Here is a 57,375-nt window from a genome sequence, read left to right on the forward strand (position 1 = left end):
GCTCGGCAACAGGCCGTCAGCCCGCGTGCCCCTCCGCCACCGCACTGTCCCCCGGGCCGGGAGTGTCCCTGATCCACTCGTCCGAACCTCCCCACTTGTACGTGGGGCGCCCCTTCACGCCACTGGTGCGGAACGCCTTGCCCTGGTCGTCGATGCGGAGCGTCCCGTGCCGGGCGCCCTGGGACCACTCCACCTCCAAGTACCAGCGGACGTCGTGCTTCTTGGCCTGGGCGGTGACGTAGAAGACCAGCGGATCGCTCTCGCTGACTCTGTACGGGAAGTCGTCCTGGCCCGCCCTGGGGGTGAGGCGTGGTGCCGCGTCATCGAGGTCGACGGAGAAGTACTTGGTCTCCACCGTCTCGCCGCAGCCGTTCCCGATGAGGAAGTTGTTCCAGGCCGGCGGCGTCCCGGTGGACTGCACGCGGACGTTCATGGCCTTCACGACGACCGGTTCCCTGCCCGTGCCCTGCACGGTGACCTCGACGTACTGCTCGCGGGCCGGGACGGCGCCCAGTTCGCCCACCCAGGCGGGCACGTCCTGCCACGCGGGCATCGCGGGCACCTTGTCCGGCGCGCGGTTCACCAGGAAGCTCTCGACGCAGTCGTCTTCGTATTCGTAGGCGTACGGCCTGGTGCGTGCCGTCAGGGCCTCGCCGGGGGCCTCGCCCTCCGTGCCGTCGGCCCCGGGGCCCTTGCCGTCGCCGTGGGAGACGCCGGGCGGCGGGCTCCCCTTCCGGGAGGTCGAGGCGGAAGGGGTGCCCTTCCTGTGCGGCCCAGGGGACTTGCCCTTGCGCTGAGGTCTGTCGTTGCCCTTGGGCTCGTCCGGCCCGTGGGACTCGTCCTTGGCGTGGGGCTTGTCCTTGGCGGCGCTCTTTCCCGGCCCGTCGGACGGTGACGGGCTCAGGTCCGGCGGGGCCGTGGGACCGGCGATCCGCCGGTGCTTGCCGCTGTCGGGGGCGCCGTCACGGCTGCCGTTCGTGGCGAGGGCGATGGAGCCCATGGCGACGACTGCGGCGACGCCGGCCGCGACGGCGAGGGTGCGCCGCCTGCGCGCCGGGGGCCGGGGCGGCGGGAGGGGCGCGGAGCCCGGGCCGGACAGGGTCTCGGCCTCGGGCCCGGGTTCCGGCTTCGGGTCGGGCTCCGGCTCGGCCTTCGGGTCGGGCTCCGGAGCAGGAGCCGCCGACGTCGCGGGGCCGACCAGCACCGCGGGCTCCGCTCTCCGCCCGCGGTACTCGTCCGCCAGGACCCACCGCCGGTGGACCTCGACCAGTTCCTGCGGCGTCGCCCCGCAGATCCGGGCCAGGCGTTCCACCAGCGCGAACTCGGTGGGCACCGCCTCCCCGTTGCAGTACCGGTGCAGCGTCGACGCACTGATGTGAAGCCGCTTGGCCAGCACTTCGAAACTGAGCCCGGACCGCTCCTTCAACTCCCCCAGCAGATCCGCGAGCGACTCCATCCCCACCTGCCCCATTCAGTCATGTGTTCCAGGACCGAGACGCCCAGAGGCTCAACGGCAGTTCCGGTGGGGCTCGTCGGACCCGGCGGCCGCCGCGTTCAGCGCGAAGCACCGGCTCCTACGCCGTGCCCGTCGCCCCGCTCGTCCACGCGGCCCGCAACGCCTTCTTGTCCACCTTGCCGACCTTGGTCGTCGGCAGCTCGTCGAGGAGGACCGTCTTCCGGGGCGTGTACAGCTCCCCCAGCTCGGCCGTCACCGCCGCGCCGACCACCTCCGGGACGACATCCGCGTCCGCGGCCGTGGCCAGGAATATCTGTACGGCCTCCCCGTACTCCTCGTCCGGCACGCCCAGCGCCGCCGCGTTGCGTACGCCGGGCAGGGTGAGCAGGAAGTCCTCCAGGACCCTGGAGTAGACGTTGTCGCTGGTGCTGCCGGTGACGATGATGTCCTTGGCCCGGTCGACGAGATAGAGGTGGCCCTCGGCGTCGAGGTAGCCGATGTCCCCGGTGCGCAGCCAGCCGTCGTGCAGCGCGGCCGCCGTGCGCTCCGGGTCCTCGTAGTAGCCGAGCATCACCGTCTCGCCGCGGACACAGACTTCACCGACCCCTCGGACGGGCAGCGCCGCCGCACTGTCGGCGTCGCGGATCTCGATCTCGGTGCCGGATATCGCACGACCGCAGCTGCGCCAGAGCTCGGGCCGCCGGGCCCCCTGCGAGGCCAGCTCCTGCGCGCCGAACGAGGCGATGCCGAGCGCCTCCGACTGCCCGTAGCCCTGGCTGAGCACCGGCCCGAAGACCTCGACGGCCTGCTGCAGCCGACTGGGCGACGAGGCCGCGCCACCGACGACGATCCGCCGCAGCGCCGGGAGGACGCCCGGCACGCACTCCGGGTGGTCGAGCAGGGCGTACAGCATCGGCGGGACGAACATGGTGGCGGTGATCCGCTCCTCGCGCAGCGCCGTCAGCGCCGCGCCCGGTTCGAACTCGGGCAGCACGACGAGGGCGGACCCCGTCACCAGCGCCTGGATCGAGGTGAGATGGCCGCTGCCGTGCGTGAGCAGCGTGGCGGTGAGCACCCTGTCCGTGGCCGCGTTCATGGCCGGGAAGAACGCGGTGCCCTGCGGGTCGTCGTCGACCAGACCCAGGAGGGTGTCGTAGAGCCGGTGGCTGTGGGCGGCGAGCTTGGGGCGGCCCAGGGTGCCACCGGTGTAGAGGACGGTGACGGCCTCGTCCGGTCGCGGGTCGGGCACGTCCTCGGGACGCGTCGTGGGGCAGTCGGCCGCCAGGGACAGCAGGTCGGCGCACTCCTGCTCACAGGGTCCGAGGCTGAGCAGCGCGGGTGCGTGGACGCTGCGCCCGGCCGCGTCGGCGGCCCGTCGTGAGAAGAGCGGATCGGTGACCACGGCGCGCGCCCCGGACTGCTCGACCAGCGCGGCGAGTTCACCGGGCCCCGGCTCGGGCGGCAGGAACACGACGCGGCAGCCGATGAGATGGACCGCGAGCTGCACCAGGACGGAGTCCACGCGGTTCGCCAGGAACAGCCCCACGCCGTCGCCGGGCCCGAGGCCCTGCCCACGCAGCGCGTGCCCCAGCCCGAACAGCCGCCGCCGGGCCTCCCCTCTGGTCAGCCGCTGCGTCCCCTGGACGAGCGCCTCGGCGCCCTCGTCCTCGTACCAGTGCTCCAGAATGCGGTCCACGTACGTCCGCGGCGCGGCTGTTTCCTGCGTGTTAACGATCATCAACACATGCAAACACGCCGCTCAGGGGCCTTTGCCTCACAGGGGCTGCCTTCGGCCAACATCTGGCGACGCATCATGCCCATGCCGTGCCGGGGATGCGGCGCACGAAGGTCAGTTGGGCGCCGAGGGGGCGGGCGGAACGCCTCCCATCATGGCGGGGAATCGCTCCCCGCCGTGTGACCCGTACAACTCGGTGCTCGATGTCAGTGCCAGGTGGCACACTCCCCGGCATGCTGCCATCAGACCCGAAAGCAGACCTTCTCCGTTATCTGCAGGACGCCCGCGAAGCCTTGCTGTGGAAGCTGGACGGGCTCTCCGAGTACGACGTCCGCCGCCCGCTCACCCCGACAGGCACCAACTTGTTGGGGCTGGTCAAACACGTCGCGTCGGTGGAGTTGGGGTACCTCGGCGACACGTTCGGACGGCCGTACTTCGACAAGGAGCGCCCGCCCTGGTGGTACACGGAGAACGCCGAGGACAACGCGGACATGTGGGCCACCGCGGAGGAGTCGCGTGCGGAGATCGTCGAGCTGTACCGAGAGGCCTGGAAACACTCCGACACCACGATGGAGACGCTCGCGCTCGACGCGGTCGGGCATGTCCCGTGGTGGCCCGAGGAACACCGGGAGGTGACACTGCACCACGTGATCGTCCGCCTGATCGCCGAGACCCATCGGCACGCCGGGCACGCCGATGTCCTGCGCGAACTCATCGACGGCTCCGCCGGGTGGCTGCCGGGCAAGGACAACCTGCCAGCGGGTGATGCGGCGTGGTGGGAGGACTACCGGCGCCGACTGGAGCGGGTGGCACGCGAAGTCGGCGACAGCTGACCCCTAGAGTCGTCCCGCGTGATCCCGCGTGATCCCGCGAGTCGTCCCGCGCGGGAGGCTCTTGACCCTCACGTGGCGTCAGGCCGCATAGTCGGTGCCGTGGAAGATCACTGGACTGTGGGACGCGTGGCCGACCTGGCCGACGTCAGCGTCCGCACACTGCATCACTACGACGAGATCGGGCTGGTCCGTCCGTCGGCGCGGACCGGCGCCGGCTACCGGGCCTACTCGGCGGACGACATGGAGCGACTGCGGGAGGTGCTGGCGTACCGGCGGCTGGGCTTCGGCCTGCGGGAGGTGGCGGAACTCGTCGACGACCCGACCACCGACGCGGTCGCGCACCTGCGCCGACTGCGCGGCCTGCTCCTTGAGCGGCGTGATCGCGCCGACGCCATGGTGACGGCCATCGACAAGGAACTCGACGCACGGGCGAAGGGACGGAAGGTGACGCCGGAGGAGCAACTGGAAATACTCGGTGCACGGCTGTACGACGCGATCGGAGGCGCCTACACCGCGACCCGGAGTACCGAGCCGCGGATCGCCGCACAGATCTGGGACGCGCTCGGGGACGCGCGGACGGTGCTGAACGTCGGGGCCGGCACCGGATCCTACGAGCCCGCCGACCGCGACGTGACCGCGGTCGAGCCATCGGCGGTCATGCGGGGGCAGCGGCCCGCCGACTCGGCGCCGTGCGTGGCCGCCGCCGCGGAGAGCCTGCCGTTCGAGGACCGGTCCTTCGACGTCGCGATGGCCGTCTCCACCGTTCACCACTGGGGGGATCCGATAGCGGGGCTGCGCGAGATGCGGCGCGTGGCCCGCCGCGTGGTGGTGCTCACGTTCGACACCGACGAGCCCCGCTGGCAGGACCGGTTCTGGCTCACCCGCGACTACCTGCCCGAGTTCACCGACGTCCTCGCGGACTTCCCCTCGCTCGCCGTGATGGCCGACGCGATCGGCGCCCGCGCCGAGCCGGTGCCCGTCCCGTGGGACTGCGCCGACGGCCTGTTCGAGGCGTACTGGCGCCGCCCCGAGGCGTACCTGGAGGAGCACGTGCGCCGCGCGATGTCGGTCTGGACGAGGGTCGGACCGGAGCCCGAACAACGGGCGGTACGGAGCCTCCGCGACGACCTGCGCTCCGGCCGCTGGGCCGACCGCAACAGCGACCTCGCCGACCTGGAGGCCGCGGATCTGGGCCTGCGCCTGCTCGTCTCATGACCGACCCCGACCAGTTCTGGCAGGTCAAGGACGCGGGCGGCGGCTGGTACACGAGCGGCGCAAGTGGTGTGCAGCGGGCGTTGATCTGCTGTTGATCGCCTGTTCCTAGTTTCCTCGGGACAAGGACCCGGACAGCAGTGCCGGGCCGTGAAGCGAGGAAGAGGACGGGCCACCATGAAGAAGTCGCCGAGGAAGCCGCAGCTGTGGGGCACGCTGGCCCTGGCCGCGGCAGGTGTCGTCATCGCCACGCCGTCCATGGCGCAGGCGGCTCAGTTGCAGGGCCAGGTCGTCGGGCTCGGAGGCAAGTGCCTCGATGTCCGCGGCAGTGGCACGGGCAATGGCACCCCCGTGCAGATCTACACCTGCAACGGCACCGAGTCCCAGAGATGGACCTACAACGAGCAGCCCGGTGAGGTCGGCGCCACGATGACCGCGTTCGGCAAGTGTCTGGACGTCGCGTCCGGCGGCACCGCCGACCGGACCCCCGTACAGCTGTGGGACTGCAACGGCTCGGGCGCCCAGAAGTGGGTCCGCTACCAGGGCGACGTCCTCATCAACCCGCAGTCGAGCAAGTGCCTGGACGTCACCGGCGGGAACCCGGGGGACAGCACCCCGGTGCAGCTCTACACCTGCAACTTCACGGCGTCCCAGGTCTGGAAGTGGGACACCGGCCAGGGCTAGAAGCCACTCGCCCCGGCCGAGGGCTCGGGCTTTGTTGTCGACCGCCGTGCGTCAGAGCTCCCTGAGGTGCCCCGCGATGTCGTCCGCGTCGGGCAGGCCGAGCTCGCGGAAGACGCTCTGCGCACGGCGGTAGTGCTCCTGGGCCCGTTCGGTGTCGCCCTGGGCCCGGTGGGCGTGGCCGAGTTGCGCGAGGGCGCGGGCGAGGATGCCCGCGTCGCCGCGCGCCTCGGCGATGTCCCGTGCCCGCGCGGCGTGTTCGGCGGCCTCCACGGGCCGTCCCGAGACGTTGTGGGCCTGGGCGATCGCGCCGAGCAGGAGGCCCTCGCGGAAGCGGGAGCCCGTCGCACACCACAGGCGCAGGCTCTCGTGCAGGTTGTCGAAGGCCTCGGACGTCCGCCCGGTCCGCAGGCAGACCTGGCCGAGGTTGTGCAGCGCGTTGGCCTGACCGGCGACGTCCCCGGTCGCCCGGGTGACGGCGACGGCCTCGCGGCAGTGCGCGAGCCCCTCCTCGGCCCGGCCTGTGGCCAGCAGGGCCAGGCCGAGGAAGCCGAGCGCGTACGCCTCGATGCCGCGGCTGGCCAGGGCCCTGCAGTGGGTCAGGGCCTCGCTCAGCAGGGCGTACGCGGTGGTGAAGTCGCGCAGGGCGAGGGCGCCTCCGCCGCGTGTGATCAGGACGTGGGCGAGCAGCGTCCGGTCCCCGGCCTCCCGGCACAGCTCGATGGCCCGGTCCAGGGAGGGGGCGCCGAGCCGCATGGCGAAGCGGTGCTGCACGGAGCTGCCCAACATGTACAGGGCGCGTGCTTCCGCGGTGCGGTGGCCCGCGGCGCGCGCGGCTTCGGCGAGGGTCCGGGCGGCGCGTTCGATGCCGTAGGGCTGTGCGCCGAGGCGGCCGAGCGGGTCCGCGGCGAGGAGCAGGTCCGCGCAGACGGTCAGCGACAGGGAGGCGTCGTCCGCCGCCTGCTCGATGAGCCCCAGGAGAGACGTCTGCTCGTCGAGCAGCCAGGCGGCGGCCTCCTGCGGGCCGGTGAAGTCCTGGCCCTCCAAACGCAGCGGGGCCACGTGCCCGGGGAACACGTCGTCGGGCAGCGATGCCCGGTGGGCGCCCAGGGCGGTGGCGAGGCGGAACTCAAGGAGGCGGGTGAGTGCGGCGGTTCGCTCGTGGTCCGGCACTTCGGCGCATGCGGTCTCACGGGCGAAGAGCCGGAGCAGGTCGTGGTAGCGGTAGCGGCCGGGGGCGACCGACTCGAGCAGGCTCAGGTCGACGAGGGACTCGCACAGCTCCTCCGCCTCCCGCTCCGGCCGGGCGAGCAGCGCCGCGGCGACGGGCACGCCCAGTTCGGGCATCTCGGGCAGGGACAGGAGACGGAAGGCGCGGACGTGCTCGGCGTCGAGGAGTTCCATGCCGAGCCGGAAGGTCGTCTCCACGGCGGTGTCCTCCGCCCGCAGCGCGCCGAGGCGGCGCCGCTCGTCCGCGAGGAGCGCGGCGGTCTCCGCGAGCGTGTGGTCCGGCCGGGCGGCGAGGCGGGAGGCCACGATGCGGATGGCGAGCGGCAGATGGCCGCAGGCGTCGAGCACTTCGGCGGCGGCCTCCGGCTCGGCGGACACGCTCGGTTCGCCGACGATCCGGGTCAGCAGTTCCAGGGCCTCCGCCCGCGCCATGGGCCGCAGGTCCACCAGGGTGGACCCGGTCAGGCCGACGAGCCGGGAGCGGCTGGTGAGCAGCACCGCGCTGCCGGGCGCTCCGGGCAGCAGGTCGCGCACCTGGGCCGGGTCGCGGGCGTTGTCGAGGACGACGAGCACCCGGCGGGTGGCGAGCATGGAGCGGTAGAGGGCGGCCCGCTCCTCGGGAAGCGTCGGGAGGTGGCCGGCGCGGACGCCGAGGACGCACAGGAAGCGGCCAAGGACCTCCATGGGCTCCGCGGGACGGGGATCGGTTCCCCTCAGGTCCGCGTAGAGCTGCCCGTCCGGGAAGCGGTGGCGCATCCGCCGGGCCACGTGGACGGCCAGGGCGGTCTTGCCGATGCCACCCATCCCGCTGATGGAGCTGACGGCGACGATCCCGCCCCTCTCCAGTGCGGCACACAGCCGGTCGGCCTCGTCGCCCCGGCCCGTGAAGTCGGCGGTGTCCTGGGGCAGTCGAGCCGCCCCGTAGGGCCGGTCCGGAGCGCGGAGCCCGGCGGTGTCACCCGCCTGCCGCCCCGGTCCCGCGGTGAGGATCTGGTGCTGGAGCCGTTCCAGGCCGGGCCCCGGGCGGATGCCCAGCTCCTCGGCGAGTGCGCGGCGGACGCGCGCGTGGACGTCGAGTGCGTCCGCCTGCCGTCCGGCGTGGTGCAGCGCTGTCATCAGCAGCTCGTGGACCCGCTCGCGCCACGGGTGTTCGGCGGCGAGCACGCGCAGCGGGCCGAGCGCGTTGTCGTGCCCGCCGAGTGCGATCTCCACCTCCCAGCGGGCCTCGACCGCCGACAGGCACAGCTCCTCGATGCGGGTGCGCTGGGCCTCGGCGTACGGCCCTGGCACACCGGCGAGAGGCCTGCCGCGCCACAGGTCCAGCGCGGAGACGAGCAGTGACCGTGCCTGTTCGGGCCGGCCGGCGGCCCGGGCCCGCCGTGCCTCGGCCGTACGGACCTCGAAGACCGTCAGGTCGACGTCCTCCGGGGCGACGCACAAGGTGTAGCCGTCGCCCGCCGTCAGCAGCGTGCGCGCGGTGGCGCGGGGTGCCCGGCCGGGCTCGAGGAGTCGCCGCAGGGTGAAGACGTGGGTGCGCAGCGATCCCAGCGCGCCGGGCGGGGCCTCGTCGCCCCAGACCGCGGCGATCAGTTCCCGTGCGGACACGGGGGTACGCGCCCGGAGCAGCAGGGCCGCGAGCACCGCCTGCGACTGGGGCGCGCCGACGGGCACATCGGCCGACCCGTCGTACAGGCGAAGGGGACCGAGAACGCTGAAGCGGCAGGCGGCGGTTCGCCCGGATTCGGCGCCGGGGAAGTGGCCGGGCGAGGCGGTGGAGGGCATGGGATGTCTCCGAATGACGTGAGGACCGTGTGGAGTGAGGACAAGGTGGCGTGCGGGCCAGGCGAGGTGAGGACCGGGTGGCGTCAGGACCAGGTGGCGTGCGGCCTTTGACGCGAAGGCGCTCTGACGAGAGGTCACGGGACGGAGGGCCGCCCCTGGCGCCGGTTCCGGCGTGACGGGTTCGGCACGCGAGGAGAGCGGGCCGCTCTCGTCAGGCGAACGGTGCCGGTTCAGCCCCGCACCGGCGCCCGGGCTCGGCGCCGAGCGGGGCGAGGAGGTCGTCGGCCTCCGGCACGCCCGGGCGGGCACAGATCCCGTGCGCGGTACACCGGTACGCCCGGGCGCCGCCATGGTCCCCGAGTCCGCCAAGAGCGGAGCCGAGCACGGCAGGGGCGTGGGCGCGGGTCTCGTCGTGGCGGCGCTGTGGGGCAGTCTGCTTCTGACGCAGCAGCACCGCGCGGAACGCCTGCTGCTGCGGGGAGCCGAGCTCCCACTCCCTGTCGCCACGCCACGCGCGCAGCCGACCGAGCAGCGCGAACCGCAGCCCGGTGTCCCCGGTGAACATCTTCCGCCCCACCCCGTTGATGCCTTCAAGCACGCATGCGGTACGGCGGGCCCGGCCCCGTCTTCCCCCCGGGCGCTCGGCACGTCGCCCCCGGCGTGCGCTGCGCTGGATCCTACCTGCGGACACCGCAGCCTCTAAGGCCGCCACGCGGTCATCGCGGCACGACGCACATGACCGTCCCGGCCGACCGGACCACGTACGAAACGCTTCCCGGCAGGCGGGCGTTCCTGCCGTTCAGCCTCGCGGAGGGCTTCCTTCGCCCAATCCGGCGTCGCGGGCCGCGGCAACGGCGGCGGCCCGGTCATGGACCTGCAGCTTCGCGGTGATGGCGGACACGTGGTTGCGGACCGTCTTTTCGGACAGGCCGAGTCGACGGGCGATCTCGTGGTTCCCGTAGCCGACGGCCACCAGAGCGAGAACGTCCCTTTCGCGACTGGTGAGTTCGGGGAAGACCTGGGCGGCGTACTGCTGTTGCGCATCGGTGAAGAAGTTGACGATCCTGCGGGCGACGGTGGCGCCGTACAGTGCTTCCCCGGATGCGACGGCCAGGATCGCGCGGATGATTTCCGCCCGGTCGGCGCCCTTGAGCAGGTATCCGAGGGCCCCGGCGCGCAAGGCGCCGAACAGCGCCTCGTCGTCTTCGTGCATGGTCAGGACGAGGACGCCTGTGCCGCTGTGCCGGTGGAGGATGGCCCGCGTGGCGGCGATGCCGTCGAGGCCGGGCATGGCCAGGTCGGTGAGGACGACGTCGGGTGACGTCTGTTCGACCACCCTGAGCAGTTCTTCGCCGGTGGCGGCCTCGCCGACGACCTCCACCTCCTGGGCCGCGGCGAGTACGGCTTTGAGGCCGTAGCGGAACATGGGGTGATCATCGGCGATGACCACCCGGACCGGAGTGGTGGTGGTCACGGGCCCTCCAAGGGCAGGGTGGCGACGATGGTGGTTCCGGCCTTCGTGGAGTGCACGGCGAGGTCGCCGTGGAGCTCTTCGGCCCGTCGGCGCATCGAGGTCAGCCCGATGCCCGTGGCTGCCGCGCCGATGCCGGTGCCGTCGTCGCTGACGACGATCCGCAGTGAGCCGTCGTCGGCCGCGAGGGTGACGAGGGCGTGGCGGGCGTGCGCGTGCCGGGCCGTGTTGGTCAGGGCTTCCGTGATGATGCGGTAGGAGGCGGTCTCCACGTCCGGCGGCAGGGTGGGCAGTTCCGCGGCGGTGACATCGACGGGCACGGTCAGCGCCACCGTCCGGGCGTGCTCGCGCACGGCGTCGGCCAGTCCCCGTGCGTCGAGGACGGTCGGGCGGAGGGCGTCGATGATGCGGCGGATCTCCCCGATGGAGGTGGTGGCCTCGATACGGACCCGGGCCAGCAGAGCGGCGCATGTGGGCGTGTCACCGGCGGCCAGCGCGTCGGCGAGGGCCTGCAGGCCCAAGCCCATGCCGGACAGTGAGGGGCCGAGGCCGTCGTGCAGGTCGTGGCGGAGACGGTCGCGTTCGGCGCGGGTGGCCGCCACCACGCGGTCGCGTTCGGCTTCGAGGGCTTCGGTGAGTTCCAACGCCCGTACGAGCACGGCGATCTGCAAGGCCATCGCGGTCAGCAACCGAGTCTCGGCATCGTTGTAGCGCTCTGCCGGTCCTCGGGCGGCCAGGGTGAGCGTGCCGACGTCCCGGCCGCCGACTCGCAGGGGCATCTCCGGGCCGGGGACCGTCATCTCCCCCTGCGCGTTCACCACCCGGCCGTCCGGTGCCACCACGAGGGCAGCGGGGGCACGGAGAGCGTTCATGACGACCTTGAGCGCGGCCGACAGCAGGTCCAACTGGCCTGCGGTGGCCACCTCGTCGCCGAGCCGCGTGATCGCACGCAGCGGGTCCCGGCGAGCGCCGTACACCAGACGGTCCGCTGCACGCTGGAGCCGATCCCGCGCCGGCGCCAGCAGCACCGCCACCAGGGCAGCCGCCACGACCCCGGGCAGTGGGCGACGGTCCAGGGCCGAGCCGACCACCGCGGTTGCCGCCAGATAGACCGCGATCACCGTGATGGTCAGCGTCCCGTAGACGAGACCGCGACGCAGCACCGTCTCGATGCCGAGCAGCCGGTAGCGCAGCACCCCGACCGCCACGACCACCGGAACGAGATACACGCTCGTTGCGGTGACGGGCTTGGGCACGTCGTTGAACATGACGACGAGCAAGGGCCCCACTCCGCAGACGAACCAGGCCAGTTGCTGTCGCTCGGGCGACCGGGCGCGGGCGAGGCGAACGATGGTGCCCGCCCAGATGGCCAGGGTCGAAAGCACAAGCAGCGGCAGGCAGACGCCCAGCATCAGCCACGCCAGCACCTCTGGAGGGAGCGCGACCGCGGGAGCGTGCCCAGGGGCGACGTCGTCGTAGGCCCGCGGGTCGAACGCCGCGGCGCACACCGTCAGCACCATCACGGTGGCAGCTCCGGCCACCGGCCACCGCCACCACCGGCTCGGCAGGCGCCCGTTCGGGTACAAGGCCAGCACGATCGTCGGCGTGAGAAGCATGGAGGGGACCCACAACACGCTGCCGACCGCTGCGGCCAACTGCGCGCCCGGCCACTGGGGTTGCGCCACCGCGACGCCGTAGCCGCCGTAGCCCGCGAGGCCCACCTGCCACAGGGAAGAAGCCCCCGCGCCGAGGAACAACCACCCCAGCACGTTACGAGGGCGCAGCCCGATGAGCACGGCACCGGCCAGCTGCCACTCCAGACTCGCGCCGCCGACGACCCACACGAAGTAGACGCTGTCTCCCAGACGATCGGCATGGGGAAGCGTCGAGATCCAGCCCGCGCACGCCAGTATGGCGGCGCTGGAGAGCACCACCACCCAGGCAACCGTGCGCGCAGCCATGGGCCCAGCGTCCCGCTCTCCACGTCCCGAAGGCCATACGACGTGTCCTTCCACGTCCGGGCAATGAGCCCGAGGCAATCGGGACAGACGCCTCAGGCGGAGCAAGGGCCGGGCGCCGCACAGTACTTGATGTCACGCGGCGGGAGGCGCTCATCCGTTTCACCCCGGGCAGCGCTCACGCGACGGACGGGGCGGCCGCGGTATCCGCCGACCAGAACCACGAATTGGTACGGGAGTGAGGCGGTCGGTGCCTGGAGGTGCGGCGTACAGCGTCAGCGCACAAGAGACCGGCGCGGACATTCAGTGGCCTGACGCCTGCATATCCGCGCCACCATCGGAGCTGGGCACGAAATCCCAGCGTCCTACCTGCATCGATGAAATCGACGACGAGGATGCCATGACACATCGAGGTAGCAAGCAGAAGACCATGCGAGAGCACATGGCCGAAAAACTCGAAGCCACAGTACCTCTGGAGGCCACGAAGCGCGTAAGCAACGCCATGGTGGCCTACCTTCGTGGCCACCCTCCCACCATCGGAGTCATCGGAGCCTCAGGGACGGGAAAGTCCTCGACGATCAATGCGATGTTCAAGACGAATCTGCCGATCAGCCACTCGGTGGCCTGTACCAAAGAGTTCCTGAACGTCGACCTGAACGTAACGGCGACACCCACATCGATCACAGATGACAGTCTGAAGCTTTGCGTCGTCGATGCGCCGGGGCTCGGAGAGGACTTGGCGCGCGATCCCGACTACCTCGACATGTACCGGACCCACCTGGGCCGCTGCGACATCGTGCTGTGGGTGATGGCCGCACGCCAGCGCGCGATCGCGCTGGACCAAGGCTATCTGCAACTCCTGGCCGGTCACCACGAGAAGATCGTATTCGGGCTGAATCAGATCGATCTCGTCGACCCGATGAACTGGAATTACCGCCTCAATCTGCCCAGCGACGACCAAGAGAAGACCATCGCGGAGATCGCACAGGATCGATCCGCGAAGCTCTCGGCGACCCTGGGGCGAACCGTAGAGATGTACCCGTATTCCGCGGGCAACCTCTACGGACTTCAGGAGCTGTTTTCCGGGTTGATCGCATCCTGCCCCGACGGGAAACGCGCTTGGACCTTTGATCCCATCAAAGCCTTCGGGCCGTTCGACTTCATCCCCGAGGGGATCCGAGGTCAGGTGATGGAGCAACTCGATGCGCGAACCAATGACTGAGAGGAACCCATGCCGAACATCGACAGTCTGACTGACGCCGAGCTGGGCCGACTGATCCGGGCCGCCTCAAGGGCAAGTGGATCCCTGATCCAAGAAAACGCGAGGGCCCTCGATACCTTCTGCGCCTGGCTGGACGCTGCGGGCTTCGGGTGGCTGTCGGCATCAATCAAGAGTGCCGACCTGGCATGGGACGGCATCAAGTGGCTCTACCACAGGATCTTTGCATGACCGGGTCGGCGAGCATCTTGCCGCACAGACCCCCGCGCCGACGGTGACGGCCTGACGACAGTCACTGTCCGGCCGCCCGGGTGGCCTGCGTGCCGCCGTCGTCCTGGTCCAGGACGACGCGCAGGTGTCGAGCGCGCCAGAAGCTCAACAGCCACGCGCACGGCAGCTGGAGGGTGAGCAGGGCGAAGCCCGCCGTGACGAACGCGTCGTCGACCGGCACGGCAGCTCCGTCCCGCCACGCGGAGAGGCCGCCCCACAGCAGCAGAACCAGCAGGTAGGCGCCCCCGTCGATGAGCGGGACGCGCCACAGCGGCATGGGGGCGGTGAAGCGGCGCGTCAGGGTGAGGGTGAGCGTGGTCACGGCCAGGAACACGTAGGTCAGGGGGTTCCCCGGCCAGAGCGACACCCAGGAGTCGAGGCTGTCCGCAGCCGCCGACCAGGCGAGATCGACTACGGCGCCGGTCATCCAGGATCCGATGGTGACGATCAGCGCGTAGGCGACCGCGCTGCGCCAGGTGACAGTCATGTCACGCTCTTCCGTTGATGGGCTGATGGATCAGTGTGTGCGGCGGTCCGCCCGCCCGCACGGTTCGCGTCCGTCGGCGGCGGAGCGCAGGCGTCAGGGCCCGTCACAGCAGCGGCGGCCCCGCGAGGAGGGCGGGAGCCGCCGCAGGAGGTGAGCCCGGTACTCACATGTAGCCGGGCGCCTGCTTGTAGCGGGGGCTTACTTGTAGCGGCCTTGGTAGCCGGTCAGGTTGGCCAGTTGGCATCCCGCCGGGCCCGACCCCGACAGGCACCAGGGGCTGGCGGCCTTGCGCTTGTACACATCGGTCACCCGGCCGCCGTTGTAGATGTAGATGTGGTGGCTGGGCATCTGCCGGTGGGTACCGGAGCGGATCTCCCAGTTGCCGTTGGAACGGACCTTGAACTGCAGGGCTCCGTCGATCGCGTTGGGGAGATTCTTGCTGCAGAACGGGTTGGTGGCGTGCGTCACCATGCGGATGTCCACGTATCCCGAGCCGCCGCCCAGCCTGCGGACCTGCATCTTGCTGCCGGACGCGGTCCGCTTGGCCGCGAGCTTGCCGGTCTTCTTGTTGTACACGTGCGTGGCGCCGATGCCCGTGGACCCCTGAACCTTGCTGCCCTTCCAGGTGATCAACGCGTTGGCGGCCGTGCGGTAGCTGGAGCTGCGCCAGTCGAAGCTGCGGTTGTCGCCGCCGAAGGCGTAACCCTTGCCGTAGGTGCACGCGGGCTTTCCCGCGATCAGCGGGGCGTCCAGCCGCTTCTGCGCGATGAACGTCACCCACGTCAGGGTCGTGGTGGCCGCCGCCGCGGCGGCCTCCGCGCGCGCCGTGGCCGACGTGCGCATCGCCGTGAGTTCCGACTGGCCCCTCCGGGGAGCGGGGACGGTCACTTGCAGGCCGACGGTGCGGGCCCGCGCGGTGTCGCCCACCAGCTGCGGCACGATCCGGTACTGGTACTTCGCGCCCGGCACCACCGTGGAGTCGCGGAAGCCGGTCGATCCTGCAGGCAACTCCGCGAGCACGGTGTCACCGCGCACCACCGTGTAGCGGGCCTTGCCCGAGTACGTCTCCCACGCCAGATCCACGAAGCCGGGGTTCGCGGCACTGATGGCCCCGTCGGACGCCATGGAGCTGTCCACGACGGCGGTCTCCCCGGACGGCGCGGTGCGCACACTGAAGCCCTCGCTCTCCACGTCCGCGGCCAGGGGGGCCATGCCCGTCACGTCGCGGTAGCTGGTCGCGTCGAGCCCGAACGCGGCCTTCGCGGCGGCAGGATTCACGGTGGGGGTGCCGGATGCGGTGGTGACCGTCGCGCCGAGCAGGGCTAGCGGCACGATCGAGGCAGCGGCCAGGCGGGTGGGCATGCGGTTACGCAACGGTGCTCTCCGTTTCAGGAAGAGGTCATGGGCTCCCGACGCGCACTGAACCGACTCCGTCCTCCCAGCCCGGGCCGGCTCCGACGTGCGTTCGACCAACCGCTGCCGGCGGTCTGCTCCGCATGCCAAGTGCCAGGTCGGCGAGGACGAGCGAGGTGGCTGCTCTGCACGTCGCGTTTCCCTGCTGATCGGGCACGTGAGCAGCCCAACACGGCAGCGAACCACACTTTGCCGCCATTGCGCCCCTCATCACCCTTTGCCCAGAATGTATTCCCATGCCGTCTCGCACTCCCCTTCGACGCGCAGACGAGTCCCGGCGATCTCGTCGACGCGAGGTCCTGCGAGGTGGCGGACTGCCCCTTCGGTGCCGCGGACACCGCGTTCGCCACACCGGAGCCGCCAAAGCCACGCCCGGACCCGGCCAGGTGCTGGTGCGCGTGCCGGCCACGTCCGTACCCCCCTGGACCTACCCGCTGGGAGCCGAGGTGGAGACGACCGCACGGGCAAGGAATCACGAGTTCGTCACCGGCCTTGGAGCCGACATCGCGATCGGCTTCTCAGCCGGTGACTACGTGCCGCAGGTACGTGCACCGGGCGGGGTGGACGTCGTACTGAACACGGTGGGTGAGAACACCCTCGCCCGCAGCCCGGGTGTCCTCGCCGATCGAGGCCGCGTGGTGTCCATCGTGGACATCCCCGAACCTCAGAACCCGCTCGCCGCGTGGGGCGTGAACGCGACGCACCACTTCCTCGAGGCAAGATCGCCGTCGCTGTGCACCCCCTGGACGAACCACCGCACCCTCGAGGGACACCCAGCCAGTACGCCCTACTTCGGCGCCTGGAAACCCCCGATCCTCTGCTCGAGCAGTTCGGCCAGCCGCAGCGGGGTGCGGTCCTCGAACATCGGGCCGATGAGCTGCACCCCCACCGGCAGCCCCTCGGGCGACCGGCCCGCCGGTACGGCCGTGGCGGGCAGACCGGGCATCGTGGCCAGACCGGCCCAGACGAGCTGGTCGAAGTACGGATACTCGACGCCGTCGATGTCGATCCGACGTTTCACCAGGTCGGGGTTGTGGTCGTGCGGGAACGCGGGAGTGGGCGTGATGGGACACACCACGGCGTCGAACTCGGCGAAGAACTGCCGCCAGCCATGGCGGTGGAGCTCGCGACGGTTGTTCGTCTCGATCCAGTCGCGGTGGCTGAGCACCATGCCGCGCAGCAGCGCCGCATCGAGACTCTGGTCGTCCGCGCTCAGTGCGGCGGCGCCGGCCTGCAACTGCTCGTACGCTTCGACAGGAAAACGTGCGACGGAGCCCGAGAACAGCAACTGCCTGTAGAGCATGGCGGCTTCGGCCAGATCGGGCAGCAGCGGACTGTGCCGTACGACGCGGGCGCCGCCGTCGACGAGCGCGTCGGCCACCCGGCCCACGCCCGCCCGCACGGCGGACCCGGTCGGAATGAACGGGTGCTCGTCGAGGACCAGGACCCGGAAGTCGCGGAACTGTTCGTGGCGCGCGGGCGGCAGCGTCAGGTGGTACGCCGCACCGAGCGTCAGCGGGTCCGGTCCGGCCATCACGTCGAGCAGGAGCGTGAGGTCGCGAGCGGTGCGCGCCATCGGACCGGCCACGGCGAGGTCCTGCTCGACCGGCAGGGCGGGCCCGGGCGGCGGGACCATGCCCCGGGTCGCCACCAGGCCGAGTGTCGGCTTGTGCGCGTAGATGCCGCAGAAGTGCGCGGGGGTGCGCAACGAACCGGCGATGTCGGAGCCGATGGACAGCGCGCCGAATCCGGACGCCAGGGCCGCCGCCGAGCCGCCGGAGGATCCGCCCGACGTACGCCGGTGGTCCCACGGGTTGTTGGTGGTGCCGTAGATGTCGTTGAAGCTCTGGATGTCTTGCAGCCCCAAGGGCACGTTGGTCTTCCCGAGCACCACCGCGCCCGCGGCCTTCAGCCGCGACACCTGCACCGCGTCCTCGGCGGGCACGAAGTCCCGGTGCGGCGGCAGACCCCAGGTCGTGGGCAGCCCCGCCATGTCGTACGACTCCTTGACCGTCACCGGAATGCCCAGCAGGGGCCGTTCCTCGCCGCGGGCGCGCGCCTGGTCGGCATCGCGCGCGGCGGCCCGTGCACGGTCGAAGTCCGGCACACAGATCGCGTTGATCGCTTCGTCGTCGCGTTCGATACGGGCGATCGCCTCGTCGGTCAGTTCCGCAGAGGTCACTTCACCAGCACGCAAGTCAGCCGCGAGTTGTTCGGCCGTCGAAAATTTCCGCTCCATGAATCCGACCGTATGGGCCTGTGGAGGAGGGCACGAAATGCCGCCTCGCACAACGAGGTCGATGTGTCAATACTCATCCGCCGGTGTGAGGGGCGCCCGGTGGGGCGGGGCGGGTGGTGGGGCCTGCTGTACGAGGAGCAGGGTGAGGTCGTCCGCCGGTGCGGTCTGCCCGGTGTGTCCGTGGAGGAGGGCCAGGAGGCGGTCGAGGGCCTGGTCGAGGGTGGGGGCGTTCAGGGCTGCCAGGGTGCGACGGTCGAGGGGGAAGGGGATGCCGTCGGTGTTGCGGGCTTCCGTGAGGCCGTCGGTGTAGAGCAACAGGCGTTGATGGGGTAGGAATTGGACGCGGTGGATTCCTGGCTCAGGGGCGAGTCCCAGGGGCGGGGAGGGACGGAGGGGGCGCAGGGGCGTGAGGCGGCGGTCGATGCGCAGGGGTGGCGGGTGGCCGCAGTTGACGAGGCGGACCTCTCCGGGGCGGACGTCGGCCAGGAGCAGGGTGATGAAGTCCTCCGCGCCCAGGGCGGGGGTGAGGCGGGTGTCGAGGGTGTGGGCGAGGCGGACGGGGTCCTCCTCGGTGGTCGCGGTGTCCCGGAAGGCGGCGAGGGCGGCGGCGGCCAGTGGGGCGGCAGCGGGACCGTGGCCCTTGACGTCCCCGAGGACCAGGCGGGATCCGGACGGCAGGGGGACGGCGTCGTGCAGGTCGCCGCCGGTTCGGGCGCCGTCGGTGGGGCAGGAGCGGACGGCCAGGGCGAGGGACGCCTGGGCCGTGGACTCCGGCAGTGGTCGGCCACGGTCCGCGCGCACCAGCATGCCTCCCCCGGGACGGACGCCTTTCCACCCGCACCGGTGCGGGCACGAAGGCGAATGAGGAGTGTCCCATTCCTGACGGCGGTTCCTGGGCGAATTGGCCGAAACCCTGCGGGTCGGCCGGGCGGGCTGCTAGCACCGAGACTCGCGGACGCGAAACCACGGCGGGATCCGGACGCGCAACCACGGCGGAATGACGAAGGGGGCGGTCGCGGTGGCGACAGAGCGACGGGTGGGAAATCTGCCGGAAGAGGATCGCCGTCTGGTCGGGCGGCGGGCGGAGCTGGCGGAGGTGGCGCGGTGGTGCGGGCGGGCGCGGCTGGTGACCGTGACCGGGGTCGGTGGCGTGGGCAAGACCCGCCTTGCCCGACAGGCCGCGGCCGAGTTGCAGCCACGCTTCGCGGACGGGGTGTGGTGGGTGGGGCTGTCCCCGCTGGTCGAGGCGAGCCAAGTGCTGCCGTACGCGATCTGCGAGGCGCTGCGGCTGGCCGACCAGACCACCCGGCCCATGCTGGAGGTGGTCGCCGAGCACCTGGCCGGCCGGGAGGTGCTGCTGGTCCTCGACACCTGCGAACACCTCATCGAGGACTGCCGGGAGGCGGTGGCGGCGCTGCTGACCGCCGCTCCGGGGCTACGGATCCTTGCGACCAGCCGCCGCCCGCTCGGCCTGCACGTCGAGGAGGTCCTCACCCTCGACCCGCTCCCGGTGCCCGAGGACGACGACGAGGCGGCGGACGCGGTGGTGCTGTTGGCCGACCGGGCCGCCGAGGCCGTGCCCGGCTTCGCCGTCACCCCTGCCAACCGCGCCGACCTGGCCGCGCTGTGCCGCCGTCTGGAGGGGCTGCCGCTGGCCCTGGAACTGGCCGCGGCCCGCCTGCGCGAGCTGCCGCCGGCCGAGCTCAACCGCCGACTGGCCGACCGCTATACGGTTCTCGGCCACACCGAGCACGAGGACTACGAGGCCGACCCCGCCTGGCATCAGGCGCTGCGCACCGCGATCGGCTGGAGCCACCAGCTGTGCACCCCGGCCGAACGCCTGGCCTGGGCGCGGCTGTCGGTGTTCGCCGGCAGTTTCGACGCCGCGACGGCCCGGCAGGTGTGCACCGACGAGCATCTGCCCGGCGAGCAGGTCCCCGCTCTGCTGGCCGCCCTGGTGGAGAAGTCGATCCTGACCTGGGTGCCCACCGGGGACGGGGAGCGGTACCGGATGCTGGACACCATCCGGGAGTACGGCACCCACTGGCTGCACGCTCTGGGTGAGCAGGACGCGCTGCGCCGTCGGCACCGGGACCACTACCTGCGCCTGGCCGAGGACGGAGACGCCACCTGGATCGGGCCCGATCAGTTCGCCTGGTACGACCGGATGACCGCCGAGCACGACAACCTGCGCGCCGCGCTGGAGTTCTCCCTGGCCCGGCCGGGAGGCCAGGGAGCGCTGGAACTGGCCGGGTCCCTGTGGTTCTTCTGGTACGGCTGCGGCTTTCCCCAGGAGGGCAGGCACTTCCTGGACCGGGCGCTGGCCGTCGACACCGATCCCGGTCCGGCCCGGGTGAAGGCCCTGTTCGCCTGCAGCCAGGCGCTCCTGGTCCTCGGCGACCGCACCGCGATCGAGGCCCGCGCCGCCGAGTGCACCGCCATCGCCGCGTCCCTCGGCGAGCGGGAACAGACCATCGCCATGGTGACCGAGCTGCGGGCGGCGGCGCTGCGTGCCGACCCGGCACAGATGCTCGCCCTGGCCCAGAGCCTCCTCAACACGCCGTGGCGTGAACGGCCGCTCACGTACGTGCCCTTGTTCGCCCTGGTGATGGGCGGCCACGCGCACATGGCCGCGGGCCGCTTCGAGGAGGCCATCGCCCTGCTGGACGACCTGAGCGCCGCCTGCGCGCGGCACGGCGAGCACTTCTTGCGTTCCTGGGGCGAAATCGTCCGCGCCCAGGCCGAGATGGCCCGCGGGCGGCACCTGGCCGCCCTGGATCCCGCCCGTACAGCCCTGCGGATCAAGTACCGGCTGCGTGACGGCGTGGGCAGCGGCATGGCCCTCGATGTGCTGGCCCAGGCCGCTGCCGTCGCAGGCCGGGCCGATCACGCGGCCTGGCTGCTCGGCCTGGCCCAGCAGCTCTGGGACACCCTCGGCCGACCACAGGCCGGCGTTCCCGCGCTGATCGCCGCCCGCGAGGCCTGCGAACAGCGGCTCCGGCAGGCCCTCGGCGACCACGCCTACAAGCGCGCGTTCCAGTCCGGCTACGACACCGACCTGGACACCGGCGTCGCCTGCGCCCTCGCCCTCGCCCCGCCCGACTGACCGCACCCCTGGTCCGTCTGACGGAGCGCGGGGCTCGGGCGGGGCTCGGGCGGAGTGACTGTTCCCGTCCGCCCGCACCCGCGCCTCGGACGAGCCCCCACCGACCGAGGCTGGACCGGCAGCGGACACCGCCCGCCCCGGGGAATCCCGGCGCGCTCCGACGCCACGTCGGCCGTAGCGTTGCTGTCATGTGCTGGAGCGCGACGGCCGACCTCGTGGCGGGCGTGGGCATCGCGGCCGTGGGGGTCGCCTCGGTGACTCTGGCGGCCCGACACCCCCGTGACCTGCCTCTGGCCGCGCTGCCGCTCCTCCTGGGCGCACACCAGATCATCGAGGCCGCCGTCTGGCGCAACAACGGCGGCACCGGGCCCACCACTCTCGCCTGGGCCGTCATCGCCCTCCCACTCCTCGCACTGTGGGTACCGGCGGCCGTCCTGTGCGCCGCGCCACCGAGCGCCCGCCGCCGCCTGCTCCTCCCCCTGGCAGCGGGGACCGCGACGGCGGCGGCACTCGCCTACGCGCTGGCGACCCGCACCGTGACAGCCGAGATCCGCGGACACACCGTCGGCTACTCCCTGGGACTGCCCCAGCCGGAGCTGATCGTCCTCGGCTACCTCTTCGCCACCATCGGCTGCCTGCTCCTGTCCGGCGACCGGGGCCTCGTCCTGTTCGGCGTCCTGGTCGCCGTCGGAGCCGCGGTGTCCGTCGTCCTGTGGCGCCAGGAGTACATCTCGACGTGGTGCGCGTCCGCCGCCGTGTGCTCGGTGGTCCTGCTGCTCTGGGTCAGAGGGCACCGTCCGGTCGTTCCACCGCCGCCGGGTCGAGGCAGCCTTCGGTGACAGCCGTGGCCCCGGCCTGGCCGACGTCCTCGACCGATTGGTGTCGAGGTCGCCGTTGGCCGCGACACTTCCCGGCGCACCTGGGCAGCTCAGGGGCCAGGAGGACAGCAGCCTCCCGGCCCCTCGTCCCTCAGCCGGAAGGCGTCGCCGATACCTCGGGGGAGAGCGCGGACTCACGGCCGTCCTCGTCGAGGGAGGCGACCGCGTAGTAGTACGTCGTGCCGCTCGTCAGATCACGGTCCACGTACTCCGCACCGGATGTGACCTCGTGGCTGAACTCGGCGTTTTCCTTGGTGATGTGGGGCTTGGTGGAGCGGTAGACCCGGTAGCCGGTCACGGGGGGCTCCCCGCTGCCGTGCGGGGCGGAGAACCATGCGAGCCGGATGCTGCCCGCGCCCGGCACGACGTCGTAGAACTCCGTGGCGCGGGGCGGCTGCGGGTCCTTGTACGTCGGCTTGACCGATGTGGAGGCGGGTGAGGCGACGGAGTGCTTGGACGTGGCGACGACCGCGTAGTAGTAGTCCCGCTCGCCCTCGTCCCCGGTCACCGTGGCGGTGTACTTGGTGTCCGTCGTGGTGGCCAGGCGGTTGTTCGGGGCGGTGATGTCGACCGGGGTGGTCTTGGAGCGGTACACGGTGTAGGAGGAGACCGGTACGTGCGGGCTCTGCGACCACGACAGCGTGAGCCGCTTGCCCACCAGGGTGGCGTCGCTGACGGCGGGGGCCTTGGGCGCGGTGGCGGAGGTGACCGACTTGGTGCCCGCCACGACATTCGACGCCCCGGACTCGTTGCCGACGGCGTCGACTCCCCTCACTTCGTACGCGTACGTGAGCCCCGGCTCGCCCTTCGTGTCACGGAAGGTGAGCGATGTCGTCGTACCGATCTTCGTGCGGGGGGCGTTGGGGCTCTCTGCGCGGTACACCACGTACTTCACCGCGTCCGAGTCACCGCTGCGCCACGTCAGCGTCACACCGCGCTCGTCCTCGCGGGCGAGGGTGAGGTCCCGCGGCGCGAACGGCGCGACGGTGTCCCGGGTGCCGCGGCGGGGCTCGGTGTAGGGCGAGACGTGACCGGCGCCGTCCAGGGCGCGGACCTTGTAGGCATACTCGACGTCGCTGTCGGCGTCGTCATCGACGTACGCATCCGTGCTCACGGTGGCGAGCAGCGTGTAGGGGCCGACCTCGTCCGGTCCGGTTCCCTCGGCTTCGGCGCGGTACACCTCGTAGGCGGTGGCCGCGGAGAGCTTGCTCCAGGACAGGGAGACGGCCTCACGCCCGGATGCTACCTGGAAGCTCTCGGGAGCGTCGTAGAGGGGGTTGTCGGGCTGGTCCGGGTCGTCGCCGGCACGGCCCGCGGAGCTGGCGGCCGTGCCGGGTATGACGGCGTGGGCAGTGCCGGTGAACCCGAGCGCGAGGACGACGACAGCGGCCGCGGAGACGACGGCTGCGGGTCTGAGGCGGTGGTGCTGAGACACGGCTGGCATTTCCTTCCGGTGGAACTACGGACGGGTGTACGTGAGTACAAGGTGCAGTCGTGTGGGGGGAGTTGATGATGTTGTGGGGGCAAGAAACTGTAACCGTGCGGGGCCGGGACGTGGGAGGCGGCGCGCGACGGCGACCCGGGCGCTCTCGGTGTCCCCGGGAGGGGCCGGTCGGCACGTACCTGAAGGTACGTACTTGATCAAGGACCGGTGACCGGGAAGTCTTGTCGGAGCGCGCCAAGACCGTCGTCCGATTCCGCCCCTGTCCTCGCGGCCAGGTGGTCCCGACCCCAGGCCGAGAGCAGTTCCAGCAGTTCGTAGAGGTGAAGGCCCCGCTCGGTCAGTGAGTACTCGACCCGGGGCGGCACCTCGCCGTAGTCCTCCCGGTGCACGATCCCGTCGGCCTCCAACTCCCGGAGCTGCTGGGCCAGCACCTTCTCGCTGATGCCGGTGACCAGCCGCCTGGTCTCACCGAAGCGGCGCGGACGCTCGGAGAGCGCCCACATCACGAACGACTTCCACTTGCCCTCGAACACCCCGACGGCCACACCCATCCCGCATGTGTGCGGATCGGTCACCGTCACGACCTCGGAGTTCCCCATGCCCGCGTTCCCCATGTCCGCTTCCCCCGTCACCGTTCTCGGCCTGGGCCCGATGGGCCGGGCCCTGGCCTCCGCGTTCCTGGCCGCGGGCCATCCCGCGACCGTCTGGAACCGTACCCCTGGCCGGGCGGACGGCCTGATCGAAAGCGGCGCCGTCGAGACCGCGACCGCCGCGGAGGCGATCGCGGCGAGCGACCTCGTGGTGATCTGCGTACTGGACCACGAAGCCGTCCGCGCGGTCGTCACCCCGCACGCCGCCGCGCTCAAGGGCCGCACCCTGGTCAACCTCACCGCCGGTACCCCCGACGACGCGCGCGCCACCGCCGCGTGGGCGGACGCGCACGGCATCGGCTATCTCGACGGCGCGATCATGGTTCCGACGTATCTCGTCGGCGGTCCGTCCACCCTGGTTCTTCACAGCGGCCCGGCCGACCTGTACGAGCGCCACCAGGCCACCCTCCAGGCCATCGGCGGCACCTGCGTGCACCTGGGCGCCGACCCGGGCCGCGCGGGAGCGCACGACGTCGCGCTGCTCGACATCTTCTGGACGGCACTGAGCGGCGTCGTCCACGCCTTCGCCCTCGCCGGGTCCGAAGGCGTCACCGCCGCCGAACTGGCCCCCTACGCCAAGGGAGTCGCCGGTCTCCTGCCCGATGTGATCGACGCGTTCGCCGAGCAGGTCGACTCCGGCAGCTACCCCGCCGGGGGCTCCAACCTCCGCTCGGCGGCGGCGATCATGTCCCATGTCCTCGACGCCTCGCGCAGCCGCGGCGTCGACAGCACGGTGATCTCCGCCGCCCATGACATCGCCCACCGGGGCATGGCGGCCGGCTACGCGGACGACTCCTACGCCCACGTCGCCGAACTCCTCCGCGGCTGAACCCACCCCTCGGCCAGGACGGGCACCGCCGTTGGTCCGACCGGCGGCCCACCTGCGCGGATGGTTGCGCCAAACGGTCCAGACGCCATCGGCGACTGGCGTGAGGTCTTCACCCTCGGTGCGCGGGCCGCCGCCGCTCTGGGGGGCCTGGCGCAGCAGGCGACTCAGCTGAACTATCTGGCCTGGGGCCACTCGGTGCCACCGGCGGATCCTCGGTCCGTGCTCGGGTACGCGGACGAGGCTCTGGAACTGGCCACCCGGGGCGGCTCCACCGCACAAGTCGCCTGGTCGCTCGAGTACACCGCGGGAGCATTGCTCCTGCTCGGACAGCCAGGGGCGCCACGCCGAGGCGCTCGACCAGTACCGCGCCGGGCTCGCCCCGATGGACGACGAGAGCTCGGGGACGACGCCCAGCGTCGTGATCCACAGCCGACCCTCCGCCCGGCGCTCCGGTCCCGCCGATCCTGCCGCCCCAGGACGGCTTCCTGTTCCTGGACCGGGACAAGTTCGCGGCGTCGTTCGCCGCCGACGTACCCGAGAAGCAGGCCGCGTTCATGGCCGACTCCCAGGTCCCGTGGGGCGTCGACGCGCTCGGCGGGGCGGTCTCCGAACCGGCCTGCCAGTCCAAGCCCTCCTGGTACCTGGTCGCCACCGACGACCGGATGATCCCGCCGCCCGCCCAGCGGGCCATGTCCGAGCGGGCAGGCGCGGTCGTCTCCGAGACCCCGGGCAGCCACGCCGTCTACGTCTCCCGCCCGGCCGTCGTGGCCGCCGTCATCGCGCGGGCCGCCGAGAGCCCGGGCGGCCGGTCCCAGCAGTGGCGCGCCCGCGGCCCGCCGGGCGGCGCCTCCGCCCGGCGGGCCGCCGCGTGGCGGACGATCCCCTCGTGGGGCCGGTCGCGGCCGGGACACGACGATCCCGCCCCCGGCCGAACGCCGGATCCGCCTACTGCCCGGCAGACGCCCGGCAGGTCACGTCCGTCGCGGGGAGCCTGCCCGTGGTCAGGTAGACCGTGGCGCTCCTGTCCGCGCAGGAGTTGGTGCCGTGGACGATGTGCCCCTCTCCCCCGGCGACAGTGACCATGCGGGAGCCGCGCAGGGCCCGGTGCATGGCCCGGCCGGCGGCCAGGGGCGTCTGGGAGTCCCACTCGTTCTGCACGATCAGCACTCTGCTGCTGTGGCCCACCGTGGTCGCGGGCTCGCTGCCCGGCGTCCAGAAGGCGCACGGCTTGATGGTGGACGCGAAGTCGCCGTACAGCGGATACCGGGCCTTGTCGCGGATGGCGTCCCTGCGGTACCGCTCGGGATCGCGCGGCCACGATGCGCCGGTGTCGGCACACAGGACGGCCCAGGCGCTCGCGGCCTCGTTGTCCGGGGGAACGTCGCGGGCGAACGCGGACAGGGCGGGGGCCGGGGCCGACTGGGGCGTGCCGGACGGGTTCGGCTTCCCGCCCCCGGCCGCGCGCTTCAGCCCGGCTACCCATTCGGCGGCCCCCTTGGCGCGGAAGAACTTGGCGCGCCCGGCGCGGATGCCGTCGCCGGTGAGGGGGGTGCCGTTGTCGTCGATGGGGCTGCGGTCGGCCCGGGCGACCAGGTCCCAGAAGGTCTCGCGGACCTCGGCAGGGGTGCGGCCCAGGTGGTACGTCGTGTGTCGCCGGGCGGTCCATGCGCTCCATCGCGTGAAGGCGGGCTCGGTCGCCTTCGCCATGCTCCGGAACATGCCACGCCCGTACTGCGCCGGGGCCACCGCACTGTCCAGTACGAACCGGTCGGCGCGCCGGGGGAACATCTGCGTGTAGACGGCGCCGAGGTAGGTGCCGTACGAGAAGCCGAGGTAGGAGATCTTCTTCTCGCCCAGCACGGCACGGACGACGTCCATGTCGCGTGCGGTGTTGCGGGTGGTGAGGTGCCGCAGCCTGTCGCCCTCCCGGGCCCGGCACTTGGCGGCCACCGCGCGTGCCCGCCGCACGTCCTTCGCGAAGGTCCCGGCCCGGTACGCGGGCTCCGCGTCCTGCTCCTCGCGCGTCAGACCGCAGCCGACGGGTGAGCTCTGCCCGACGCCCCTCGGGTCGAATCCGATGAGGTCGTACTGCCTCTTCACCGCCGGGGAGAAGCTCAGCTCCGGTCCGACCGGCAGATTCAGCCCCGGCCCTCCGGGGCCGCCCGGATTGAGCAGCAGAACCCCGCGGCGCTCCTTCACACTGCCTGCCCTCAGCCGGGATATCGCGATGCCGATCCGCGTCCCGTCGGGATCGTCGTAGTTGAGGGGCACTTGGACGGTCGCGCACTGAAAGGAGGCGGGGCCTTTCGCGTCGCAGCGCTGCCAACGGGGCTTCTGCCGCGTGTATTTCCGCAGCGCGTCCTTGGACGCGGAGGCCCGGGCCGAGGAAGTCGAAGAAGTCGAGGAAGTCGATGAGGCCGAGAAAGCTGAAGAAGTCGAAGAAGCTGAAGAAGTCGGGGGAAAGGTCGTCTGGGGTGTCAGCGCCGGGACGAAAGTCGCCGCGATACCGATGGCCAGGAGGGCGACTGCTCGCCCATTTCGCACGTTGCGCACAGGGGTACTCGTCCTCTTTCCTGGTCGCCGGTCACTCACCGGAGAGCTGCTGGCGGACGCATTGCGTGTACTGGTGGAAGCTGTCGGGCTGGTAGCACTCCTGGGTCTCGTTGGCGTACCAGACCATGAAGACGGCGGCCAGGACGGCCACCACGATCGCGAGGGCCGACGCCACGAGGCCGGTGATGGCCTTGCCGCGGCCGGTGCCGGTCGGCCCCGCCTTCGCCAGGGCGACGATGCCCACGACCAGGCCGATCACGCCGAGCAGACCGCCGATGAAGAAGATCGAAGTGCTCAGGCTGACGATGCCGAGGACCACGGCGGGCCCGGCCGCGCCGTTCCGGCCGGCCGGAGGCCGTACGGCACGGCTGGAGCCCAGGGGGCCGGGGAAATACGGGTCCGTTGTGTGATTCGCCACTGTCGGTGCTGTCGACACTGTCTGTATCACTGGCGTGCTCTTGGATTGCGTGTTCATCGGCCGTCCTCCGGTCAACTGGTCAGGGCACGATCCTGACTTCCGGAGCCCGGTACGCACATCGCGGTAAGGCGGGAAATGGGGCTCCCTCGATCGGGGGAGGCCGCCGTGGAGCGACCCGGTCATACTGGCCGAATCATGATCAGGGGAATCCGGCCGCTGCTGAGCGGCTCCACGTATTCGGGCATGCTGTTCGCCTATTGCGGCGCTTTGGCGAGCCTTCCGTTGCTGCCTTTCGCGATGCTGCCGACGCTCGTACTGCCATCCGTTCCCTACGGCGTGCTGCTGGTGGCTGGCCTGCTGCTGTGGGCGGCGGCGATCGGCTCGGTCGGTCTTGTCCGCAGCACGCGGCGGGCGTTGATCGCCTTCGCCCGTCGGCTGCTGAAGGTGTCGTTGCCGGACCCGGCGGCCGTGGCGTCCTCGGGCACCGACCGCTGGCGGACGCCGCTCTGGCTGGTGCTGCACGTGGCGCTGGGGTGGACCGGGGCGCTGACGAGCGGGCTGCTGCTCCTCGCGGGCCTGGCCCTGCCGCTCGGCGCCGAGACGGGGCTGAGTCTCTTCGGCCGGTCGGTGTGGGTGGACGGGGCCTGGAGCTGGGTGGTGGCGCTCTGCTGCCTGTTCCTCGCGGCGGTGGTGTGCGCGGTGGTGACGAGAGTGCTGCGGTGGCTGGCGCCCAGGCTCCTTGGGCCGTCGTCGGCGGAGCGGCTCGCCCTGGCGGCGGAGCGCGAGCAGGCGCTGGCCGAACGCAACAGGCTCGCCCACGAGCTGCACGACTCGATCGGCCACACGTTGACGGCGACCACGATCCAGGCCGCGGTGGCGGGCGAAGTGCTCTCCGCCGACCCGGTGGCCGCACAGGCCGCGCTGCGCAGCATCGAGGACTCGTCCCGGGCCGCGCTGGAGGACCTGGACTACGTACTGGGAGTGCTGCGCGAGCAGAAGGCGGAGACGGCGCCCACCCGGACCCTGGCGGACCTGCCCGAACTCTTCGACCGGTTGCGGCACGCGGGCGCGGTGGTGGAGCCGGAGATCTCGGGCGAGCCTGCCCAGGTGCGGGGGACGCTCTCCAGGGCGGCGTACCGGATCCTGCAGGAGGGGCTGACGAACGCGCTGCGGCACGGGTCCGGCGGTCCGATCCAGGTGCGCGTGGCGGCCGCGCCGGACGCGCTGGAGCTCGGCGTGGTCAATCGGACGGGGTCGAGTACGAGTCCCGGCAGGGGCCCGGGCGCCTTCCCGACGTCCGGGCACGGCCTGCCCGGCCTCGCCGAGCGCGTGCGGCTGCTGCACGGCGAGATCGAGGCGGGCCCGGACGGGCCGGGGCACTGGCGGCTGGCGGTGCGGCTGCCCGTACGGTTGTCGGCATGAGCGCGTCCGGCATGAGCGGCTCCGGCACGCACCCCGGCCCCTCCCCTTCCCCCGTCACCCCCGTCTCCCCCGTCACCCTCCTGATCGCGGACGACGACGAGGTGACCCGCAGCGGTCTGCGCACCTTGCTCGCGGCCCGGCCGGGGATCACGGTGATCGGCGAGGCCGCCGACGGCGTCGAGGCGGTCGAGCAGGCGCGGCTGCTGCGGCCGGACGTGGTCCTGATGGACGTGCGGATGCCGCGCCGCAACGGGATCGAGGCGACCCGGCAACTCCTCGCCGGGTCGGCGGATTCGGCGGGTTCGGCAGGTTCGGTGGATCCGGACGGGGCGGCTGGGACGACTGGTGCGGGCGGCACGACCGATGCGGCCAATGCGACCGATGCGGGCCGACCGCCGAAAGTCGTCGTGATCACCACCTTCGAGAACGACGACTACGTCACCGCCGCGCTCAGCGCGGGAGCCAGCGGGTTCGTGCTCAAGCGGCTTCCGGTCGGCCAGATCGCGGAGGCGGTACGGGTGGTGGCGGCGGGCGAGGCGATCCTCTTCCCCGCGGCACTGCGCCGAATGGTCGCGGCCCGCCCGCTCGGTTCCGCCGAGGCGTTGCCGAAGGCGGCGCTGACGGGGCGGGAGGAGGAGGTGCTGCGCTCGATGGCCACGGGCCTGTCCAACCCGGAGATCGCCGCGTCGCTCTCGGTGAGCCTGGAGACGGTGAAGACGCACGTCGGAAACGTGCTGACCAAGCTCGGCGCGCAGAACCGCACCCACGCGGTGGTGATCGCGTACGAGTCCGGTCTGGTGGTGCCGGGGTTCACGGGCTGACGCGGGACATGGCCCGCGTGATCGCGGCACCGGCGTCCCTGGAGATCACCGCCGGACTGGAATCACGGCCGACTCGAGTCGGCTTCAGCGGGCGTCCTGTCCCGTCTGTTCCTGGTGGCCGTGGCGGGTGTCGAGGGCCTCCTCCCGGAAGAGGCCGAGGTGGCGCATGGTGGGGAAGTCGTTGAACGAGAACAGGACGGCGTCGTGTGTGGGGTCCTCGTTGGAGTGTTCGTGCCATGCCCAGGAGGGGACGCAGAAGATGTCCCCGGCCTGCCACCTCAGGCGCTGACCGGCTACGACGCAGTGGCCTCGGCCGTGGACGGCGTGGTAGACGACGGAGCCGGTGTGGCGGTGGGCGCGGGTGTGCTCGCCGGGGCGCAGGAGCTGGAGGTGGGCGGCGAGGGTCGGCGTGACCGGTCCGCCGGTGGCGGGGTTGACGCATTCCATGAGGGTTCCGTCGTACGGGGAGCCTCTCCTGGCCTCCGCGCAGGCCAGCAGCGCGCCGTAGGTCTTGCGCCAGGGGTAGAGGAGCAGGGGGCTCAGGGAGCTGTCACGGCGGCCGTCGGGTTGGAGGATGCCGCTGCCGTACTCCAGGAGGGAGGAGTTGACCGGATGGCCGCGTGCCTGGTGGCGCTCGGGGTGGAGTTCGAAGAAGTTCGCGTCAAGGGTGTTGACGAGGGGGTCGTCGGTGCCGTCCTGCCAGATGACAGGGGTGTCGCCGGAGTCGGTGCCGTGTTCGTGCCAGGTGCCGCCGGGTGTGATGACGATGTCTTTGGGACGGACTTCTAGGCGCTCGCCGTTGACGACGGTCCATGCCCCGTGGCCTTCGACGACGAACCGCAGCGCGGATGCGGCGTGGCGGTGTGCGGTCATGGATTCGGAGGGGTTCTGGAGCTGGAGGCCGCTGTAGAGGTGGCCGACGGTGGCCGGGCTGCCGTGCGGCGAGTTCACCGTGGCCGTCGTCGTGTCGCCGGGGTTGATGAGGGAGATGACGCGCAGAGCCGCGTCGTCGGCGCGCGCGTACCCGATGGACTCCAGGGCCAGTGGGCGTAGTTCCGCGTATTTCCACAGGGCAGGCAGCGAAGGGGGCCGAGGGGACCAGGGGCCGTCGCCGGTGTTCCAGCGGGGCTCCGCGCCGAGCTTGGCCAGACGCTGACGCAGACTCTCCCGTCCGGCGGTATGGGCAGAGGCGTCCATCGTGGTCATTCCTTTCGTCAGGACTGGGGTCGTCAGGACTGGGGCTTTGCGTGGTGGTCCGCGGAGTGCTGGGCGAGGAGTCGGTCCTGGCAGTCGGCGGCCACGGTGTTCAGGAGGTTCCACAGGTGTTCGATGTCGTCCCTGGTCGTCTGGATGTTGCCGATGGAGACACGCAGGACGTAGCCGCTGGTGGTGACGGCGTGGGAGATGAGCGCGGTGCGGGAGGCGGTGACGGCGTGGAGGATCTCCTCGTTGAGGGTGTCGGTCCACTGGCTGCGTTCGGCGGTCGACATGGCGGGGTGCGGCCATCGGTCGGGCTGGTAGCGCAGACAGACCAGGGGCAGGACGGACGGGGCCGGCAGGTCCCAGGACGGGTGCCGCTCCGCCTGGGCGCGCAGCCAGTCGGCGAGTTCCACGCTGTGGGTGAGGCGCTCGGCGAGGCCGGTGCGGCCGAAGGTGCGGATGGTCCACCAGATCTTCAGAGCACGGAACTGGCGGCCCAGTTGGAGGCTGTGGTTCATGTAGTCGACGGCTCCCGCGTCGTCGGGCACGCGCAGGTATTCGGGGACCAGGCGGAAGGTGTTCTCGAGCGCCCGGGGGTGTCTGCAGTACAGGGCGCTGGCTTCCATGGGGCAGAAGAGGACCTTGTGCGCGTTGACCACCATCGAGTCCGCCACCCGCAGGTTCTCCAGGTGGGGACGGAGGGTGTCGGCCAGCCTCCACAGCCCGCCATAGGCGGCGTCCACGTGGAGCCAGACGCCGAAGGCGCGGCACACCTGGGCGATCTGCGGCAGTGGGTCGATCGCCCCGGTCGCCGTGGTGCCGACGGTCGCGACGACAGCGAAGGGCCGCATGCCGTGGTCGATGTCGTGGCGGATGGCGCGTTCCAGCGCGGCCGGCGGCATCCGGCCGTCGTCGCCGGTGGCCAGGAGTACGACATTGTCGGTGCCGACGCCGAGGGCGATGGCGGCCTTCTCCACGGAGCTGTGGGCCTGGTCCGATGTGTACAGGCGCAGTCGGGGGCCGCCCGCCATGCCGCCTTCGCGCACCTTCAGGCCGGTGAGGGCGTCGCGGGCCGCGGCGAGAGCGTAGAAGGTGGCGAGTGAGGCGCCGGTGACCAGGACGGCGTCCGCGTCCGGTGGGTAGCCGGTCATCTCGGCGATCCAGGCGAGAACGGTCTTCTCGACGGCCGCGGCGGCGGGTGCGCTCTGCCAGAGCATGCCGTTCACGTTCAAGGTGGCGGTGAGGAGTTCACCGAGGATGCCCGGGCCGCTCGTGCTGTGGCTGAAGTAGGCGTGGAAGGAGGGGTGATGCCACTGGGTCAGATGCGGCACGACCTTGGCCCAGGTGTCATCCAGGACGTCGAGGAAGGGTTCGGGGTGCTCCGGCACCGGACCGGTGAACATCTCCAGGAGCGCGTCGGCGCCGATGGCGGTGGTGACGGGTTGTTCGCGTATCGACTCCAGGTGCGTTCTGATACGGGCGAGGAGGGCGCGGCCGTTGTGTTCGAGTTCGGCCGGTTCCCAGTCTCCCCGGGGGGACGGTGTCGCCGTCATCGTGCGGGCTCCTTCGTCCGTTCAGTGCCCGGGGTGGTCGTCGTCGACGTCGACGTCGAGTTCCGTCAGGATCTCGATGTGGCGCGGCCGCGAGCAGCGGCGTGCGTAGAAGTCCTGGAGGTTCGCTTCCTCGGCGCTCCGGAGCCGGTCGTGGGAGGCGCGGTCCGACCACGGGTAGACCATGAGGACCTGGGAGGGCTCGGCGGCCCTCTGGTAGAAGCGGGCGTGGCCCGACCAGCCGGAATTCCCGTGGGCGGCGGGGCCGGTGAGGTCGTCCATCTCCTGCATGGCGTACAGGGCGTCGCCGGTCGCTTCGTCGTTGAGGTACCACGTCTCGATCACTGTGATCATGATGTTTCGGCCTCCTGCTGCCGGTCGAAGAACTCCTGGAGCTGTGATGTGCCGCCGGGCACGAAGCGTTCGCAGATGAGCATGTGCTGCCTGCGGTTGCGGGCCTGGGCCTTGAACAGGGCCTGCGCCTCTTGGACCACCGTCGAGGGGATCACGCCCGCGGCCGCCTCTTGGCGGATCCGGGTCCGCACGGTGCGCACGCGCTCCACCATGTGCGTGTGGTCCCGGTTGGATTCGCCGGAGAATCCGGGGCTGAGCATCGGCGGTGCCATGGAGGGGCGGATCAACTCGGTGTACTGCCGGGTGGGGAAGTCCGCCGCGTAGCGCATGGCGGCGCTCGCCGCGTCGTAGAGCACGGTCAGGCGGCGCAGCAGCGTCACGGCGTGCGGCCAGGCGCGGGTGTCCAGGGCGTGGGGCACTTCGGCGAGCAGGCTGTTCATGGCGATCAGCTGGACGTGGAAGAGGTGATGTCCCAGCTTCCACCGCAGTACGGCCCGCGCCTGGCCAGGTGTGGGCACGGCGCCGCCGGGGCAGCCGCTCACCGGCTGTCCGGCCTCTCGGCGCCGTCCTCATCGGCTGCCGTCGCCGAGCGGTCCGGGGTGGTGGCTGCTGTTGCCCAGCGGTCCAGGGTGGTCTGCGTCAGGACGAGGAATCCCTTCAGCAGATCCCTCTCGTCGCGGTCGTCCAGGCCGCCGCCGTTCTCGCGGAGGTCGTCGAGGACCTTCTGGGTGAGGGTGACGCAGGTCCTCGACCACTCCTGGAGCCCGCCGGGCACTCGGTCGATACGGAAGTAGCGGTCGTACTCCTGAGGGCCCGACGCGCCGGTCACGGGGTCGGGGACCAGGCTCTCGGGTGGGAGGGAAATGGTGGCGATGATCCCGAAGTCCGGCTGCTCCGTGTTCCTCTCGCAGGGCATGACTGCCTCACCTCATCCGCTGGATGGTGGGCCGCGTCCGGTGTGGTGCGGCTCCGCTCGAAAGGCTGCCGGGCGGCGGATGGGCCCACCAGTGCCGAAGGATGACAACCAATGGCACCCGGTGGAGGGCGTCTCGGAGGTCAGGGCGCGGTTTGCGCGAATCCGTCGGGGACGAGGGCGTCGAGGCAGGCGCGGACGGGAGGGCTCTGTCTGCCGCCGCGCCGGACGAGCTGCACCTCGCGCCGCAGAGCGGGGCGCAGTGCCAGGAACCGCACGCCGGGGGGCGCTGGGCTTTGCGCCATGGACGGGACCAGAGCCGCCGTCAGATGGGCTGCGACCAGGGCGAGTTGGGTGGTGTAGTCGGCGACGAGGTAACGGATCTCCGGCTCGATCCCGTGACCGCGCAGGGCCTGCACCAGGGCTTCGTACGATTCGGTGCCTTGCGGGCAGCTGGCCCAGTTCAGGCCTTCCAGCTCGTGCGCCTCCAGGGCGGGGCGGTCGGCCAGCGGGTGCCGCTCGCCGACGGCCACGCACACGTCCTCGGTGCGCAGGGTCCGCACCGTGACTCCGGCGGGCAGCCGGACGGGGCGGTTGCTCCAGCTCTCCACCAGCAGCAGATCGAGGTCGTCCGTCAGGAGGGCGGGCATCATGTCGAGGACCTCGCCGTCCTTGACCATCGGTGTGAGCCGGGGGTGCTGTGCGGTCAGCGAGGCCAGCACGTCGGGGAGGAGGGCGCGGATCGCGCTGCTGACCGCGCCGATCCTCAAGGGGCCGACGACCTCGTCGTCCAGGTCGGCCAGATCGGCCTCGGCCGCGGCCACCTCCGCCATGACCGCGGCCGCGTGCGCGGCCAGCAGACGTCCGGCGTGGGTGAGCCGGACGCCGCGCCCGTGTGGTTCCAGCAGCTGGTGGCCTGCTTCCTTCTCCAGTCGGCTGAGCTGCTGGGAGACCCCCGAAGGCGTCACATGAAGCGCCTGTGCCGCTCGCGCGATGGACCCGTGGGCGAAGACCGCTGCCAGAGCACGCAGCCGTTCAAGATTGATCACATAACCCATGCTACCGAATACTGCTGACAAAACATCGCTTTTCCTTATCATTTGCGTGGTTCACAGTGGTCAGCATGGATACCGGAAAGGCGACCGCACCCCACCCGCGGCAGACCACGCACCACCGCACCGGACCGGCCGGCGGCACGAGTCCGGTACTGATGATGATCATCGGAGGGCTGTGCATCGCCTCCTCCGCCGTGTTCGTGAAGCTGTCCGGAACCAGCGCGGGCACGGCCGCGTTCCTGCGGTGCGCCATCGCCCTGACGGTCCTCGGCCCCCTCGCCGTCCGCGAGTACAACCGCCTCGGCGGCCGCCCCTTCCAGCTCCTGGCGAGCGACGCCGCGGCGGGACTGCTCCTGGGCATCGACTACGTCCTGTGGGCCGCGGCCATCCAGCAGGTGGGCGCCTCCATCGCGACCGTCCTCATCAACATCCAGGTCATCGTCTTCCCCCTGCTGGCCCGGGCGTTCTCCAAGACGCCCCTCACCCGGCGCTTCCTGCTGACCGTCCCGTTCATGCTCACCGGCGTGGCTCTCGCCAGCGGGGCCGTCGGCGCGCCCCAGGAGGCGAGCGATCCGCTGCGCGGGGCGCTCTACGGGAGCATCGCCGGATGCGCGTACGCCGGCTACCTCTATCTCATCCGTCTCGGAGGCGGACACCAGCACACCGTCCACCCCGTCTTCACCTCCACGCTCACCGCCGCGATCGCCGCGGCCGTCTTCGGCGGACTCTGGACCGGCATCGACCTGCCCACCACCCCGAGCGCCTGGGGCTGGCTCGCCGCCCTGGCCCTCATCGGCCAGGTCGCCGCCTGGCTGATCATCACGCCCGCCCTGCCCCGGCTCAGCCCCAACACCGCCGCCGCCCTGCTCCTGCTGCACCCCGTCATGGCCATGGGACTCGGCATCGCGATCGGTGAACGTCCCGCGCCCTTGCAGTACGTCGGCTGCGCCCTCGTCGTCACCGCGGTGTGGCACGCGCAGAACCATCCCCGCGCACGGGCGCCCCGGCCCCGGTCGCGCTGAGCCGGGCCGCCCCGCCCGCCGAGGAGCCGCTCAGGGAGCCGGGGATTCGGGCTCCGCCTCGTCGGCGGGTGCGAGTCCGGCCTCGAAGGCCATCCGGGCCGCCTGGACCCGGTTGGCGGCGCCGATCTTCGCCATCATCCGGCTGACGTGCCCCTTCACCGTCCCCTCCCCCATGTGGAGGGCCGCGGCGATCTCCGCGTTCGGCAGGCCGCGGGCGAGCAGCACCAGAACCTGCCGTTCCCGGCCGGTCAGGCGCTCCAGCTCCTTCGCGTGCCGCTGCTCGGCGGCGGGGGCGACGGGCCGGGCACGCCGGGCGTCGATGACGGAGCGGGTGACGGCCGGGGACAGGACCGCGTCGCCGCGCGCCACGATCCGGATGCCCTCGACGAGGTCCTTGGGCGGGGTGTCCTTGAGGAGGAAGCCCGCCGCCCCCGCGCGCAGCGCCTCGTCGATGTAGTCGTCGACGGCGAAGGTGGTCAGAACGATCACGGTGGGCGGCGACGGCAGCGCGCCGATCGCCCTGGCCGCCGCGATGCCGTCGGTGCCGGGCATACGGATGTCGAGGAGGACGACGTCGGGGGCGAGTTCACGCGCGGCCGTCACGGCGGCGTCGCCGTCCTCGACCACTCCCACGACGTCGATGTCGTCCTGCAGGCCGAGGATGAGTTCCAGTCCACTGCGGATGAGCGCCTCGTCGTCGGCGATGAGTACGCGGATCATGGCTCGGTCTCCGTGCTGGGCGGCTGCCGCAGGCCGGTGAGGGGCGGCAGGGGAATCAGTGCTTCGATGCGGAAACCGCCGTCGGGGGTCGGGGCGGCCTGGAGGGTTCCTCTCAGGAGCGTGACACGCTCGCGCATGCCCAGCAGGCCGTGGCCGCCCGCGGGCAGCGTCGTCGGACTGTCGGCGCGCGGACCGGGAGGAAGGTTGACGACCCGTACGGTGAGCCGGTGCTCGGCGCGGATGATGTCCACGGTCGTCGCGGCGCCGGGCGCGTGCTTGACGACGTTGGTGAGGGCTTCCTGGACCACCCGGTAGACGGTCCGTCCGTACTGCGGCTCCAGCGAGGCGAGGCCGCCCTCCTGGTGCAGCCGCACCGCCAGGCCGCTCTCCCTGGCGTGGGCCAGCAGCGCGGGGAGGTCCTCCACGGTCGGCAGCGGCATCCGCTCACCCCGTCCCGTGTCCTTGAGCAGTCCGAGCGCGGTGCGCAGCTCGCCCAGGACGCCCCGGCCGAGCGCCTGCAGCGTCAGTGCCTCTTCGACGGCCCACTCGGCCCGGCGGTTCTCCGCCGCCATCTGCAGGGCGCCCGCCCGGAACACCATGTGACTCACCCCGTGAGCGACCACGTCGTGCATCTCCCGGCCGATCCGGCGGCGCTCCTGCGCCGTGGCCCGCTCGTCGAGGAGCACGCGTTCACGCTCCATGTACTCCAGCCGCTCCTGCCGCCCGGCGATGAAGAGTCCCAGCAGCAGGGGGGTCACGGAGAACACGATGTAGTGCGGGAAGAGCTGGGCCATCGTCGACCCGTGCCCGTACCAGTACACCAGAGCGTGCGAGACGCCGGACGCCGCCAGGACCGCGCCCTGCATCCTCCGTGAGCGGACGCTGGTCCCGACGGTGAACATGGCCACGGCCTCGGCGGCGGGGTAGAAACTGACCAGGTCGGCCGCGACGGCAAGGACGGCGACCGCGAGGGGCCAACGCCTGCGCAGCAGGAGCAGGGCACTCAGCGCGATCCACACCGCGACATCGCCCCAGCGCGCCCCGTCCAACCGCCAGTCCCCGGCGGACCGCAGGAGCAGGTCCCGCACCTGGTACACGGCCGCGCCCAGGGCCAGGACGACGTCGCACAGCCGGATCCGCCAGCGGCCGCCACAGCCGTTCACTGAGGGGTCCTCCCTCCGCCCGCGCTCCGGCAGGCCGGACACGATGAACCATCGATGAGAGCCACCACCGACCACCGACCGACAAATCAAGACAAAAGGGTCAGGAGTCCCGGCTGTGTCGACCGTAACGTTGGAACGCGCCCTCCACCCCCTCACACGGGAAGGCCGATCATGTCCACCGCCCGCTTCGACCTGCCCGCCACCGCCCGTGAAGTGGCCCCCGCCCGCCGTCGCGTGCTGCGGCAGCTACGGGCCTGGGAGTCCGCCCTCGACGACGTGACGGCCGCGGACGTCGAGCTCGTCGTCTCCGAACTCGTCACCAACGCCGTACTGCACTCCGGAGGAAGCCGCGTAGGCGTCGCCCTGCACGTCAGCGGGAAACCGGGCCACCGCCGACTCCGGATCGACGTGTCCGACCACGGCGACCTCGCCCACGGCCGCCGACGGACGCCCGCGCACGCCGAACAGGAGTCAGGCAGGGGACTCGCCCTTGTCGAAGCCCTGGCCGTCCGCAGCGGTGCGACGTGCACCGAGGACGGCAAGGACTGCTGGGCCGAACTGACGATCCCCTGCCGGAGCGACCCGGAGCGGTGAGCACGGGCGGGGGGAGCCACCGGCTTCGCCCGTGGGAACGCCATCGCCACCGAGAGGCGGTCAGGGACAGTCGCCCCGCCCTGCGGGCCGACCCGCGAACCGTGCTGTCAGCCAGGCCACGGCCGGCGGTCCGCCCACCAGGTACCCCCCGAAGTGGTCGACCAGAGGCATGGTCAGGGTGTCGACGGGGACGCCCTTGCGGCAGTAGGCCGTCCGCAGAATCTGCACGCCCGCGGAGGAGACGATCTGATCGGCGGTCCCGTGGTAGACGAAGAGGGGCATGTCGGGCTTCCTGTGCCCGTACTCGACCTCCTTGAACTTCGCCTTCCAGCGAGGGTCTTGCAGAGGGCTGCGGCTGAACGCGTCCTCGAACCGCAGGAACGGGAATCCGAAGACGAGGTCGAGCAGTCCGGAGCGGTCGATCCGTCGGTACAACTCACGGCCCTTCGCCGTCATCAGCTCGTCGTAGGGCAGTTCGGGATAGGCGTTGTGGAAGCCCTGGATGGTGGCCAGCGATACGCCGAAGACCGGTGTGCCCTCCTCGTAGCGCAGCAGCGCCTCCAGGTTCTTGATCGCGCTGCCGCCCACAGCGGTGCCCACGACCTTCAGATCCGGTGCGTAGTCAGGGTGGAGCTCCGCCGCCGCCAGCGCGGCGACACCGCCTTCCGAGTATCCCCACAGGCCCACCGGGGTGGTGGGCGCCAGCCCGGTACCGGGCAGTCGCTGCGCCGCTCGTGCCGAGTCCAGCGCCTGACGGCCGAGGGCCGGTGGTACGAGGTAGACGTGTCTGCCGTCCTGACCGGCACCTTGATAGTCGGTCATGGCGAAGGCCCAGCCCAGGCCGAGCGCGGGCGGCAGGGAGCCGATCTCCTCGTACTCCGTGCCCAGGCGGAGTTGGTACCCCAGCATGCTGTTCGCGGCCTGGCCCTGTGTCCCGGGCGGATAGGCGACCAGCGGCCGGTTCCCCGTATGCGGCAGGGCGGGCACGATCACTGTGCCCGACACGGCGATCCGTTCACCGGTCGCCGATTCGGTCAGGTACAGCATCTGCCAGGCGTGCACCGGGAAGGGCAGCGGCCCGAGTTTCACCGTGGACTTCCGGTAACGGATCACGTCTCCCGGCTCGCCCTGGGGAAGCGGTACGGGCGGCCGGTAGAAGGCGTCCCGTGCCGGCGGGACCGGCGCCTGTCCGGCGACCGAAGGAAACTCTTCAGGGACGAGCGACGAGACGGCCGGTCCGCTCTCTCGCGCGGGAGCGGCGGCCTGCCCGGCGGCGGGCGACGTCACGGTGAAGGCGAAGAAGCTGATGGCAGCCGCGAGGACCACAACCCACCGATGGTGGCCCGGCTTCGCCAAAGGGGACATCGAACGCTCCGATTCGCCGGTGAGCCACTCCTGCACCCCCGATCCTGGGTTCCTCGCGGCGCGGGCCGCCACCCGGCAGGACCGTACGAGCGAGACCGGCGCTTCCCCAGGGCCACGGCCCTGCCCTCACGCCGGGCGCAGGCCGTCGAGCAGCAGATCCCCGAGTTCGGAGCAGGCGTCTCCCGCGGAGAGGCCGGTCTTCTCCAGGAGCGCGCCGGACTGGACCGCGTCGATGACCACACCCACCACCTGGGCGGCGAAATGGCCGTTGAGCTCGCGGAAGGCGCCGACCCGCACGCCCGCGTCGACCAGATCGCGGACGCGCTGCGCCGCGGCCGCCGAGTTCTGGCGGTAGATGTGCGCGGTGGGTTCGTAGCCGACCATGTCGTCGTAGAAGGCGTGGGAGTGCCGTCGCATGGCGGTGCCGACACCCGCGAGGTAGGTACGGATCCGCTGCCGGGGGTCGGCCTCGGCCTCGATGGCCCGTTCGATCTCCGCCGTGGCCTCTTTGAAGAAGGTGCGCGTGACGGCCAGTACCAGCTGTTCCTTGGTGGCGGCCAGGCTGTACAGCGTCGCCTTCGAGCAACCCAGCCGCTGGGCGAGGTCGTCCATCGTCACCGTGGTGAAGCCCTCGGCCAGGATGACCGCCTCGGCCTTGCGCAGCAGATCCTCCCGGCGCGCGGTGTCCACGACTCTGCGACGTGGCGTCCGACGGGGGCGCCGGTCGCGCATCTCGGGTGTGGCCGTCACGGGGCCAGTCTGGCACGGCCCGATCCAGGACTGCCGGTGCCGCCACCGGTCGGGCTGCGTCCCGTCGGCCCCCGTGGGACAATTAGGACAGTACTTCCGTACTCCGAAAAGTACCCTGGAGTTGTCATGACCGACCTTCAAAGGGTGACGTCACAGCTGATCAGCGAGTACTCCGGCGCCGACGCGGATGTGGCCTGGCTGCTCTGCGACCGGCATCCGTCCGACGCGCCGGCCTTCACCGTGATCGCGGAAGACCTCACGGCCCGTGAGGTCACCTTCGGAGAGCTGCGAAGACGCTCGACGGAGTGCGCGGCGGCCCTGTCCGGGCTGGGTGTGGGCGCCGGAGACCGGGTCGCCACACTCATGGGGAAGAGCGTCGACCTCGTCTCCGTGCTGCTGGGCATCTGGCGGCTCGGCGCGGTCTACGTACCGCTGTTCACCGCTTTCGGCCCCCAGGCCATCGGCACCCGCATGGCCCGGAGCCAGGCGCGCGTCATCGTCACGGACGCCGAGCATCGCACCAAGCTCCGGCCCGGCCCGGACCTGCCCGCCGAGCGCCCCTGGCTCACCGTGACCGCCGCGGACGAGGTGGGTCCCGGCGAGTACGACCTGGCCGCACTGCGACGAGCCGCGGACCCGGCGGCCCTTCCGGAGCGCCCCAGGGGCGGCGGCCGTCCGCTGATCCACATGTTCACCTCCGGCACCACCGGCGCCCCCAAGAGTGTCGTCCAACCCGTCGCGCACATCGCCACCTGGCTGAACTACCTCGAACACGGCCTGGGCCTCACCCGCGACGACGTCTACTGGTGCGCGGCTGGGCCTACGGCCTTTCCAACGCGGTGGGCGGACCACTGGCGGCCGGGCTCCACAGTGTGCTGCTGTCCGGCCCCTTCGACACGGCCAGAACCTGGTCCGTCCTGAGGGACCAGGCGGTGACGAACTTCGCCGCGGCCCCGACGGTCTACCGCGCGCTGCGCGCCTCCGGCCCCGTTCCTGACGGAGTACGACTGCGCTGCGCCTCCAGCGCCGGGGAACCCCTGACCCCGGAGGTCTCCGCCTGGGCCCGGCGCGAGCTCGGCGTCCGCGTGCGCGACCACTTCGGGCAGACCGAGCTGGGCATGGTGCTCGCCGACTGCTGGCATCCGGCGCTGGCCCGGCCGGTCAAACCGCGTTCCATGGGCCGCTGTCTGCCCGGCTGGCAGCTGAAGGTGCTGGACCGCGTGTCCGACGAGCCGGTCGAGGCCGGAGTCGTGGGGCGCATCGCGGTCGACGTGCGCAACAGCCCTCTGATGACCTTCGACGGCTACCAGGGCGCGGAGCACCGCACGGAGAGGTTCACCGCGGACGGCACGGCCTACCTCACCGGCGATCTGGGGCACATGGACGACGACGGCGACTTCTTCTTCGCCGCACGCGACGACGACGTGATCCTCATGGCCGGCTACCGCATCGGCCCCTTCGACGTCGAGTCCGTGCTGCTGCAGCACCCCGGCGTCGCCGAATGCGCGGCCGTCGGCGCGCCGGACGAGGTGCGCGGCGAAGTCCTGGAGGTCTACGTCGTGCCCGGCGCGGACACCACCGGCACCCCCGAACTGGGCGCGGAGCTCCAGGAGTGGGTGAAGCAGCGGTACGCGGCCCACGCCTATCCCCGCGCCGTGCACTTCCTCGACAGCCTGCCCAAGACCCCCAGCGGCAAGATCCAGCGCAGCGTCCTGCGGCGCCGACGCGCCCCGCACGGCGCCGGCAGGGAGGTGACGACGTGAACGACTGTCTCCTCGTACAGCAGCGCGGCGCGGTGCGCTGGCTCCGCCTGAACAGGCCGCACCGGCGCAACGCCCTCGACCCCACGCTCATCGAAGGCCTCGACCGGGCTCTTCGTCAGGCCGAAGCCGATGCGGGCACCGCGGTCCTGGCGATCGCCGGGCAGGGGCGGAGCTTCTGCGCCGGGGCGGACCTGGGCCACCTGGCGGACGTCGCCGCGTCGGGGCACCACCCCATGGCGTTCCTCTCCCAGGTGTCGGCGCTCCTCACGCGGATCGAGACCTCGCGTCTTCCCGTCGTCGCCGCGATCCACGGACACGCGGTCGCCGGAGGACTGGAACTGGCCCTCGCCTGCGACGTGGTGGTCGCCGCGGACGACGCGCTGATCGGCGACGGCCATGTGCGCAACCAGCTGCTCCCGGCGGGAGGCGCGAGCGTCCGGCTGCCCCGCCGTCTGGGTGCCAACGCGGCCCGCTATCTGATGCTGACGGGGCGGCTGGTTCCCGCCCGGGAGGCCCTGTTCGGCGGCTGGCTCCACGCGACCGTTCCCGCCGCCCGTCTGGAGAGCGCCGTCCAGGACGTCGCCGAAGAATTGGCGGCAGCGGCAGGGCCCGCCCAGGCCCGTGTCAAACAACTGCTGGGCGACACCGAGTCCGTCCCCGCCGGAGCGGGGACGGAAGCCGAACTGGCCACGTTCGCCGCGCACTGGGACTCCGTCCCCGTCGCCGACACGCTGCGCGCCTTCCTGGGCGGCCACGCGGAGGTGCCCCGACCGTGAACAGATACCAGGACCAGATCGTCGCGATCACCGGAGCCGCTCAAGGGCTCGGGCTGGCCATGGCGGAGCGCTTCGCCGCCGAGGGCGCCACCGTGGCGCTGGCCGACCGCGACGGGCCCGCCGTCGCCAAGGCCGCGGCCGGGCTCTCCCGTCCAGGGCGGGCCGCCGAGGTGGACGTGTCCTCCTCGTCCGAGGTCACCGACTGGATCGCGGACGTCGACGGGGCCCACGGCCGCATCGACGTACTCGTCAACAACGCGGGCATCATCCGTGACAACCGGGCCGAGAACATCAGCGACGAGGACTGGGACGACGTCCTGGGCGTGAACGCGACAGGGGTCTTCTACGGAATCCGGGCCGTCCTCCCCGTCATGCGACGCCGCCGCTACGGCCGCGTCCTGTCGTTCTCCTCGATGTCGTGGCGCGGCAACTTCGGCCAGGCCAACTACGTCGCGGCGAAGGCCGGTGTGGTCGGGCTGACCCGCGCCCTGGCGCTGGAGACGGCACGGCAGGGCATCACCGTCAACGCGATCGCGCCCGGCCTCATCGAGACTCCCATGCTGGCCTCGATGGACGACCGGGCCCGCGACACGCTCACGGCCAGGATCCCCATGCGTCACACCGGCGCCTCCACCGACATCGCCGAAGCCGCCGTGTTCCTGTGCTCGCCGGGCGCCCGCTACATCACCGGCGTGGTGCTCGACGTCGACGGAGGCATCGGCATCGGCTCCTCCATCCACTAAGCCGACGCATCTGAGCCGTATCCGCCCTCGCTGAACCGCTCGTACACCGCGGGCGCGTCGGCCAGAGCGAAGGCTTCGGCGACACGCAGCGTCAGCCGCCCTGCGTCGACCTCCGACACCAGAGCGGCCAGCCGCTGTCCGTCGGGGGCCTGCTGCACCGTAGCGAGTGGCGACGGCGCAGAAGCCCCTGATCCGGGTGATGGCTCGTTCGACGGTGTTGGGTTTCTTGTGTCGCTCGCCGTCGCCACGACGGCGCGGCATCCGTCATCGGCCAGGTACCAAGAGGAGGTCCCGGGGGCGAATGGCAGCGGAGTTCCATCCGGTCGGATGGTTCAGGTCCAGCCGGAAGGCGGATGGCCCCGAGCGGCCACTTCCACAATGATCACGAAAGCCAGGCAGGGCGGCGCCCAGCACGCATTCGAACCGTGCACTTCGTCCGGCACGAGGGAATCTGGGGGCATGAAGTCTGCAATGCACTCATGCCCGTTACCCACCTACATCCCAGAGAGAATTACCTGTCAAGAGATGAAGCGTTCACCGAACAGCAGACCCAGAATGCTTGGCGCTGCCGTTGGAGCCGCGACGTTAGCCGAGGACGGAAAGAACATCTTCCCGGAGACTGGAAAGTCTCTGAGCGCCGCTGAAATCGCAGAATTCGAGCCGCCCGCCGCCGCGCCCTCCGACGCGCCGGAGGAGGTGGAGACGCCCGAAGAGACCGATGTGGATCCGGAAGCAGGGCCGACCAAACCCGCAGTTCAGCTTGCTCCTGCTGGATGATGAAAGGCGAAGGGACCGGTCCGTCCGGGCCGGCCGCGGCCTTCGCGTCGGTGAGCGGAAGGAGCCACTTCAGTGCTTCACGGGGCTGGTCCTGATGCAGCAAGGACAGGCCCGTACAGAGCCTGAGACGCATGTCGTCGAGGTCCCTGACCGGGAGACCGTCCGCCACGGCGGGCTGCCCGTGACTGTTGCTCAGCTCGTGGCCCGCCCGCTCCAGGAGCCCGACGCCGGACGACTTCTCTCCCCTACGGGACAAGGCCAGCGCTTCCCAGCTGTCCACCAGCGCCGCCAGACGCGGAGGAAGCTCCGGCGCGGCGCTCCGTGCGGCGCCCAGTACCGACAGGGCGTCTTTCGGTGTCCCGGCCACGGCATGGAGCCCGCCCAGATCCGCCAGGCAGACGACGCTCTGGCGCCACGCCCCGACGGCGGTCGCGGCCCGCAGCGCGGCCAGGCTGTGAGATTCCGCGGTGGCGAAGTCGCCCAGGCACGTACTGAGGCAGGCGCAGAGTCGGCCGGTCCGCGCCACAAGGTAGAGCAGCCGCGCACCGGCCCGCCGGTCGTAGCCCGCGCCGGTGAGCAGTCCGGTGACCAGCCGGTACTCCGCACGTGCGGCGTGGTAGAAGGCACCCGGCGTGGCCGGGGAGCCCGCCTCCTGCCGCTCCAGGGCCCCTACCCGGCTTTCGATCCAGTCCAGCGATTCGGGCGGAACGGCATGGCCGTCGTGGGTGGGTGCCGGTCGCGGGTGCTCCAGAGCGGCCAGCGCCTCCTTGAGCTGCGCCTGGAGCGCCGAGCCTCTCAACGCGAGGACCAGCGGGAAGGCACCCCCGTCGTCGGCGATACCGGCGACATCACGCGCGGCGTCGACCGCGCCCTGCGGAGACCAAGGCCCGTCGGCCGCTGACCGTCCCGGGGCGGCCGCCGTCAGCCACATCGGCCACCCGAGACGCAGCACCTCGGCTTCGGCCACACCGTGGATGCGCGCGATGGCGAGCTGCGCGGTCGGCGACGGCACGGTCCGCCCCGATTCCCAGCGCGACACCTTCTCCCGGCGCGCGACCAGGGGCCCGAACCCCATCGCCGCGTGGGTATCGGCGACCACCTGCGCGTAGGCGGCATGCGACAGGCCGACGGACGCCCGCAGGACCGCCAGTGGATGCTGTGCCACGCCCATCACGCGCACTCCGTAGAGGGGGAACTGTCCCAGATTGTCGACAACCCCAGCGTAGGGCGCCGTGCGTAACCGCGCAGAGCCGCACGGTTCGCCGCTGCCAGCGCCTCGAAGGCGTACCCACGTACGATCCGGGAAGCCCGACGAGGGCGGGAACACACAGCCTGCTGTCCGCCACAATCAGAGAAACCTGCGTGTGCCGGGCGACTGCGAGCACCTTGCTGCGCCACGAGCCGCGGCTTGCGCCACACCTGCTCAGCTCAGCGCACCCCCCCCGCGGCTTCAGCGCCACCGGCGGCAGCTCAGGGGCAGGCAACGGCGCCCCGTCGCACCCCTTCACCTCACCGAACCGAGACCCCGTCATCCAATCCGCCCGCGCCCGCTCAAGGAAACGGCGAGCGGGCGCACACCGACGTGCACCGGGGCCGGGGCGACAGCGGGCGGTGCACTCATCAACGAGTGGCGGTGAACAGGACGTTCAATCCATTCCCTAGATCCACGCCCTCCTTGGGGAGTGTCTCGTCGGCGAGCTGATTGCAGCGGTCGATCTCTGGCATATACGTCTCCGCCCAGGCCCTCAAGGCAGAGAGCGGGCCTTGAGGGACAGGCCACATAGCCCTGACCGCAGGCGAGTTGACGCACGACGGCTCTTCGGGGCTCGTGCGGCACCTCGTCAACGCGCCCCGTCGTCCCGAACGGTCCGGACCGCAGATCACCAAGGCTCACCCTCCGATCGCTACAGAAGACGGTTTACTTCACCGCATCGAGGGCACGGGAGCACATCTCCCAGCCTCACCATCTTAACGGTCCACTTCTTTCCACAGTCTCCGCATTTGACGAATCTTGCCCCGCAGTCGCCGCACTTGAAAAAGGCTGCATCCTCGTCGTATGCCAACTCGCCGTATACCCTCTTTACCCATCGCCATGGTGACGCCAAGTCAGAAATCGCCACTGCTGCATTTACCAGATCTCCGCCATCTGTATTCTTGGACTTGCATGCAGGGCATTTCATTGGCAGCCTCCCCCATCACTGCTCCAGCCACAATATCCATTACCGCTCGCCGTGTACGGAAGTCTCCGCGATCTGGTGTGCTGCGCGTCGAAAGCCCGGGGCGAGTCCGTGGTGCGTCATGGCCCGCAGGTCCTGGCCTGCTCACAGGCCCCCGCCGTCGGCGAGACTGCCCACCTTGCCGGACCTCACAGTTCGACGCCGAGCCCGGTGCGACGGTCACCTCCAGCGCCATGCGCCACCGCGAACCTCCTCGTCCCAGGACCGAACGCCCGAGGTCGGGACCATCGGCCCCTTCAGCCGCGGGCTCGGCATGACGAGGCTCGGAGCACTCCCGCGTACCCCAAGACCACGGAGGTCTCCCTGATGCGACCCGTCACCGCCGGTCTGGACGGCTCCCCCGAAAGCCTGACCGCCGCAGAATGGGCCGCGCGCGAGGCCCAGCGCCGTGGCCTTCCCCTGCGGCTGGTGCCGACCTGGATCTGACGTCAGCAGGACGTGCCCGTCACGGAGGATCTGGACACCCAGAAGCACTGGGCCCTGAGCGTCCTGGAGGAGGCAAAGGACCTGGTGTGCGACCGGCATCCGGGCCTGACCGTCAGCACGGAGCTCGTCTCCGACGCAGCCCCCACCGTACTGCTGGCCGAGTCGGAGGCAGCCGACATGCTCGTGCTGGGTTCGTCGGTCTGCGGGAACCAGGTGAGGTACCGCCGCCGCTCCTCGAATTCGCTTTCGGCGCGGCCACCGCCCGCGGGGTCGCCCTGCATGTGGTCCACGCGCCCGACCTGCCGCCGCTGTACGGATACGGGCCTGCCGTCGGGCGGCCGGCCGGGCAGGAGGGCGGGATCACCGGGCAGGCCGAGAAGGCGCTCACGGACGTCTTGAAGCCGTGGCGCGAGAAGTACCCGAACGTGGCGGTGATGCACACCGTCGAGCTGTCGCACGCCTCTGGCGTCGTCGTGTCAGCCGCCGCCCGGGCCTCTCTGGTGGTGGTCGGCCGCAAGGTGCACCGTCGCACGCTCGGCATGCGCATCGGACCGGTCGCGCATGCCGTGCTGCACCACGCCACCGCTCCCGTGGCCGTCGTCCCGCACGACTGACGGCCTCCGATACGCATCGCCGGGCGGCCGGATTCCGCCTGCGACGGGGCCGGACGGACCCGGCCCGGAGACCGGCCGGTACCTGCCGCACCGCGAGGACGCGACGGACACTGGATCCACGGCGCTGAGTTCACTCGACGCACGAGCCGCGGCCCGTGCATGCGCACCGACCGGCTCCGGGCCGAGCCGGCCGTCGTCTTCTCGACGCCGCGAACAGCCTGTTCGGCGCTCCTTGTCCGTCGCCCGAGCACACCGGACGGCGAGCGGCCTCAGCCCGCCCGTTCCCCGAGACACCGAAGGAAGTGCACACCGCTATGGCTCCATACGTGTACGAGTTCGCAGAGGGCAGTCGTGACATGGCCGATCTTCTCGGCGGCAAAGGCGCGAACCTGGCAGAGATGACCCGCATGGGCCTTCCCGTACCGCCGGGATTCACCGTCACCACCGAGGCCTGCCGTGCCTTCCTGTCCACGGGAGCCGAGCCGGACGGCCTGGCCGACGAGATCGCCGTACGGCTCAGTGCCCTGGAGCGGTCGGCGGGCCGTCGGCTCGGGCAGCCGGACGATCCGCTGTTGCTCTCCGTCCGCTCCGGAGCACGCTTCTCCATGCCCGGCATGATGGAGACGATCCTCGACATCGGGCTCTCCGACGACTCCGTGGGAGGACTGGCCAAGGTGTCGGGGAGTGAACGCTTCGCCTGGGACTCCTACCGCCGCCTCGTCCAGATGTTCGGCAGCACGGTGATGGGTGTCGATCCCTCGCTGTTCGAGGCGGCTCTCGCCCGCCTGAAGGAGTCCCTGCACTGCCCGGACGATCTGCAACTGGAGGCGCCGGACTTCGCCCGGCTCGTCGAGACCTACAAGAACCTGATCACCGGGGAGACCGGCGAGGACTTCCCGCAGGACCCCACCGAGCAACTGCGCCGGTCGATCCGAGCCGTCTTCGAGTCCTGGAACGGCCAACGGGCGCGCCTGTACCGTCGGCGCGAGCACATCCCCGACACGCTGGGCACCGCGGTCAACGTACAACGCATGGTCTTCGGCAACCTCGGCCGGGACTCGGGCAGCGGCGTCGCCTTCACCCGCGATCCGGCAACCGGGCGCCGCCGCCCCTACGGCGACTATCTGCCGAACGCGCAGGGCGAGGACGTCGTCGCGGGCATCCGCAACACCGTCCCACTGGCCGACCTGGAGCGCATCGATCCCACCTCGTACGCCCAGCTGAGCGACCACCTGAGGACCTTGGAGGCCCATTACCGGGACCTGTGCGACATCGAGTTCACCATCGAGCGCGGCACCCTGTGGATGCTCCAGACCCGGGTGGGCAAACGCACCGCCGAGGCCGCGTTCGCCATCGCCGCCGAGCTGGCCGACGAAGGTCTGATCACCCATGACGAGGCGTTGGCCCGCGTCAGCGGCGACGACGCCGCCCGGTTGATGTTCCCGCAGTTCGACACCGCTGCCGTCGGAGTCACGCTGGCGCACGGCATTCCGGCCTCGCCGGGTGCGGCCGTCGGCACCGCGGTGTTCGACTGCGCCGAGGCGGTCCGCCGGGCCGCCGCCGGGGAGAAGGTCGTCCTCGTACGGCAGGAGACCACGCCGGACGATCTGCCCGGAATGGTGGCGGCCCAGGCGGTGCTCACCAGCCGGGGCGGCAAGACGAGCCACGCGGCCGTGGTCGCCCGCGGCATGGGCAAGGTCTGTGTGTGCGGCGCCGAAGACCTCGTCATCGATCCGCCGGGGCGCCGCTGCACCACCGCGGGCGGCATCACCATCGAGGAGGGCACGGTCATCTCCGTCGACGGTTCCACCGGGACCGTGTACGCCGGGGCGGCACCGCTGGTCGACTCCGTGGTCATGCGGTACTTCGAGACGGGTGAGCGCTCCGACGGGCTGGTCGACGCCGTCGCCCGTGCCCTCGGCCGGGCCGACGGCGTGCGGCGCCTGGGGGTCCGGGCGAACGCCGACACCCCGGAGGACGCCGCCCGCGCCCGTCGGTTCGGCGCCGAGGGAATCGGGCTCTGCCGCACCGAGCACATGTTCCTCGGCGACCGCAGGAAGCTGGTCGAGGCGATGATTCTCGCCCACACCGACTCAGGCCGCGTCCGGGCGCTGGACGCGCTGCTGCCTCTGCAGCGGCAGGACTTCGTCGGCATCCTGGAGGCGATGGACGGCCTGCCCGTCACGATCCGCCTGCTCGACCCGCCGCTGCACGAGTTCCTGCCCGACCGCACCGACCTGTCCGTGCGCCTGGCCGCCGCCGAGGCCCGGGGCACCCCGCCCAGCGCCCACGACGCCGAACTGCTGGAGGCCGTGAACCGGATGCACGAGGAGAACCCGATGCTCGGTCTGCGCGGCGTGCGCCTCGGCCTGGTGGCACCGGGGCTGACCGCGATGCAGGTCCGGGCCCTCGCGGAAGCGATCGTGGAACGCAAGCGGGCGGGCGGAGATCCTCGAGCGGAGATCATGGTGCCGCTGATCGACACGGTCGAAGAACTGCGCCTGGTGCGCGAGGAAGTGGAGGAGACGCTCGCCGCTGTCTCCGAGGCTTCGGGCATCGCTGTCCACTGCCCGGTCGGCACGATGATCGAGCTGCCCAGGGCCGCCCTCACGGCGGGCCGGATCGCACAGGAGGCGGAGTTCTTCTCCTTCGGGACGAACGACCTCACCCAGACCACCTGGGGCTTCTCTCGCGACGACGTCGAGGCGGCGTTCTTCTCCGCCTACCTGGACAAGGGCATCTTCAAGGTGTCCCCGTTCGAGACGATCGACCCTGAGGGCGTGGGCCGACTCGTCCGGATCGCTGTCGCCGAAGGCCGTGCGGCGCGGCCCGATCTGAAGATCGGGGTCTGCGGTGAACACGGCGGTGACCCCGCGTCGGTCCACTTCTTCCACGCCGCGGGCCTCGACTACGTCTCCTGCTCCCCGTTCCGGGTCCCGGTGGCCCGCCTTGAAGCCGGACGGGCCGCGCTCACCGCCACGGAGACGTCCGACAGCAGGTGAGAGGCCCTGGACGTCGTCGGTGCTCGCGACGGGCCCGATCCTCCGCCGCGAGAGGGCCGCCCGGCCCCGGACACCGGTACCTCCCGGCCTCTCCCCGGTGCCCAACGGCATCTGGGTCCACGACCGGCACCACGCCACGCTCGTGATGGGGCGGCTTCGGCCCCGAGACACCAGACGCCCACGCCCCCCGGATGCAGCTCTCGACGACGGAGGCCCCTCATGACTGTGAACCACGAGCGCCGCGGCGCCGCCCCGGCCGCCGACACGCCCACGGACACCGCTGTCGCGGTGGACCTGCTGGTGACGGCCGGGCTCAAGGCACTCGCCGACTACGAGTCCCTCACCCAGGAGCAGGTCGACCACATCGTGAACAAGGCCTCGGTCGCCGCGCTGGACCAGCACACCGCGCTGGCGCGCCTCGCGGTCGAGGAGACCCGGCGCGGTGTCTTCGAGGACAAGGCCGTCAAGAACATGTTCGCCTGCGAGCACGTCACGCACAGCATGGGCCCGATGAAGACCGTCGGGGAGATCGCCCGCGACGACCTAGAGGACATTGTCGAGATCGCGGAGCCCGTGGGCGTGGTGTGTGCCATCACCCCGGTCACCAATCCCACGTCCACCACCGTCTTCAAGGCGCTCCTGGCTCTGAAGACCCGCAACCCGGTCGTCTTCGCCTTCCACCCCGCCGCCCAGCGGTGCAGCGCCGAGGCGGCCCGGATCGTACGCGACGCCGCCGTCGCCGCAGGCGCCCCGGAGCACTGCGTCCAGTGGATCGAGTCGCCGTCCATCGAGGCGACCGACACCCTGATGCACCACCCGGGCGTTGCGCTGATCCTCGCAACGGGCGGCAACTCCATGGTCAAGGCCGCTTATTCGGCGGGCAAGCCCGCCCTGGGCGTGGGGGCGGGCAACGTACCCGCTTACGTGCACAAGAGCGCGCCGCTGCCCCGGGCCGTCAACGACCTCGTGTTGTCGAAGGCGTTCGACAACGGCATGATCTGCGCCTCCGAACAGGCCGTCATCCTGGACGACGAGATCTACGACGCGGCCCTGGCCGAGTTCCGCATCCTGCACGCCCATCTGGCCACGGCCGAGGAGAAGGTGAAGCTGGAGGCCTATCTCTTCCCTGTCGGTGCCTCGGGATCGGGCTGCGAACCCAAGGTCAACGCCGCGGCCGTCGGCCAGAGCCCGGCCTGGATCGCCCAGCAGGCGGGCTTCTCCGTGCCGGACGACACCTCGCTCATCCTGGTCGAGGCCGACCGGGTCGGACAGGAGGAGCCGCTCACGCGAGAGAAGCTCTGTCCGGTACTCGCGGTTCTGCGCGCCGGCTCGGAGCAGCAGGGCTTCGCCCTGGCCTCGGACATGGTCGCCTTCCACGGCCAGGGGCACAGCGCCGTCATCCACACCGGCGACCCGGCGCTGGCGGAGGCTTACGGCAGGCAGCTGAAGACCGTGCGGGTCATCGTGAACGCCCCCTCGTCGCAGGGTGCCATCGGCGGCATCTACAACAACCTCCTGCCGTCGCTGACGCTGGGCTGCGGCTCGTGGGGCAGTACCTCGGTGTCGAACAACGTCTCCGCCGTTCAACTGCTGAACGTCAAGCGGCTCACCAAGCGCCGCAACAACATGCAGTGGTTCAAGGTCCCGCCGAAGATCTACTTCGAGCCGCAGGCCATCCGCTACCTCGCCGACATGCCGGCCGTCCACCGCGTCACGATCGTCACCGACGCGACCATGACCCGCCTGGGCTTCGTCGACCGCGTCACGCGTGTCCTGCAGCGGCGCCGCGAGCCGGTCACCGTACAGGTCATCGACACCGTCCAACCGGAGCCGAGCATCGACTCCGTCCAGCACGGGGCCGGCCTCATGCGGGACTTCCGCCCCGACACCATCATCGCGCTGGGCGGCGGCTCTCCCATGGACGCCGCCAAGGTGATGTGGCTGCTGTACGAGCAGCCGGAGGTCGACTTCGCCGACATGCGGCACAAGTTCTCCGACATCCGCAAACGTGCCTTCCGTTTCCCCGTCCTCGGCGCCCTCGCCCGCCTGGTGTGCATACCCACCACCTCCGGCACCGGCGCCGAGGTCACACCCTTCGCGGTGATATCCGATCCGGCCACCGGCAAGAAGTACCCCTTGGCCGACTACGCCCTCACACCCAGCGTGGCCATCGTCGACCCCCTGCTCACCGCCCAACTGCCCCCGGCGCTGGCTGCGGACAGCGGCTTCGACGCCCTGACCCACGCCATCGAGGCATACGTGTCGGTGTACGCCAACGACTTCACCGACGGCCTGGCCCTGCACGCGATCCGGATGGCCTTCGAGAACATCGGGGCCGCGGTGAACGAGCGGGCGGACCGGCCGGAGGCCCGGGAGAAGATGCACAACGCCGGCACCATCGCGGGCATGGCCTTCGGCAACGCCTTCCTCGGCATCGTCCACGCCATGTCCCACACGCTGGGAGCCACCTTCCACGTCGCGCACGGCCGCACCAACGCGATCCTGCTGCCTCACGTCATCCGCTACAACGGCACGGTCCCCTCGAAGCTCACGGGGTGGCCGAAGTACGAGAACTACCGCGCCCCCGAACGCTTCCAGGACGTGGCCCGCACGCTCGGCCTGCCCGCGACCACCCCGCGAGAGGGTGTGGAATCGCTTGCCCGCGCCGTGGAACGCCTGCGCGACACCGTGGGCATCGAGCCGTCGTTCCAGTCACTCGGCATCGACGAGCACGCATTCCTCGACGCCCTCCCCCAGCAGGCCCTCAACGCCTACGAGGACCAGTGCGCGCCCGCCAACCCCCGTATGCCGATGCTCGACGACATGCAGGAGATGATGCGTGCGGCCTTCTACGGAGCGGACGCCGCAACGCAGCCGTAGGACGACGGTCCGCCCGCGGTCCATCGAGTACGGCACCCGGCCCGCAGATGACCAGTCGTCGCAGTTGGAGCAGGCGGGGCCGGGGAGGGCGGTGACGAACTGCCGGGCGAGCACGGTGAGGCCCTTCTCCAGGTCCTCGGTTGCGGCCGGTGAGCCGGTGACATCGCTGAAAGCTCGTCGATGCGGTCGAGGCCGCCGTGGATGAAATCGACGCGGCCATCGCCTACGGACGAACGGGCCTGGGCGACAGCGGTGACACCGCCCCGTACGACGTCCGGCGCGAGGCAGCACAGACCTCTCACCGGACGCGGCTCACTCCCCCGGGATCAGTACGCCCGCAATCCATGCCCACGGAACTGCCGGCGCACCCGCTCGACGAGGTCGGGTCCGGGGCCGGGCGTGCCGCGCAGCGGAAAAGGGATGCCGAGTGCTTCGTACTTGTGGGCGCCGAGCTTGTGGAACGGCAGGACGTCGACGCGTTCGACGTTGTCGAGACCGGCGAGGAAGGCGCCGAGGCCGTCGATCGGGGACGCGTCGTCGGTCCGGCCCGGGACCAGGACGTAGCGGATCCAAACAGGGACGCCGAGCCGGTCCAGGCGGGTGGCGAAGGTGAGGGTGGGGGCGAGCTCGCCTCCTGTCAGACTCCGGTAGGTGGCGGTGTCGAAGGACTTGATGTCCAGGAGCACCAGATCGGTGTCGGCGAGCAGGGCGTCGTCGGCGCGGGCACCGAGGAAGCCGGAGGTGTCCAGGGCGGTGTGCAGCCCGGCCTCCTTGCATCGGCGCAGCACGGCAGCGGTGAAGGCGGGCTGGAGCAGCGGCTCACCGCCCGTGAGAGTCACCCCTCCCCCGGCGGTGGTGACGAACGTGCGGTACTTGGCGATCTCCGTCATCACCTCGCCGGAGGTGACCGGGCGCCCGTCGCGCAGACGCCACGTGTCGGGGTTGGCGCAGTAGAGGCAGCGCAGCGGGCACCCGTTGACGAACAGCACGAACCGGGTGCCGGGGCCGTCCACGCCGGTGGACAGGTCCCAGGAGTGGATGCGCCCCGTCACCTGGTCGGTCGCGGTGTTCACAGCGCTCCGTGGAAGGTGCGGCTGATCACGTCGAGTTGCTGCTCGCGCGTCAGGCGGACGAAGTTGACGGCGTATCCGGAGACGCGGATGGTCAGGTCCGGGTACTTCTCGGGGTGCTTCATGGCGTCTTCGAGCGTGGCCCGGTCCAGGACGTTGACGTTCATGTGGAAGCCGCCGGAGAGCACGTAGGCGTCGAGGACGCCGATCAGGTTGCCGGGCCGGTCGTCGGGGTGGTGGCCCAGGCCCTCGGGGGTGATCGTGGTGGTCAGCGAGATGCCGTCGCGGGCCTGCTCGTAGGGAATCTTCGCCACGGACAGCGCCGAGGCGACCACCCCGTGCCGGTCCCGTCCGTTCATCGGGTTGGCGCCGGGTGCGAAGGGCTGCCCGGTGCGGCGTCCGTCGGGGGTGTTGCCGGTGTGCTTGCCGTAGACGACGTTGGAGGTGATCGTCAGTACGGACTGGGTGTGTTCGGCGTTGCGGTAGGTGGGGTGCTTGCGCACCTTCGCCATGAACGTCTCGACGAGGTCGACGGCGATCGCGTCCGCGCGGTCGTCGTTGTTGCCGTAAGCCGGGTACTCGCCCTCGGTCTCGTAGTCGACGGCCAGTCCGGTCTCGTCGCGGATCACCTTCACTCGGGCGTACTTCACGGCGGAGAGGCTGTCGACGGCCACCGAGAGCCCGGCGATCCCGCAGGCCATGAAGCGATGTACCGGGTGGTCGTGGAGCGCCATCTCGATGCGTTCGTAGGCGTACTTGTCGTGCATGAAGTGGATGACGTTGAGCGCGTCCACATACGTCTGCGCCAGCCAGTCGAGCATCCGGTCGTAGGCCGCAGACAGCTCCGCGTACTCCAGGTACGTGCCGCTCAGCGCGGGTGCCTCGGGCGTGATCTGCTCGCCGGACAGTTCGTCCCGGCCGCCGTTGATCGCGTACAGCAGGGCCTTGGCGAGGTTGACGCGCGCTCCGAAGAACTGCATCTGCCGGCCCACCTCCATGGCCGAGACGCAGCACGCGATGGCGGTGTCGTCGCCGGTGTGCGGCCGTGTCAGCTCGTCGGACTCGTACTGGACCGCGCTGGTGTCGATGGACACGCGGGCGCAGAACTCCTTGAAGCCCGAGGGCAGTCGGTGCGACCACAGCACGGTGAGGTTGGGCTCGGGCGCGGGGCCGAGGTTGTGGAGGGTCTGCAGGAAGCGGAAGGAGGTGCGGGTGACCAGCGGACGGCCGTCCGAGCCGATGCCGCCGATGGACTCCGTCACCCAGGTCGGATCGCCGGAGAACAGGGCGTCGTACTCGGGTGTGCGCAGGAACCGCACGATCCGGAGCTTGATCACGAAGTCGTCGATGAGCTCCTGGGCGCGGCGCTCGTCGATGGTGCCCTCGTCCAGATCCCGCTGGAGGTAGACGTCCAGGAAGGTCGAGGTGCGGCCCAGTGACATCGCGGCACCGTTCTGCTCCTTCACGGCGGCGAGGTAGCCGAGGTACAGCCATTGCACGGCTTCGTGGGCGGTGGCGGCGGGGCCTGTGACATCGCAGCCGTAGGAGGCCGCCATCTGGGCCAGTTCCCGCAACGCCTTGATCTGCTCGGCGAGTTCCTCGCGATCTCGGATCACGTCTTCCGTGGACGAGCGGGCGTCCAGCTGGGCGAGCTCGGCACGCTTCGCGGCGATCAGCCGGTCCGTGCCGTACAGCGCGACCCGCCGGTAGTCGCCGATGATCCGGCCGCGGCCGTAGGCGTCCGGCAGGCCCGTGATGATTCCGGCCTTGCGGGCGGCGCGGATGGTGGGCGTGTAGGCGTCGAAGACGCCGTCGTTGTGGGTCTTGCGGTAGGTGCCGAACACTCTCGTGACGAACGGGTCGGGCCGGTATCCGTAGGCCCGCAGGCTGGTTTCGACCATGCGGAGGCCGCCGTTCGGCATGATCGCGCGCTTCAGCGGTGCGTCTGTCTGCAGACCGACGATGAGCTCCCGGTCCCGGTCGATGTACCCGGGCGCGTGCGCGGTGATCGTCGAGGGTATGGCGGTGTCGACGTCCAGGATCCCTTTGCGGCGCTCCTCCGGGAACAGCGCGCTCACCTTCTCCCAGACGGCGCGCGTGCGGCTTGTCGGGCCCGCGAGGAAGGCCGCGTCGCCTTCGTACGGAAGGTAGTTGGCCTGGATGAAGTCACGCACGTCGACGTGCGCCCGCCACCGCTCGCCCGTGAAGCCGCGCCACTCGCCCCCAAGCGCCGCCACGTCTTTCGGAGCCACCGTCGTCATCACTCGCCTCCGCATCGGGACACGTTGCCGTCC

47 protein-coding genes and 4 pseudogenes are annotated in these 57,375 nt (G+C 71.1%); 22 read left to right on the forward strand and 29 right to left on the reverse strand.

From position 1 onward, the window contains the following. Window positions 1–16 precede the first annotated feature (16 nt). Together ACZ6AA_RS38690 and ACZ6AA_RS38695 are read right to left on the reverse strand one after the other, a co-directional pair. The gene (locus tag ACZ6AA_RS38690; RefSeq protein ID WP_471463153.1) at window positions 17–1,471 is read right to left on the reverse strand and encodes a helix-turn-helix domain-containing protein; all 1,455 of its coding nucleotides are present in this window, start codon (window positions 1,469–1,471) and stop codon (window positions 17–19) included. Window positions 1,472–1,574: 103 nt separating this feature from the next. Beyond that, a complete protein-coding gene (locus ACZ6AA_RS38695; protein WP_471463155.1) occupies window positions 1,575–3,194 on the reverse strand; it encodes a class I adenylate-forming enzyme family protein in 1,620 nt (539 codons plus the stop codon). Window positions 3,195–3,424: 230 nt separating this feature from the next. On the opposite strand from ACZ6AA_RS38695, the gene ACZ6AA_RS38700 reads away from it, so the two are divergent. The 3 genes from ACZ6AA_RS38700 (at window position 3,425) to ACZ6AA_RS38710 (ending at window position 5,920) form a co-directional block, all read left to right on the forward strand. Then, window positions 3,425–4,024: a DinB family protein gene (locus tag ACZ6AA_RS38700; RefSeq protein ID WP_471463157.1), complete on the forward strand. Its 600-nt coding sequence runs from the start codon at window positions 3,425–3,427 to the stop codon at window positions 4,022–4,024. Window positions 4,025–4,141: 117 nt separating this feature from the next. Continuing rightward, window positions 4,142–5,239 (forward strand): MerR family transcriptional regulator, encoded by a 1,098-nt coding sequence (locus tag ACZ6AA_RS38705; RefSeq protein WP_468455782.1) that lies wholly within the window; start codon window positions 4,142–4,144, stop codon window positions 5,237–5,239. A 174-nt stretch (window positions 5,240–5,413) separates the two neighbouring features. Beyond that, window positions 5,414–5,920: an RICIN domain-containing protein gene (locus ACZ6AA_RS38710; protein WP_468455238.1), complete on the forward strand. Its 507-nt coding sequence runs from the start codon at window positions 5,414–5,416 to the stop codon at window positions 5,918–5,920. A 51-nt stretch (window positions 5,921–5,971) separates the two neighbouring features. Here the strand turns inward: ACZ6AA_RS38710 and ACZ6AA_RS38715 are convergent, their stop codons facing one another. From ACZ6AA_RS38715 to ACZ6AA_RS38730, 4 genes are all read right to left on the reverse strand, one after another. Further along, the gene (locus ACZ6AA_RS38715) at window positions 5,972–8,929 is read right to left on the reverse strand and encodes an AfsR/SARP family transcriptional regulator (protein ID WP_471463159.1); all 2,958 of its coding nucleotides are present in this window, start codon (window positions 8,927–8,929) and stop codon (window positions 5,972–5,974) included. A 211-nt stretch (window positions 8,930–9,140) separates the two neighbouring features. Continuing rightward, window positions 9,141–9,494, reverse strand: a complete 354-nt coding sequence (locus ACZ6AA_RS38720) for a hypothetical protein (protein ID WP_468455234.1) — start codon at window positions 9,492–9,494, stop codon at window positions 9,141–9,143. A gap of 234 nt (window positions 9,495–9,728) precedes the next feature. Continuing rightward, on the reverse strand, window positions 9,729–10,403 hold the full coding sequence (locus tag ACZ6AA_RS38725; RefSeq protein ID WP_468483395.1) for a response regulator: 675 nt from the start codon (window positions 10,401–10,403) through the stop codon (window positions 9,729–9,731). Continuing rightward, window positions 10,400–12,361: a sensor histidine kinase gene (locus ACZ6AA_RS38730; RefSeq protein WP_471463162.1), complete on the reverse strand. Its 1,962-nt coding sequence runs from the start codon at window positions 12,359–12,361 to the stop codon at window positions 10,400–10,402. Before ACZ6AA_RS38730 ends, ACZ6AA_RS38725 begins: the two co-directional genes overlap by 4 nt. Before the next feature lie 247 nt (window positions 12,362–12,608). On the opposite strand from ACZ6AA_RS38730, the gene ACZ6AA_RS38735 reads away from it, so the two are divergent. Then, window positions 12,609–13,580 (forward strand): GTPase family protein, encoded by a 972-nt coding sequence (locus tag ACZ6AA_RS38735; RefSeq protein WP_468455228.1) that lies wholly within the window; start codon window positions 12,609–12,611, stop codon window positions 13,578–13,580. 9 nt (window positions 13,581–13,589) lie between these two features. Continuing rightward, window positions 13,590–13,808: a hypothetical protein gene (locus ACZ6AA_RS38740; RefSeq protein ID WP_468455226.1), complete on the forward strand. Its 219-nt coding sequence runs from the start codon at window positions 13,590–13,592 to the stop codon at window positions 13,806–13,808. Window positions 13,809–13,869: 61 nt separating this feature from the next. On the opposite strand, the gene ACZ6AA_RS38745 is transcribed toward ACZ6AA_RS38740, so the two are convergent. Further along, entirely contained in the window at window positions 13,870–14,334 is a 465-nt protein-coding gene (locus ACZ6AA_RS38745) for a hypothetical protein (protein ID WP_468455224.1), read from the reverse strand. Between the two features lie 198 nt (window positions 14,335–14,532). After that, window positions 14,533–15,696: a hypothetical protein gene (locus ACZ6AA_RS38750; RefSeq protein ID WP_471463164.1), complete on the reverse strand. Its 1,164-nt coding sequence runs from the start codon at window positions 15,694–15,696 to the stop codon at window positions 14,533–14,535. Window positions 15,697–16,181: 485 nt separating this feature from the next. On the opposite strand from ACZ6AA_RS38750, the pseudogene ACZ6AA_RS38755 reads away from it, so the two are divergent. Continuing rightward, window positions 16,182–16,460 (forward strand): annotated as a pseudogene (locus ACZ6AA_RS38755) (zinc-binding dehydrogenase); the annotation flags it as partial. A 74-nt stretch (window positions 16,461–16,534) separates the two neighbouring features. Here ACZ6AA_RS38755 and ACZ6AA_RS38760 read toward each other — a convergent pair. Further along, a complete protein-coding gene (locus ACZ6AA_RS38760; protein WP_471463166.1) occupies window positions 16,535–17,986 on the reverse strand; it encodes an amidase in 1,452 nt (483 codons plus the stop codon). A gap of 66 nt (window positions 17,987–18,052) precedes the next feature. Further along, a complete protein-coding gene (locus tag ACZ6AA_RS38765; RefSeq protein WP_471463168.1) occupies window positions 18,053–18,787 on the reverse strand; it encodes a PP2C family protein-serine/threonine phosphatase in 735 nt (244 codons plus the stop codon). A gap of 217 nt (window positions 18,788–19,004) precedes the next feature. Here ACZ6AA_RS38765 and ACZ6AA_RS38770 point away from each other — a divergent pair, with 217 nt between their 5' ends. Continuing rightward, window positions 19,005–21,092, forward strand: coding sequence for an ATP-binding protein (locus tag ACZ6AA_RS38770; RefSeq protein ID WP_471463170.1), 2,088 nt, complete (start codon window positions 19,005–19,007; stop codon window positions 21,090–21,092). A gap of 188 nt (window positions 21,093–21,280) precedes the next feature. Then, window positions 21,281–21,931, forward strand: a complete 651-nt coding sequence (locus ACZ6AA_RS38775) for a DUF6629 family protein (RefSeq protein ID WP_471463172.1) — start codon at window positions 21,281–21,283, stop codon at window positions 21,929–21,931. Between the two features lie 130 nt (window positions 21,932–22,061). Here ACZ6AA_RS38775 and ACZ6AA_RS38780 read toward each other — a convergent pair whose 3' ends face one another. Then, window positions 22,062–23,405, reverse strand: a complete 1,344-nt coding sequence (locus ACZ6AA_RS38780) for a fibronectin type III domain-containing protein (RefSeq protein WP_471463174.1) — start codon at window positions 23,403–23,405, stop codon at window positions 22,062–22,064. A gap of 206 nt (window positions 23,406–23,611) precedes the next feature. Then, on the reverse strand, window positions 23,612–24,013 hold the full coding sequence (locus ACZ6AA_RS38785; RefSeq protein WP_468483404.1) for a winged helix-turn-helix transcriptional regulator: 402 nt from the start codon (window positions 24,011–24,013) through the stop codon (window positions 23,612–23,614). Here ACZ6AA_RS38785 and ACZ6AA_RS38790 point away from each other — a divergent pair. Both ACZ6AA_RS38790 and ACZ6AA_RS38795 read left to right on the forward strand, forming a co-directional pair. Next, window positions 24,012–24,893, forward strand: coding sequence for an NAD(P)-dependent oxidoreductase (locus ACZ6AA_RS38790; protein ID WP_468455208.1), 882 nt, complete (start codon window positions 24,012–24,014; stop codon window positions 24,891–24,893). The genes ACZ6AA_RS38785 and ACZ6AA_RS38790 overlap by 2 nt on opposite strands. Before the next feature lie 428 nt (window positions 24,894–25,321). Continuing rightward, window positions 25,322–25,684: pseudogene (locus ACZ6AA_RS38795) on the forward strand (alpha/beta hydrolase); the annotation flags it as partial. A 154-nt stretch (window positions 25,685–25,838) separates the two neighbouring features. On the opposite strand, the gene ACZ6AA_RS38800 reads toward ACZ6AA_RS38795, so the two are convergent. Both ACZ6AA_RS38800 and ACZ6AA_RS38805 read right to left on the reverse strand, forming a co-directional pair. Then, entirely contained in the window at window positions 25,839–27,437 is a 1,599-nt protein-coding gene (locus tag ACZ6AA_RS38800; RefSeq protein ID WP_471463208.1) for an alpha/beta hydrolase, read from the reverse strand. Between the two features lie 40 nt (window positions 27,438–27,477). After that, complete coding sequence (locus tag ACZ6AA_RS38805) at window positions 27,478–27,864, reverse strand: DUF4190 domain-containing protein (protein ID WP_471463176.1); 387 nt, start codon at window positions 27,862–27,864, stop codon at window positions 27,478–27,480. A gap of 195 nt (window positions 27,865–28,059) precedes the next feature. On the opposite strand from ACZ6AA_RS38805, the gene ACZ6AA_RS38810 reads away from it, so the two are divergent. Together ACZ6AA_RS38810 and ACZ6AA_RS38815 are read left to right on the forward strand one after the other, a co-directional pair. Then, window positions 28,060–29,286 (forward strand): sensor histidine kinase, encoded by a 1,227-nt coding sequence (locus ACZ6AA_RS38810; RefSeq protein WP_471463178.1) that lies wholly within the window; start codon window positions 28,060–28,062, stop codon window positions 29,284–29,286. Between the two features lie 11 nt (window positions 29,287–29,297). Next, the gene (locus tag ACZ6AA_RS38815; RefSeq protein ID WP_471463210.1) at window positions 29,298–30,107 is read left to right on the forward strand and encodes a response regulator transcription factor; all 810 of its coding nucleotides are present in this window, start codon (window positions 29,298–29,300) and stop codon (window positions 30,105–30,107) included. A gap of 84 nt (window positions 30,108–30,191) precedes the next feature. Here the strand turns inward: ACZ6AA_RS38815 and ACZ6AA_RS38820 are convergent, their stop codons facing one another. The 6 genes from ACZ6AA_RS38820 to ACZ6AA_RS38845 all read right to left on the reverse strand — a co-directional run bounded on the left by ACZ6AA_RS38820 (window position 30,192) and on the right by ACZ6AA_RS38845 (window position 35,173). After that, on the reverse strand, window positions 30,192–31,304 hold the full coding sequence (locus ACZ6AA_RS38820; protein ID WP_471463180.1) for a cupin domain-containing protein: 1,113 nt from the start codon (window positions 31,302–31,304) through the stop codon (window positions 30,192–30,194). A gap of 32 nt (window positions 31,305–31,336) precedes the next feature. Next, a complete protein-coding gene (locus tag ACZ6AA_RS38825) occupies window positions 31,337–32,860 on the reverse strand; it encodes a pyridoxal phosphate-dependent decarboxylase family protein (protein ID WP_471463182.1) in 1,524 nt (507 codons plus the stop codon). A 21-nt stretch (window positions 32,861–32,881) separates the two neighbouring features. Next, the gene (locus ACZ6AA_RS38830; RefSeq protein ID WP_468455194.1) at window positions 32,882–33,211 is read right to left on the reverse strand and encodes a hypothetical protein; all 330 of its coding nucleotides are present in this window, start codon (window positions 33,209–33,211) and stop codon (window positions 32,882–32,884) included. After that, a complete protein-coding gene (locus ACZ6AA_RS38835) occupies window positions 33,208–33,729 on the reverse strand; it encodes a hypothetical protein (RefSeq protein WP_468455192.1) in 522 nt (173 codons plus the stop codon). Before ACZ6AA_RS38835 ends, ACZ6AA_RS38830 begins: the two co-directional genes overlap by 4 nt. A 20-nt stretch (window positions 33,730–33,749) precedes the next feature. Further along, on the reverse strand, window positions 33,750–34,127 hold the full coding sequence (locus tag ACZ6AA_RS38840; protein WP_468483409.1) for a hypothetical protein: 378 nt from the start codon (window positions 34,125–34,127) through the stop codon (window positions 33,750–33,752). A gap of 140 nt (window positions 34,128–34,267) precedes the next feature. Then, on the reverse strand, window positions 34,268–35,173 hold the full coding sequence (locus tag ACZ6AA_RS38845) for a LysR family transcriptional regulator (RefSeq protein ID WP_468483410.1): 906 nt from the start codon (window positions 35,171–35,173) through the stop codon (window positions 34,268–34,270). A 74-nt stretch (window positions 35,174–35,247) separates the two neighbouring features. Here ACZ6AA_RS38845 and ACZ6AA_RS38850 point away from each other — a divergent pair, with 74 nt between their 5' ends. Then, the gene (locus ACZ6AA_RS38850; RefSeq protein ID WP_471463185.1) at window positions 35,248–36,201 is read left to right on the forward strand and encodes a DMT family transporter; all 954 of its coding nucleotides are present in this window, start codon (window positions 35,248–35,250) and stop codon (window positions 36,199–36,201) included. A 30-nt stretch (window positions 36,202–36,231) separates the two neighbouring features. Here ACZ6AA_RS38850 and ACZ6AA_RS38855 read toward each other — a convergent pair whose 3' ends face one another. Beyond that, on the reverse strand, window positions 36,232–36,921 hold the full coding sequence (locus tag ACZ6AA_RS38855; protein ID WP_468455184.1) for a response regulator: 690 nt from the start codon (window positions 36,919–36,921) through the stop codon (window positions 36,232–36,234). Next, the gene (locus tag ACZ6AA_RS38860) at window positions 36,918–38,084 is read right to left on the reverse strand and encodes a sensor histidine kinase (protein WP_471463188.1); all 1,167 of its coding nucleotides are present in this window, start codon (window positions 38,082–38,084) and stop codon (window positions 36,918–36,920) included. Before ACZ6AA_RS38860 ends, ACZ6AA_RS38855 begins: the two co-directional genes overlap by 4 nt. Before the next feature lie 171 nt (window positions 38,085–38,255). Between ACZ6AA_RS38860 and ACZ6AA_RS38865 the strand changes: the two genes are divergently transcribed. Next, a complete protein-coding gene (locus ACZ6AA_RS38865) occupies window positions 38,256–38,678 on the forward strand; it encodes an ATP-binding protein (protein WP_468455180.1) in 423 nt (140 codons plus the stop codon). Window positions 38,679–38,738: 60 nt separating this feature from the next. Here the strand turns inward: ACZ6AA_RS38865 and ACZ6AA_RS38870 are convergent, their stop codons facing one another. Then, window positions 38,739–40,043 carry a lipase family protein gene (locus ACZ6AA_RS38870; RefSeq protein ID WP_471463190.1) on the reverse strand — a complete coding sequence of 435 codons (1,305 nt, stop codon included), beginning with the start codon at window positions 40,041–40,043 and terminating at the stop codon, window positions 38,739–38,741. Between the two features lie 126 nt (window positions 40,044–40,169). Continuing rightward, entirely contained in the window at window positions 40,170–40,793 is a 624-nt protein-coding gene (locus tag ACZ6AA_RS38875) for a TetR/AcrR family transcriptional regulator (protein WP_471463192.1), read from the reverse strand. Window positions 40,794–40,919: 126 nt separating this feature from the next. On the opposite strand from ACZ6AA_RS38875, the pseudogene ACZ6AA_RS38880 reads away from it, so the two are divergent. From ACZ6AA_RS38880 to ACZ6AA_RS38895, 4 genes and pseudogenes are all read left to right on the forward strand, one after another. Then, a pseudogene (locus ACZ6AA_RS38880) lies at window positions 40,920–42,004 on the forward strand (AMP-binding protein); the annotation flags it as partial. A gap of 222 nt (window positions 42,005–42,226) precedes the next feature. After that, on the forward strand, window positions 42,227–42,556 hold the full coding sequence (locus tag ACZ6AA_RS38885) for an AMP-binding enzyme (RefSeq protein WP_471463211.1): 330 nt from the start codon (window positions 42,227–42,229) through the stop codon (window positions 42,554–42,556). Beyond that, on the forward strand, window positions 42,553–43,332 hold the full coding sequence (locus tag ACZ6AA_RS38890) for an enoyl-CoA hydratase/isomerase family protein (RefSeq protein ID WP_468483415.1): 780 nt from the start codon (window positions 42,553–42,555) through the stop codon (window positions 43,330–43,332). The genes ACZ6AA_RS38885 and ACZ6AA_RS38890 overlap by 4 nt, the downstream gene beginning before the upstream one ends. After that, the gene (locus ACZ6AA_RS38895; RefSeq protein ID WP_471463194.1) at window positions 43,329–44,075 is read left to right on the forward strand and encodes an SDR family oxidoreductase; all 747 of its coding nucleotides are present in this window, start codon (window positions 43,329–43,331) and stop codon (window positions 44,073–44,075) included. The genes ACZ6AA_RS38890 and ACZ6AA_RS38895 overlap by 4 nt, the downstream gene beginning before the upstream one ends. Here ACZ6AA_RS38895 and ACZ6AA_RS38900 read toward each other — a convergent pair. The 3 genes and pseudogenes from ACZ6AA_RS38900 to ACZ6AA_RS38910 all read right to left on the reverse strand — a co-directional run. Beyond that, on the reverse strand, window positions 44,072–44,233 hold the full coding sequence (locus tag ACZ6AA_RS38900; RefSeq protein ID WP_471463196.1) for a hypothetical protein: 162 nt from the start codon (window positions 44,231–44,233) through the stop codon (window positions 44,072–44,074). The two genes, ACZ6AA_RS38895 and ACZ6AA_RS38900, sit on opposite strands and share 4 nt — an antisense overlap. Before the next feature lie 353 nt (window positions 44,234–44,586). Continuing rightward, a complete protein-coding gene (locus ACZ6AA_RS38905) occupies window positions 44,587–46,023 on the reverse strand; it encodes a helix-turn-helix domain-containing protein (protein WP_471463198.1) in 1,437 nt (478 codons plus the stop codon). A gap of 268 nt (window positions 46,024–46,291) precedes the next feature. After that, window positions 46,292–46,408, reverse strand: a pseudogene (locus ACZ6AA_RS38910) (pirin family protein); the annotation flags it as partial. Window positions 46,409–47,395: 987 nt separating this feature from the next. Here ACZ6AA_RS38910 and ACZ6AA_RS38915 point away from each other — a divergent pair. From ACZ6AA_RS38915 to adhE, 4 genes are all read left to right on the forward strand, one after another. After that, window positions 47,396–47,515, forward strand: a complete 120-nt coding sequence (locus tag ACZ6AA_RS38915) for a universal stress protein (protein ID WP_468455166.1) — start codon at window positions 47,396–47,398, stop codon at window positions 47,513–47,515. Between the two features lie 281 nt (window positions 47,516–47,796). Further along, the gene (locus ACZ6AA_RS38920; RefSeq protein ID WP_471463200.1) at window positions 47,797–48,129 is read left to right on the forward strand and encodes a universal stress protein; all 333 of its coding nucleotides are present in this window, start codon (window positions 47,797–47,799) and stop codon (window positions 48,127–48,129) included. Window positions 48,130–48,443: 314 nt separating this feature from the next. Continuing rightward, the gene (ppdK, locus tag ACZ6AA_RS38925; protein WP_468483420.1) at window positions 48,444–51,131 is read left to right on the forward strand and encodes a pyruvate, phosphate dikinase; all 2,688 of its coding nucleotides are present in this window, start codon (window positions 48,444–48,446) and stop codon (window positions 51,129–51,131) included. A gap of 219 nt (window positions 51,132–51,350) precedes the next feature. Then, window positions 51,351–54,011 (forward strand): bifunctional acetaldehyde-CoA/alcohol dehydrogenase, encoded by a 2,661-nt coding sequence (adhE, locus tag ACZ6AA_RS38930; protein ID WP_471463202.1) that lies wholly within the window; start codon window positions 51,351–51,353, stop codon window positions 54,009–54,011. 326 nt (window positions 54,012–54,337) lie between these two features. Here adhE and pflA read toward each other — a convergent pair whose 3' ends face one another. Together pflA and pflB are read right to left on the reverse strand one after the other, a co-directional pair. Next, on the reverse strand, window positions 54,338–55,084 hold the full coding sequence (pflA, locus tag ACZ6AA_RS38935) for a pyruvate formate-lyase-activating protein (protein ID WP_471463204.1): 747 nt from the start codon (window positions 55,082–55,084) through the stop codon (window positions 54,338–54,340). Further along, window positions 55,081–57,342: a formate C-acetyltransferase gene (pflB, locus tag ACZ6AA_RS38940; protein ID WP_471463206.1), complete on the reverse strand. Its 2,262-nt coding sequence runs from the start codon at window positions 57,340–57,342 to the stop codon at window positions 55,081–55,083. The genes pflA and pflB overlap by 4 nt, the downstream gene beginning before the upstream one ends. Window positions 57,343–57,375 lie beyond the last annotated feature (33 nt).

The organism is Streptomyces sp. NPDC040610, from assembly GCF_055594065.1.

Coding starts and splice junctions, on each gene's coding strand:
- ACZ6AA_RS38690 (WP_471463153.1), bottom strand. CDS start 1,471: ATGGGGCAGGTGGGGATGGAGTCGCTCGCGGATCTGCTGGGGGAGTTG.
- ACZ6AA_RS38695 (WP_471463155.1), bottom strand. CDS start 3,194: ATGATCGTTAACACGCAGGAAACAGCCGCGCCGCGGACGTACGTGGAC.
- ACZ6AA_RS38700 (WP_471463157.1), top strand. CDS start 3,425: ATGCTGCCATCAGACCCGAAAGCAGACCTTCTCCGTTATCTGCAGGAC.
- ACZ6AA_RS38710 (WP_468455238.1), top strand. CDS start 5,414: ATGAAGAAGTCGCCGAGGAAGCCGCAGCTGTGGGGCACGCTGGCCCTG.
- ACZ6AA_RS38715 (WP_471463159.1), bottom strand. CDS start 8,929: ATGCCCTCCACCGCCTCGCCCGGCCACTTCCCCGGCGCCGAATCCGGG.
- ACZ6AA_RS38720 (WP_468455234.1), bottom strand. CDS start 9,494: ATGTTCACCGGGGACACCGGGCTGCGGTTCGCGCTGCTCGGTCGGCTG.
- ACZ6AA_RS38730 (WP_471463162.1), bottom strand. CDS start 12,361: ATGGCTGCGCGCACGGTTGCCTGGGTGGTGGTGCTCTCCAGCGCCGCC.
- ACZ6AA_RS38740 (WP_468455226.1), top strand. CDS start 13,590: ATGCCGAACATCGACAGTCTGACTGACGCCGAGCTGGGCCGACTGATC.
- ACZ6AA_RS38745 (WP_468455224.1), bottom strand. CDS start 14,334: ATGACTGTCACCTGGCGCAGCGCGGTCGCCTACGCGCTGATCGTCACC.
- ACZ6AA_RS38750 (WP_471463164.1), bottom strand. CDS start 15,696: ATGCCCACCCGCCTGGCCGCTGCCTCGATCGTGCCGCTAGCCCTGCTC.
- ACZ6AA_RS38760 (WP_471463166.1), bottom strand. CDS start 17,986: ATGGAGCGGAAATTTTCGACGGCCGAACAACTCGCGGCTGACTTGCGT.
- ACZ6AA_RS38775 (WP_471463172.1), top strand. CDS start 21,281: ATGTGCTGGAGCGCGACGGCCGACCTCGTGGCGGGCGTGGGCATCGCG.
- ACZ6AA_RS38790 (WP_468455208.1), top strand. CDS start 24,012: ATGCCCGCGTTCCCCATGTCCGCTTCCCCCGTCACCGTTCTCGGCCTG.
- ACZ6AA_RS38785 (WP_468483404.1), bottom strand. CDS start 24,013: ATGGGGAACTCCGAGGTCGTGACGGTGACCGATCCGCACACATGCGGG.
- ACZ6AA_RS38810 (WP_471463178.1), top strand. CDS start 28,060: ATGATCAGGGGAATCCGGCCGCTGCTGAGCGGCTCCACGTATTCGGGC.
- ACZ6AA_RS38815 (WP_471463210.1), top strand. CDS start 29,298: ATGAGCGGCTCCGGCACGCACCCCGGCCCCTCCCCTTCCCCCGTCACC.
- ACZ6AA_RS38820 (WP_471463180.1), bottom strand. CDS start 31,304: ATGGACGCCTCTGCCCATACCGCCGGACGGGAGAGTCTGCGTCAGCGT.
- ACZ6AA_RS38825 (WP_471463182.1), bottom strand. CDS start 32,860: ATGACGGCGACACCGTCCCCCCGGGGAGACTGGGAACCGGCCGAACTC.
- ACZ6AA_RS38830 (WP_468455194.1), bottom strand. CDS start 33,211: ATGATCACAGTGATCGAGACGTGGTACCTCAACGACGAAGCGACCGGC.
- ACZ6AA_RS38840 (WP_468483409.1), bottom strand. CDS start 34,127: ATGCCCTGCGAGAGGAACACGGAGCAGCCGGACTTCGGGATCATCGCC.
- ACZ6AA_RS38850 (WP_471463185.1), top strand. CDS start 35,248: ATGGATACCGGAAAGGCGACCGCACCCCACCCGCGGCAGACCACGCAC.
- ACZ6AA_RS38855 (WP_468455184.1), bottom strand. CDS start 36,921: ATGATCCGCGTACTCATCGCCGACGACGAGGCGCTCATCCGCAGTGGA.
- ACZ6AA_RS38865 (WP_468455180.1), top strand. CDS start 38,256: ATGTCCACCGCCCGCTTCGACCTGCCCGCCACCGCCCGTGAAGTGGCC.
- ACZ6AA_RS38870 (WP_471463190.1), bottom strand. CDS start 40,043: ATGTCCCCTTTGGCGAAGCCGGGCCACCATCGGTGGGTTGTGGTCCTC.
- ACZ6AA_RS38885 (WP_471463211.1), top strand. CDS start 42,227: ATGGCCGGCTACCGCATCGGCCCCTTCGACGTCGAGTCCGTGCTGCTG.
- ACZ6AA_RS38905 (WP_471463198.1), bottom strand. CDS start 46,023: ATGGGCGTGGCACAGCATCCACTGGCGGTCCTGCGGGCGTCCGTCGGC.
- ACZ6AA_RS38915 (WP_468455166.1), top strand. CDS start 47,396: ATGCGACCCGTCACCGCCGGTCTGGACGGCTCCCCCGAAAGCCTGACC.
- ppdK (WP_468483420.1), top strand. CDS start 48,444: ATGGCTCCATACGTGTACGAGTTCGCAGAGGGCAGTCGTGACATGGCC.
- adhE (WP_471463202.1), top strand. CDS start 51,351: ATGACTGTGAACCACGAGCGCCGCGGCGCCGCCCCGGCCGCCGACACG.
- pflB (WP_471463206.1), bottom strand. CDS start 57,342: ATGACGACGGTGGCTCCGAAAGACGTGGCGGCGCTTGGGGGCGAGTGG.